This is a genomic window from Paenibacillus sp. SZ31, assembly GCF_012912005.1.
Taxonomy (GTDB): Bacteria; Bacillota; Bacilli; order Paenibacillales; family Paenibacillaceae; genus Paenibacillus.
In genome coordinates, this window is record NZ_JABBEA010000004.1 from 288,357 (window position 1) to 346,027 (window position 57,671).

Here is a 57,671-nt window from a genome sequence, read left to right on the forward strand (position 1 = left end):
TCATGTTGTATGGTTTCCTTGTACTGATGCAGGGCAAAGATACACGGTTTCAGCGCCTGTTATCCTGGATTGGCCGCTATTCATTTGGCGGATATCTGGTTCATGCACTGGTGATCTACGCGATCGCTTACGTTACGAGACCGCTTCAACTCGGTGGATGGCATCTGCCTGTAACGTTACTCTCATTCCTTGTAACGGTTGGTATAGCCCTTGCGATCAGTTACACACTATCCAAACTTCCTGGCTCCCGCTTCACGGTAGGGTTGATGCGTAAACCACGTTTAAGCCCAAATTCATCTGCTGCTGCGGACAAAAGAAATTCAACTGAGCGAACTCCATCACCCGGCCACACTCGTAGTCCGGGAACGAGTGAGACATTATAAACCAAGAAGAGCGTCCCCGTTGTGGAGACGCTCTTCTTTATTTTACTTCGGTCGAAGTTGATCTTCCGGGAACAGGCTCTTGGTGACCTGGGGCTGGATGCGCATTGCCCTTCTGATTCACAAACCTCTTCAGATCACCCGTCAATTGTTCCTTCAGCTTGTCCACCAGCTGTGTTTCGCTAATGCCTTTTGCCTGAGCAATCTCAGCCAGGGACTTCCCTTCCTGAAGCTGCTCGTGCAGTTGAGCGGGTGTGACTCCAATAAAACGGGCGATTTCACCCTTATCTACCATGGAACGTTTGCCATGGTGGGCAAACTCACGCCGCAAATCACGAAGCGGGGTATTGATGACCTTTTTCAATTTGGTATCCATGTCTGCCTTGGTAGCTGCTGCTTGTTCCTTGGTGAGACAACCTTCTTCTACGGCTTGATCCAGACGCTGCGCCAATGTAGGCTTCAACTTCTGCAGTAACTGCTCCTCACTAAGTCCTTTACGCTCTTTGGCAATCTGGGACAACGTCTTGCCCAGCTCCATCTGTGCTTTCAGATCCCGAAGACCAATCCCCAGCAGGTCTGCCGTTTCACCGATCATAAACAAACCATGTCCTGCCTGCATGCATGGTTTTGCTTGTTTAGCGGACGAAGAAGCTTTAGATGCATCGTTATGTTCCTCAATCCGAAGTGCTGGATCAGCGAATGCCACATGCCCAGTTCCTGCTGTTATGACTATAGCTGCCAATCCGGCTGCTATCCATGTTTTACATTTCATGTTCATTTTTCTGCCGCCTTTCCGATGTCGAAATCCTATGCCTCCCTAGTTTGAGCCTAAAATCCACTTTTTTATGCCATAAAATACAAAAAGTCATCATTTTTCTCACAATTGATCACAAAAAATCCTATTTTTTTCAGTTTATTTCCGCTATACTGAGTGTAACTTCATGATCTATATCAGTTGAACTACATATTATTTACACTGATATAGTTGAACAGTCCTGGATTACCTTATCGCAGGAAGGACGATATGTAACGATGCGAAGAGAATGGTTAGATCCGTTTAGATCCGATCTGGAGGTCGTGTTTGCTTCAGCGGAACAACTCGTACGGAAATATCCCGAACCCTTGTCAGGATATGCATTGGAACAACTGTATTCGGTTAATCCGCTGTTACGAGATTCAGGACACAGTTACATCGGGTACATCATTCCACTCTGGATGCAACACTCAGACAAACTACCCCAAGAAAAAGCACACCAATTAAGTACAGCCTGCCTCATTCACATGTTATATTTTCTGAATCAGGATGACGTGATGGATGAACAACCTGAGGATGCCACATGGAAATTATCCGTGGGTAATTTATATTACATGGATGCACTTCAATCTTACTCGGAATTATTCGATCCTTCCTCCACATTCTGGATCTATTTCAGACAATATGTAGTGGATTGGGCCGTAAGTGTTACAGGTGAACATTCCATTGATTACTTTCAAAATAATCCCTTGTTGATTGCGCAAAAGGCTGCTCCTCTGCTCATTGGAGCTACGGGTGCACTGCTTCTGCAAAAACAGTCCGACCGGATAATCCCGGTGTGTTCTGGCATCAATATCACACTCATGACACTCCAGATGACCGATGACTTCACAGACACGCAACAAGATGCTGTGCATGGAAACTACAACAGCTACCTCTCCCACATATCCGAAGCACTGAATCACAACTATCCCGCTCATCCTCTTAGCGAACGTATACATGACAATGTATACAATACACAACTCATGAACTCTTACGTAGACATTGCTTATCAATATAATCGTATATTAACATCATCTAACTCAGGTATATCGCATCTTGAGACGTTTAATTCCTATCTATGCAGTACTTTAGTACAAGCTGTTCAGGACATTACACAACGGAAGAAACGGCTCCTCCAAGGCGGGTTTCATCACTGGATCAGCGAGCAACAGTTGGAATCCTGAGCACAAGGATGAAGCTGATTCAGTTTAATTTTAAATATGAAGGGAATGTTGACGATGATGGTATCAGAGAAAACGTTGCATGAGGATATTATTGAAAAGGCTTGGAGTGACGAGCACTTCAGACAACAATTGCACTCCAATCCGAAGCAGGCGCTTCGTGAAGCGTTCGGCATCGTAATTCCGGAGCACATTCAGGTACGTACCGTTGAGGAGCAGCAGAATGACTATGTTCTTGTCATACCTCCCAACCCTTCCAAAGTAAATTATGATGTGAATTGTGGACCTTGGAGAAGTTAAATCGGGTGAGCTAGTCTTGTAATGTAAGAAATCAGGGGTCGGAACAAAAAAAGCGGTTGTATCCTTCTGTGAGTCCGTCATTCGACGAACTCGGTGAAAGATACAACCGCTTCTGTTCCTACCCCTTTGGTGCTTGTAAAGCTAATCTGTCCTTGCATCGCTTCAACAATGCGAAAAGTCACCATCATGCCGAGGCCTGTGCCTTTAATTTTGTTGGAGAAATAAGGCTCGCCCAACCGGGAGAGTGCTTCCTCGTCCATTCCTTCTCCGTTATCCCTGACATGCACCTTAATCATTCCATCCTGCTTATACGCCCAGATATCAATCTGGCCTTGTCCCTGCAGAGCTTCAATACTGTTCTTGATGATATTGATAAAAGCTTGCTTGAACTTCGAGGAATTGCCCCGAATATATAGATCTGGCGGAATGTCGGTGGTGATTTTGCCACCTTCGAGATTAGCCATCGGTACAAGAATACCTTCGATATGATTGAATTCATCCGAGATATTGAGCGAGATAATGTGGTCAAACTCAGGTTTGGCAAAGGTAAGAAAGTCCGTGATGATGCCGGAAGCCCGATCAAGTTCTTCCAGCGCAATTCGAACATACCCCTTATTTTTGTTGTCTTCCTGTTCTGTCATGAGCTGCAGGAACCCTCTTGTCACCTGAAGCGGATTACGTACTTCATGGGCAACGGAAGCAGCCAGTTCGCTAATAATCTCCATTTTTTCAGATCGCTGCAACTCATTGTTGAACAACTCCAGTTCTTTGGAGTACTCTAGCACTTTGGTATGTTTTTCAGCAAAACGACTTCCGAGAATGGCAATCAACGAGATCACAAATGCAACCATCGACCATTTCCACCATAACAGATGATATGAACCACTCCGCTGATAGTACCACAACAATTCAGCCACACTGATCAAGGCAAATGTACCGAATCCTGTCGCAAGCAGCATCGCTTCCCGGTTTCGTTGTAGCGCTTTGGCGATGGTACCAACCAACAGAATTGTCAGCAGGATGACAAGCACCATGCCCACCACACGCTGTACGAGCAGATTGTAGAGGAACTCCCATTGTCCGCCTGAAGTAACATAGATAAATAGAGAGAACACAGCAACAACTGAATATATGAATTGTATTTTTCGTAGTTTGGTGAAGATTCCATGCAGACCTGGCCCGATAATCTGTTCAAAGAAATAACAGAGCGCTGGCATACCCAATAGCATCGCCAGATCAAAGACTACGGAATACAGGTCACCATATACCTGGTAGAACGTATATAAAAATTGCGAGTACGTGATGATCATCGTGCCGATGGAGCCCATCACGATGCATAGCGAGATCCACAATCCCTTGTGGAATTTGCCCAGAAAGAACGTACAACTCAGCATCGTAATCGCTGTGAAGACAAAAGTCGCGCCCAAGATGACATCAATAAGCCCGTTATGGATATATTTCTCCTGTAAAGCGGCATACGGTCCAACTTGAACGGTACCTTGTATGCCCAAACGGCCTTTCTCATTTTGCGACCATACATAGAGCGTGTCACCTGAATTCTCATTGGATAAGGGCAGCAACACAGCATTATTATCATAATTGTAATGGTAGTTCTCGTAGACCTTGCGGTCCTCCAGATAGATCACAATATGATTGCCTTTAATGTTCTCGAATCGAATGGCTGAACTTTCCTCAGTCAATTCAGGGATGGTCAGGCGAGTCCATAAGGAGCTCGATCGATCTGTACTGCTATACTCTAACTTATCGACACCCTGCTTTTCCCATATCTCGTCTGCTCCCTTAACTTCACTGATGAACCCCTGATCGTCAACGTTCCCCCATTTTACTTCCCATCCTGCAATGGATACAGGCTGTTGAACCTCTCCTGTAGTTGCAAAGACTATCCCATGCGGCATACCTAGAATAATCAATACACTCATCCATAAGATGACGATAGCTTTGGGCACATTTTTCATTCACAGCACCTCAAAGTTCTAATTTTCCCTATCTTAGATTCTCTCATCTATCATTCGCCACCGTTTGTCACGTCACCTTCTTGAGATAAAATGAAATTCACATTTAAGTCGATTTATAGTTTTATTTCCATTTTATTGTTAAAATCATTCAATCAATCACGCAGATCTTCGAACTGATTCTCTATCATTTCACGTTCCTTCTGTTCAACTTGACTGCGGAATTCAAGCCACTGCTCTGTTTCTTCATCATCATAGATGGTCCATATATCAGAAAAAAGGAAATCCCGCAGCTGGACAACTTGCCCGGACCATATACCGCCTACCCAAAACAACCCATCCGGACGACGGATGACGGTACGGGAGAACCCGGGTGTGGACGCCTTTTGCCCGATACGGATGCGTGTGATCATATTGCCCAGTGTGAACCAGTCCACTTGAAATCCCTCCCTTACATATTCATACTTCATCATAACATAGGCAAAAGAGGAAAAGCTGTAAAAACGGTAGCTGCGATTCAATCCGTTGCTTCGGGTGTAATGGTTTCTCAAAGCAAACACACACCCTAAGGAGATGATTCCAATGAATGAGCCACATCGTACGGTTGAGGTGGAACATAAGGATGTTCAGCATAAATCAGATTCAAGTATGGTCGCTTCCACATTTATTAAATATGCCGCGTACATCATTATCTTTTTTGGATTCTTATACTTCTTGGTCAAGTATGTATTCCCCAAATTCTAAGGCATTCATATCGTAGCAAACACCCGGGGATAATAACCTGTGCAAGATTACAACGTTAGCGCTTTGGGTAACTACGGGGTAAGAAGCTTTTGAGAAACCGAGATGAAAGGAAGTGCTACTCATGTCTGACAAACCGATCAGTAACGAAGAGAGCGACCGCTATTATGACCGTTATCAGAGGTCCCGCGATATTCCACCAGAGACGGAAGTTCCAGAAGGCGATATGGATACCTTTGATGAAGTTTCGGGTAGACGAATTGTAACGGAAGATTCGGATCTGGCACCCGTAGCCGCAACCGCTGTGGACGAGCCGGAATTGGATTCACGTTTGGCTGAGACACCGCTGGAATCTGTACCGGATGCAGATCTTCTGCAACCCAACAGTCCGGTTGATCCTGCTGCACCCGATCCGGATGCATTGCATGGTACCGATCTGCTCAATGGCGCTGGTGCGGATGCCAAGCCGGAGAACGACATTCCACCGCGACGCTAACGGCTGTGATGACATCCTGAACGAGGAGGTGCATACACGATGAAGGAAGATCATCAAAAGCATGTACATGAACCGGATAATCTCGTGACCGAACGGGATATTGATCCAGACTTTGGACTCTTCACTGAGGACTCCTTCCCCGAAGCACTTGAGGATGAGGATCAACGCGATGCGGTTGAGCATGCCATTCCTAAAGAGAAGGCTTCCCGTAAGCCCTCTTCGGACAACCAATCAATATAGATCCGTATAGACCTAAAAAAGATGACGTCTGTAACAACAGCGTCATCTTTTTCGTTATCTTTAGTTCACTTTCTATTCCCAATTCAGCTTCACCGCTTAGCGGAAACCTTGCCTGCTCCAGGCAGTTTATGATCCAACCCCGACCACTTCGCTACAATCGCAGTGATTAACAGCGCAATTCCATTAATGATAAAAATCCAGCGAATCGGCAGCCAGCCACCGAGAACACCACCAATGATTGGCCCCGCCATCGTGCCGATCTGGGCAGCGGACTGATTCAAACTAAAGGCTCTACCTCTAAAACTAGATGCAGTAGCCTGCACAATCATGGCGTTAATTGCCGGAAATACAGCCGCGAAGAATAAACCATATACAAATCGCAAAATACCAAATCCGATATAACCTGTTGTAAAGAACTGCAGAAGATTCCCTACTGCCCCACCAACCAGTCCAATGATCAGAACTTTACCGTATCCAATCCTTGAACCAATCTTGCCCCAACGCGGTGCCATAATAACTGTTGCTACACCTACCGCCGAGAAAATGATACCCGAGCTGAGTGAGGCGCGATCAGGCTGAACGCCCATTTCCATCACGTAGACCGTCAATAGTGGCTCCAGAATCATGACGGAGAACGTACATATGCCCATCATGCCCAGCACTGTCATAAACAAACGATTCGCTCTCGCTTCACGAATGTCATCCATGACATGGGAACGCGCTTTGTTCCGGTTGAAGTTCTCTTCTTTTACCCAAAAGGTTGCGATGATCGCGGAGACTAACACTACAATAGCCGAAAACAAAAATGCATTCCGGTTCCCATAATAGTGACTCACCACACCACCGATTAACGGTCCAATAATACCACCTGTGGCTCCCGCAGTAGACATGATGCCCAGTGCATACCCTGTCTTCTCTTCAGGTGTATTCGTGCCTACAAGAGCAATCGCTGCTGGAACAAATCCTGCAAGCAGGCCCTGGAACAATCGAACAACAATCAGCGAATACGGGTCCTGCACGAAATAATTAATTAAATATAAGACGGCAAGGCTGTATCCTGACCGGATGAGCATGGGCTTACGCCCGTATTTGTCAGCCAGTGATCCCCAGAACGGCGACACGAGCGCACTCGCAAGAAACGTAATGCCGAAGGCCAGTCCCGCCCATAACTCCAGATGATCACGAACCCCCAGATCGGAACTTAGAAACAGGGGTAGAAATGGAATAGAGATCGAATACGCGGTGCTGCAAAAAAATACACCAATCCATAAAATCACCAGATTGCGCTTCCACGAGAAGTTCATATACCCGCACGCCCTTTCCGTTACTGACGTCGGGACTGCCGTGTATTGGAGCGGACGGAACAGACCCGTCGTCCCCGATGCGGAAGCATTTTCCTTATTTTACACCCATGATTCCACGAAGACCATCCCTTGTTCACCACAACCACACGTATTGCATTGCCATCCTGTCCATAAAAACGGTATGATAGTTGGGTAAATATCCAAATATGATTTGGAGAAAATATATAATGCAGAGATGCAAGGAGGAACGTTTTCATGTCTTTACGGTGGAGAAAAAACACTGTGGTTTCGCTGGTTCTCGCGATGCTGCTTATCGTCATTAGTGGTTGTGGACGCCCTTCCAGTGGCGCTACGGAAACACCGGCTCCTGTTGAACCAACGGGCCCTAATCCGGTAGCTACCATTGAAATGGCGGATGGACAGAAAATCGTCATCGAGCTATATCCGGAAATTGCCCCCAATACGGTGAACAATTTTATTTCACTAGCGAACCAGGGCTTTTATGACGGCCTGATCTTTCACCGGGTCATTCCCGGCTTTATGATTCAGGGTGGTGATCCAGATGGCAACGGTTCAGGAGGCCCTGGATACACGATTAAGGGTGAATTTACATCTAATGGTCACAAAAACCACCTGAATCATACGCGTGGGGTTATCTCCATGGCGCGTACAAATGATTTGGATTCTGCTGGCTCCCAATTCTTCATTATGCTAGCTGACGCGGATTACCTGGATAACGCATATGCCACCTTTGGCAAGGTAACAGAAGGTATGGAAGTCGTTGATGGTATAGCAGCTCAAGAAATAGGTGGAGCTGACAAACCGGTTGCCGATCAAGTCATGAAAAAAGTTACGGTAGATACCCATGGTCTGGAGTATCCAGAGCCGGTAAAAGTGCCTTAATCAGCTGCTTAGCCAAACAGATGAAACCTCATTTTTATATCTCATTAATGAGTTAATGAACTGCTAAACAAATAAAAGCTCTGACCTATGCGAATGTCGCAAGGCAGAGCTTTATTTATTGAATTTAATGATAGCGGTTACATAACTGACTTTATAAAAAAGGACCTCTTCCGGCATCATCCTCAATACATCCATCCCATCAAACGTAACCAGCCGATAATCGCAATCCATAACGGGAAGCTAAAGGCAACGCCCCATGCAAGCCCTTTCAGTAAACTACGGTTTACTTCCACGAACAACGACTCCTTTCTTCAGGGAATAGTCGCAGTATCGGTATTATTATATGATTTTATACCCGTTTTCATTCGTCACGCATACCCCGTTTTCCTGCTTTTGTTCCGCAGATTCATGGAATGAATTCCGGGAACCTGATATACTATGACTACTGTATGATAAATGGAACCTGATTCATGTTTGGAAAGGAGATTTTCCTATGGCAAAATCCAAAAAACGCACTCCTGCACCCAAAGCAGCAGTAGCACAGGATAAACCCACAACACTGAAAGATCTACTTAGCAGTGATGTGTTAGAAAAGCTGAAAGCTCAGGCAGATGAGGCAAAAGCTGCCGAAGCAGCAGTTAAAGAGCAGGAACGTCAGCAAGCAGAAGAAGCTCGCCAAGCGGAGCAAAAGCGCCGGGATAACGACTTCGAATATTTGCTCAATAACAGCACAATAGACTGGAAGAAACATAAGTAAACCAGGGCATGACCTAGGGGTGTCTCCTATCACACATGCCAAAATAATATTACACCAGACAGATCATGAAGATGATCTGCTCCCAGAACAGGGCCGCATTGCGGGCCTGTTCTTTTTGATATAGACACATATTGATTCACCAGTCTTGAGCCGGGTATGTAGAAGTAGAAGGTACAACGATAATCTATACGATGGAGGGATCAGAGATGACAGAACAACGTTTGGAAGGCAAAGTAGCGATTGTAACCGGAGGTGGATCGGGTATTGGTCAGGCTACCGCTATTCGTTTCGCCGAGCACGGAGCCAAAGTGTACATGCTGGATCGTACACCCGAAAATGCAGAGGAAACGAAGCAGACCATTGAAAAGGCTGGCGGAGAAGCGTATGTGATCGAATGTGATATCTCCAAACCGGATAACGTGCAGAAGGCGATCAATCAGGCTGCGGCTGAAGCAGGTAAACTGGATATCATATTTGCGAATGCTGGCATTAACGGAACGATGGCCCCGATTGAAACGATGGAAATCGAGGACTGGGACCAGACGATGGAGATCAATATGCGCGGAACCTTCGCAACCGTCAAATATGCCATCCCCCATCTGAAAGAACATGGCGGCAGTATCATTATTACCAGTTCCATCAATGGTAACCGGGTCTTCTCAGGTATCGGGTTCTCTGCATACGCTTCCAGCAAAGCGGGACAAACTGCGTTTACCAAGATGGCTGCACTGGAGCTGGCTCGTTATAAGATCCGTGTAAACGCCGTCTGCCCAGGTGCCATCGATACCAACATTGATGATAATACCTATCCGTCAGATGATCTGAAAGAAGTACAGATTCCCGTTGAATTCCCTGAAGGTCATGAACATCCGCTTAAGGGCGAACCCGGAACGTCGAAGCAAGTGGCGAACCTCGTTCTGTTCCTCGCTTCCGATGAAGCCTCTCATGTTACAGGTACACGAATCTACGTGGATGGTGCGGAATCTCTGCTCCGTGGATAAAAATATAAATAAGCGTTGGCCCAATTCAGGGACAACGCCCAAACATCCCGCAAGCGATCTGAGTTGGTCAGATTACTGCGAGATGTTTTATTTCTAAAGGATCATGATACGAAGCAGGCGCAAGTACAAGGATCACCACTATACCGAGGAGCTTTTACCTTTTTTCACACGATGATTCAAACGGTCTGGGATGGCGAAAAGCACAATGTACATCAGCGAGAACAAGACCAGCGCCAGTATCTCTTCCCCAAGGATATACACGGGATAAGGACCTAGCATATCCAGCACCGAGGGTGTACTCGGCTTGTATCTCAAGAACATGTAATTCGCATCAAGCAAGACATCCACAACGTATACAATGAGTGCCGCTACATTAACAAAGATCATCGAACCCGCCACAGATCTCCAGCTAGGTCGCAGTTGTTCCACCCACGTCATGTAGAGTAAAGCCAAAATGATACAGGCATGAGCGACGAAAAATTGAATTAATCGAAAGTGCGCGTAACCATAACCCAGATTAGGCGTCAGAATCGCCATAAGGGCTCCTGCGATGCCTGCAAATAACAGTGCAGAATGTAACCAACGACTGCGTGTGAGTAATAATACCCCCGATAATAACAAAGACAAACTGCATAGTTCGAGTGGCAGAGACGTCTGCAGGCTCCATATCCCTCCATACACATACCAGAGTTGCAGCACGATTTCACAGGCAAACATGATACAGGCTAGAACAATCCGCAGTGTGCGGCGTGCCCTCTCTGACCATGACCGAAGATGGTGTCGAAGCAAAAACATCAGGAGAATCAATACTGTAATTAAGCTAATGGAAACGATATGTGAAGTGGAGAACAGAATAAACGGCTCTGCATCATAAGGGTCCAGCCATGGTGGATACGCCATACATCTCTTCTCTCCTTTGCGATCATCTCACCAACATTATCTCTCTTTAATGTTAACTTTTTCATTTTGCCACTGAATGAAAGAGCTGTCCAGTTGGAATTCTAAATAAGGATTGTTATTTAAATATCTTTATGTTAAGATAATTTCAGAACCAAAACAAACGAAAAGTTAGTAACTTTCTTAACCGAAATAAAATATATCGTACTCAAAACCTAACTAGGAGGAATTATTATGCAAATCAAAGGACTTCACCACGTATCTGCCCTAACAGCACACGCCGATCAGAACTATCGTTTCTATACCAATATCATGGGTCTGCGCTTGATCAAGAAAACAGTCAACCAGGACGATGTGTCCGTCTACCATCTCTTCTATGGCGATGAGAAAGGTAATCCGGGTACCGAGCTTACCTTCTTCGAAATTCCGATGGCAGGACAGACTCGTGAAGGCGTGAACAGCATTTCAGCAACGTCACTGCGTGTGCCAAGTGATGCGGCACTTACGTACTGGCAGCAGCGTTTTGACGAATTCGAAGTTGATCATGGAGAGATTGTTGAACGCGGTGGTCGTGCCACGCTCTCATTCACGGACTTTGAAGGACAACGTTTGATTCTGGTTTCGGATGAAAAAAATACAGGTGTCGCTGGTGGTAAACCATGGGATCAGAGCCCTGTGCCTGCCGAGTATGGCATTGTAGGTCTTGGCCCCATCCATCTCACGGTACAAGACGCCTCCCTCACTGCACCGGTTCTCACCGAACTGCTTGGTTTCAGAGCAAAAGGAAGTTACCCTGCCTTTACTCCAGGTCAACCTGATGTACTCGTTTTTGAATCCGGTGAAGGTGGCAGTGGCTCCGAGGTGCATGTTGAAGAACGTAACGATCTTGCACAAGAACGCCCTGGACGTGGCAGCGTGCACCATGTTGCGTTCCGTGTGGACAATGAGGAAGAACTGAGACAATGGGTGGAACGTGTTCATAACTTCCAATTCCCAAGCTCCGGTTTTGTAGACCGCTTCTACTTCCGCTCCCTGTATTTCCGTGAAGCGAACGGTATTCTGTTCGAGCTGGCAACCGATGGTCCGGGATTTGATACAGACGAAGAATTGGCACATCTGGGAGAATCACTTGCCTTGCCGCCATTCCTCGAAGGTCGCCGTGCCGAGATTGAAGCTAATCTTAAACCGCTAGACACCGTCATCCGTTAATTTCACATGACCAACGTGGTTTAAACTGAATAAACATAAAAACGATTATCACAATGTGTGTGATGGACTTGATCCAGCAACATCATCGTTGATAATCGTTTTTTTACGTCTATTTTATTTAACCAAATACGATGTTGTAAGCGGCACAAACAGCGATGAACCTGGATCTTCTGAAACAATCTCAACAAAAACAGCTTCAGTGCCTGATACATCCACGTCCAGGCTTACCAAGCCGCTTCCCGGCGCTAAACTTAGCTTTTTGAGAACCGTATTGTCCTGGTTAATTACCTGTATCTCCTGATTACCTTGAAGAGCGGCCAGTTCCAGATGCAGGGAAGAATACGTTTTGCCCGTCATGATCTGGAAGTCGTTCCCTTGCTTCACGGAATCCGTATGCAGATATACATCTTTATAATCCTTGCCTTTGTAAGTGGTCTCCGCAGGATCTTTAGTATGCCATGCGGATGTCCCAAGTACAGATGTTCCGAGTGAACTGAGCGTAAGTTTATCGGTTTCAGATGGCGAGGAACCATTATTCCCACCAATCAACACCGAAGAGGTTGCACTGTCATAAGTGATCTCTGTCCCAAGTAATGAACCCACCGCACGCACAGGTAAATAAGTCGTCCCATTGTACGTGATGGGCAACACTGTTTTACCATTTGCATCTTTGGCTGTCACCTTAGCACCATTCATTTTCAGCGTAATCTTGCTGTTCAAATAAGCTTTAATTGGTTCCAGCCCTGTTGCTGCGAGTGCACCTGTCCCGATTCCAAGCGCTAATGTGCCTACCATTAAACCCAGTACAACCTTCTTCTTCATCAAAATCCCTCCTGAACGTTAAATGAGTTGTCCTTTATACATTTAAACGACTAAAGTGATCATGTCAATTATTCCCTGCATTTTTAGTACACATTTCCTATGTCTGGGCAGCACAAAACGAGGCTGTATGTCACGATTTTTTTCAGCCTCGTCCTTTTCCCCATTGTCCGCAAAGGCAGAAAGGAGATATTCTGTTCAACTGTTCACTAAATCTCAATCAAAGGATTCATAATATTCTTCTTCATATATTTCCATGCTGTACTTCAGATCTGCGGCCTTCCATTCGCCATCTTGATACGCATAAGCAAATGTCAGATCACCAGCGTATAGACCCAAACCATAAGATCCTGCTGCTGATACGACAAGCTTACCATCCTCCACACTGTAATACGTCACTCCACCGAATCCCAACTCTTCGTTATATTCGCCACCACTTGTGTCTTCCTCGATCCGTGAAGGCTCTGCTTGAACGCCATCAACGGTGACATCAACATCCACACGGTCTGATCTAACCGTAACTTTCGACTGCACATGCTGCTTCACGATCTCATCGAGAGATTGCATCTTCATCTCTTCCAGCGTCACCGGATTAATAATACGTGCTTGTCCCAAATAAATACCTGTTCCATGACCTTCCGTGTACAGAACAACAATCTCTTTCTGTCCGTCTCCGTTCAGATCCAGCTCGTGTACTTCGGGCTTGTAAGACCCGCCTTCTCCTTGCCAATCACTAAATTCTCGTGTCTTGCCGTCCACTTCCAAAATCATTCCGTTATATATATATCCTGAACCCTCAACTTTCATAGGGTATAATCTAATATTCTCATTTTCCGAAGCAACTGAAACGTACTGCTCTTTAACGGAAATAGACTCTTTAATTGTATTCGCTGCGTCATGCATTTTATCTATATTGGAAGCCTCGACCACTTCGGTCTGGCTGGATTGATCATCTATGTTAAGCTGTTTTTGCGATTCATTCATGGTTCTGGCAGCTGAAGTTGTACTAATCGTAGCTACCGCCAAAATAATCATCAGCAGGATACCTGTCCAAGTTTTCAATATACTGGGCTCCTTCTTCTGTTGTGATAATCCTATTATATCTTCATTTATCGCCTGCAAGTTGCGAATTTGTTAATCTTTCAAAAAAAATCTTTACATATTTCTCTTTTCACGAAAGAACGTTCGGCTTTAACCAGAATAAGCAAATTCTCAAGGCAACATTATTTTTAAAAAGCAAAAAAAATTCCGAACACAGCTTAAGGCTGCATCCGGAATGCTTTGGTTTTGTCCATTAATCGATCTGTTAACTGTCTGAGTTCTTCAGCCGAAGAGGAAATCTCCTCCATGATGGCTGTCTCTTCGTGTGCGGCATCCATGATTCGCCTTGCCTCATCCGAGAACGATCCGGCTTTCCCCTGGATCTTCTTCACATGACCATGCGTTTGCTCCACGCGGCCTGTCTGTTCTGCAATCTTGGAACCGATATCATGTGCACCCTTCATAAATACTTCCACCGTACCTGTCAGTTCATGCAGCGTCTGATCCACAGAGATCGTCCGTTCGGATTCATTAACCACCAGTCCATGCTGCTCATGAGACAGTTGGGCTGTCTCCCTGATCCGTTGCTGCACACGACTAATCAACTCATTAATACGGTGTACCGATTCCTTACTTTCGTCTGCCAGCTTGCGGATCTGCTGCGCCACGACTGCAAAACCAGAACCTTCTTCGCCAGCTCGTGCAGCCTCAATGGAAGCATTCAGGGCAAGCAGCCCTGTTTCCTCAGCAATATTTTTGACAGACTGGGTAATTACCTCGATATCGGAGGCTTCCTTCTCCAGCAACAGCATAATGTCACGAGAACGATTGTGAGACTCGGCCAGCTCGTCCATTCCTTTCATCAGGGATGAGAAGGTCTGTTTCGTATGATCCACCGATCGTTCCATCTGACCAGACATCTCTGTCATGCCCATCGACTGGCTATGCATACGCTGGAAGTCGTTCAACATCTCATCCGCAGTAATCAGAGACTGATGAGAAGTAACTTTCTGTTCTTCTACTCCCACCGCAATATGATCCACCGCTTCCGACATCATCTCGATCTGCTCAGCAGCTTGCGTAATCGCTTCACTAAGCGACTGGGCGTTCTGTGATGTTGTACGTGTACTGTCTGCGATATCGTTTACAATACTTCTGAGATTAGAAACCATTACGCGAAAAGCATCATATAATACAGTAAGTTCATCCTGCGCACGTCGCTGTGGAATCTCGGTTGTCAAATCCCCGGATGAAACTTGTTGTGCCGCACGAGAAAGCTGAACAATTGGACGAGTTAGCCAGCGAGAGGCGAACCATCCGAGAATCCCGTTCCAACACACCCCCATAACAAGGATGATGGAGATATACAACCAGCTTGGCATGTTAAATGAGAGCCAGTCCTGGAGGAAAAATATAAAAAAGCCGCTAGTTCCGTACGTAATAATTGAGATCAGTACCAAACCCGCGACTGTCTTTGCGCCTAAAGTCCATTTCATGTTTACACCCCGTAGTCCTTTTTTCCTATTTTACCAATCATGTACTAAATATCATGTGACATACATCACTGAAACCGTTCTATCCACTCCCTGCTTATGGTTCATGCATGACTTCTCTACCATATAGTGCATAATGAATAAGACAAGCTTTTCAGCCCCCTTTAATGATGAACTACGTGTAAAATAAATCCTTAATTTAAATTATTATCGGCAAATTAGGCGAAATGATTTAGCTTGGCATCCATTTTGCTTAAATGATATACTGAGTGCGCTTCGGCAATGCCGGAGCTGACCTATTTATTGGATGCCACTGGAGGCGAACGAAATGTCTACTATGTCCACAAGGACGGAGAAAGATTTTATCGGTGAAAAAGAAATACCTGCTTATGCCTATTACGGCATTCAGACGGTGCGGGCCGTGGAGAACTTCCCGATTACCGGCGTTCCGGTACACCGGGAGTTGATCACAGCTCTGGCCGCGGTGAAAAAGGCTGCGGCAGTTACAAATATGGAGCTGAAAATGCTACCAAGCAAAATTGGCGATGTCATCGTCATGGCGGCTGAAGAAATGATGAAAGGCCATCATCTGGATCATTTTATTGTGGACTCCATTCAGGGCGGTGCAGGCACCTCCATGAATATGAATATGAACGAAATTCTCGCCAATCGCGGACTCGAACTGTTATTGCAAAGCAAGGGAGATTACTTCCACTGCAATCCTAATAATCATGTGAACATGTCTCAATCCACCAATGACGTGGTGCCTACAGCACTGCGTATTGCGGCGTATCGACTATCCGAAACGTTACTGGCTACCATGAAAAGACTACAGGATGCGTTCCGTAAAAAAGAAGAGGAATTCAACGATGTGGTTAAAGTAGGCCGTACCCATCTTCAGGATGCTGTGCCTATTCGCCTTGGACAAGAATTCGGAGCTTATGCCCGCGTAATCGGACGGGATATCGAGCGTCTTGAATTCGCCAATCGCCGCCTGCTTACTATTAATATGGGTGCAACTGCGGTAGGTACAGGCCTCAATGCGAAACCCGAATATATCGTCAAGGTTACGGAGCACCTGTCTGATGTTACCGGACTACCACTACAGACAGCAGAAGATCTCGTGGATGCGACGCAGAACACGGATGCCTATCTGGAACTTTCAGCAGCACTCAAGGTATGTGCAGTCAGCCTGTCCAAAATCTGTAATGATATTCGCATGATGGCTTCAGGTCCGCGTGCAGGATTCAATGAATTACGTCTGCCACCTCGTCAGCCAGGTTCCTCCATTATGCCAGGCAAAGTGAACCCGGTTATGGCGGAAGTTATCAACCAGGTATCCTTCCAGGTGATGGGGAACGACCATACAATCTGTATGGCATGTGAAGCCGGTCAATTCGAGCTGAATGTCATGGGCCCAGTTATTGCATTTAACTTGCTGCAATCGCTGAAAATTATGAATAACGGCATTGATGTTTTCACGCGTTATGCGGTAGAAGAGATGGAAGCCAACCGTGAGCGCTGCGAATTAATCATGAAGCAGAGCTTCAGTGTCATTACCGCGCTGAATCCGCATCTGGGTTACGATGTGGCAGCTTCCATCGTGAAGGAAGCACTCAAGACTGGACTTACTTTGCAGGAGATCATATTGGAACGCGGACTGCTGACACCGGAAGAACTGGAAGAAATTCTTCATCCGGAGCAGATGACGACGCCAGGTATTGCCGGAGAACACTTCCTGCGTAATATGGAACGCATGTAGGGAATCAGGAAATCTAATGCAGGAATGCAGAAGATCAAACATGAATAACATCACAAAGAGCCCCCACAAACCATTGATCCGGTTTGCAGGGGTTCTTTTGTATTCAGCGATCAAACTACGTCTGCTACTGCGTTAAGCCCACCGTTTGCGCTCAAGGGAAGGCAGAATATGAAGCTCCTCCCGGTACTTGGTGACCGTTCTGCGAGAGATGATAATCCCGTCCTCAGCGAGCAGTGTCGCCAATTGACTGTCCGAGTGCGGCCGATGGGTCTGTTCCATGCGAATGATTTCTTTTAATCTCCGTTTTACTGCTGACGCTGATGTTCTATCCCCTGACGTTGTACCGATTCCTGAGGCAAAAAAAGCTCTGAGTTCATATACACCATGCGGGGTGTCTATATATTTTCCGTTCACGGCACGACTTATCGTTGATTCATGCATGCCAATCTTCTCTGCAATTACAGCCAGTTTAAGCGGTTTTAGCGCCGATGGTCCTTCGACCAAAAAGTGCTTCTGCTCTTCCATCACGGCCGCCAGCACACGCATTAACGTCCTGCGCCGCTGGTGTACACTACGAATGATAGCCCTCGCTTCTGCCGCGCGAGTAGACCAAATTTCGTCTGGCGCCTCATCCCTGATCCAACGGAAACATGCTTCATTCATGGATACACGAGGGTTACCAGCTGCATGCAAACTGAAATGAGCCTCCCCATTATGCAATCCAACAATAGCATCCGGAATAATGTAATGTGGCCGTTCCGTACATCCGATGGATCGACAGGGCTTGGGATCCAGACGTGTAATATAGTCATAGGCAGTCTGAGCTTCTCGTGAAGTCATACCTAATCGGCTCCCTGTTCGACCTGGGTGAAAAGGAACCAGTGCTTCCAATCCCGCTTCCACCATTCGCTCCGCATGCAGCGCAGCCGATGGATCACGCCTGATCTGCAGCAACAGACATTCCTGCAGACTCCGCGCCCCTACACCTGAGGGGTCCAGCGACTGGAGAAGCTCCAGTCCTGCTGCAACCTCGCTCATCGGTAGCCCAACTGCTGCTTGCACCTCTGCCAGTTCAACCGTCAGATATCCATCATCATTAACGCATCCTGCCAAATATACTGCTATATTTTCCAATTCATTTGGAAGTGTCATCACTCGAATTTGTGCAATCAGCAATTGTTCCAATGTAGGTTCAGCACCTTTGGCCTGAAGCAGTGGATCATAGGAAGCATATCTGCGCTGATCCATTCGGCGCGGAATCCGGGCGAGAGGCGCAGCTTGTTCTTCCAGTTCAAGCACCGGATTTTCCTCCGCCGCATCCTGCAAATAACGGGTCAGATCCTGGCCCGACATGGTTAGCAAATGAAAGGATTGTTTCATCTCCGGCGTGATGGACAGCCGAATACGTTGTTCCTGTACCAACTGAACACCTAACATCCGTATCCCTCCTTATGCGTTGCTGGGTAATAAGCATATCCGAACAAATGCATTTGCAGGGATAATAGCATACTATTCAAGCGATTGTAAGCACTCTTTTAGTCGGATCATGGATAATTAGTTTAGTATTTCTCCGATACGAGCTTCGCCTGTGTAAACAGCAGCAGATAATCTCTTCCACCTGCCTTGGAATCCGTGCCCGACATGTTGAATCCACCAAATGGATGCGTGCCCACCAGTGCTCCGGTACATTTCCGGTTGAAGTACAGATTACCCGCGAAATACTCCCGTCTTGCCTGTTCCAGATGTTCACGATTACGTGAGATCACCGCGCCAGTCAGGCCATAGTCCGTATTATTGGCGATATCCAGTGCGTCCTGGAAGGACTCTGCTTTGATAAATGCAAGCACAGGTCCAAAAATCTCGTCTTGCGCAATCCGGGCTTTCGGGTCCACATCCGCAATAATGGTTGGTTCAATGAAATACCCTTCAACGTTCCCGGTACCGCCACCATGCACAAGACGCCCCTCACTCTTACCAATTTCAATATATTCCGTAATCTTCGCATAGGCCTTATCATCGATAACTGGCCCGACCTGACTGCCCACTTCAAGTGGACTGCCCATCGTTAGTTTCTGTGTCCGTTCAATCACTTTTTGCAATACTTCATCATATACATCCTTATGAATAATGGCACGGGAACACGCCGAACATTTCTGTCCTGAGAAACCAAATGCCGAAGCGGTAATGGACTCTGCCGCCAGTTCCAGATCACTGTCACTGTCTACAACGATAGAATCCTTGCCACCCATCTCTGCAATGACCCGCTTGATCCACTTCTGACCTGGAGCGGTACGGGCTGCACGTTCATTAATTCGCAGTCCTACATCTCTGGAACCGGTGAAGCTAATAAAACGGGTAAGCGCATGATCCACGAGATAATCGCCAACTTCACTGCCTGGTCCTGGTAAAAAGTTCACGACGCCATCCGGCACGCCAACTTCTGCGAGCAGTTCCATGAATTTTGCCGCAATTACCGGAGTTGTGCTGGCAGGCTTCAAGACTACTGTGTTGCCAGATACCAATGCAGCCGAAGTCATGCCTGCCATAATCGCCAGCGGGAAGTTCCAAGGTGGAATGACCACACCAACGCCCAGCGGAATATAACTCAGCTCATTATCTTCCCCTGCAATCCGCACGAGAGGCTGCGGTTCACTCAGTCGCTGCATATCCCGTGCATAGAATTCCATAAAATCAATGGCTTCCGCTGTATCCGCATCGGCTTCAGGCCAAGTCTTGCCAGCTTCATAGACCATCCATGCGGAGAACTCATGCTTGCGACGGCGCATAATGGCCGCTGCTTTGTACAGGTAACGGGCCCGTTCATTCGGGTCGGTATGTTTCCAGGTGTGGAATGTCTCCGCTGCTGTCTGAATGGCCTTTTCGGCCAATTCCTGATCAGCCTGATGGATCGTTCCGACAACTTGATTCTTGGCTGCGGGGTTCACCGAAGTTAACGTGCGGCTACTTGTTATTTTTTGACCCCCAATAATAATCGGGTATTCCCGCCCAAGTTCAGCTTCTACCTGACGAAGTGCGTCTTCGAATGCTTCCTGGTTCGCCGGGACCGCAAAGGGTGTGAATGGTTCGTTAACAAAAGGGATATTCATGAATGATTCCTCCTTCAGGATGTGGGTTCGCTGGCTGCTCGCCTGAATTAATTTGTATGGTACTCTTCACCAAATATATGTAGCAAAATCCGTGCCAACTCCGGTTGAGATTGAAATATTTTTCTCGTTACATTCAACTACAGAAAATTCACACGGGCCACTCCGATGACAGAATAACCTTCCGATGCAGCTTTCTTTCAAATAAAAATGGTAAACCATCGCCACATCTGGCACATATCTTGCTTGAATTAAGGATACAGAAGGAATAAGGAGGAAACGAAGATGAGCGTGGGAACGGAAATATATCGTAAAACGTTGTTGACCGTGGCAGGCAACAAAGCTGTGGAGAACCTGTCCATCAAATACGGCAAAAAGCTGGCAGGCAAGTTCATCGCAGGCAATACCTTGGAGGAAGCTCTCGAAGAGATCCGCATACTCAACAACAAGGGCATCATGGCTACGCTCGATCATCTGGGCGAGGGCATCACCCGCCTCAGCGAAGCGGCATTATACAGGGATGAATACGTACGACTGGTAGAAGGCATTGCACGTGAGAAGGCAGACTCCAACGTATCGCTGAAGCCAACCCAGATGGGCCTCGCACTCGACCCAGACGAGGGCTATCGAAATATCCGTACCGTTGCCGCACAAGCCAAGCTGCATGATTTGTTCGTCCGAATAGACATGGAGGATAGCCCATTTACTCAAGCGACGCTGGACATTGTGCGTAGACTGCACTCGGAAGGACTGCATAATACAGGCACAGTATTGCAGGCTTATCTGCATCGCACCGAGGAAGATACGCGGGATATGATTCGGGAAGGCATCCGGCTTCGTCTGGTCAAAGGAGCTTACAAAGAGCCAGGATCTGTGGCCTATCAGAATGCTTCTGAAGTCATTCATCAATTCAAAACGATGATTCGCAATCATCTCGATCAGGGGGTATACACAGCGGTTGCCTCGCATGACGATCACATCATCAGCTGGACCAAACAATACGCCAAAGACCGCGGAATATCACCGGATGCCTTTGAATTTCAGATGTTATATGGTCTGCGCATGAGCGAACAGGAACGTCTCGCCAAAGAAGGTTATCGGATTCGCTGTTACGTGCCTTATGGCACCATGTGGTATCCGTACTACACCCGCCGTTTGGCCGAAAAACCGGCTAATCTCTGGATGGTTGTTAAGAATATGTTCCGATAATTATCTCAGCTAAATCAATATATAAATGAACAAAGACAAAGAAAAACCATGTTGCCTCTATCTTTCAAGGCACATGGTTTTTCTGGACGAACACCATACCAGAGCATCCAATTTTTCTTTGCTCCGGTTCATCTCATAATGTCTAAAAAATTAGCAACCCCAATTTTAAATGTCTATTTTTCTAGACACATCCATTTATTAATCAAAAATACAAGCTCGAAAAGTTTAACTGCTTAGTTGTTGAATTAGAATAGAGGCATTGGCATTGATCTGTGTTCCACCTGCCAGGGTCTGCAGATCAACTGCTGATGCACTGGAATGATTCCGTAATGTCAGCACATCATTTGATGCAGCAGTAATAATAACCATTCCTGGATTGGGTTGGGTACCCGCACCAGTACCATAGACACTACCACCCACAGGAGCTCCGTTTTGATAAAGGGTGAATTGGTTTGCCTGTACACCTGCAACGATGAAAAATACCGCGTAGTCCCCAGCATTACCAATGTTAATCTCAGCGGTATTAGGTGTATGAGTAATATTCGTAAGATTTTGGTTACTGTCAAAGGTTATGTCCGCTTCGGTAGCAACAGTCTGAGCTGAAGTATTAAAAATATAAGCATATGAGGATAAACCTTTTCCCGTTGTACTCTGAGTCTCTCCCAACAACTCCTCGGATACCAATCGGTGAGCCGTGACTAACTCGCCTTCAGCACCTTTGCCCCATACGGATATTTGCGCTTCCTCAGCAGCCGTGTCCGAGGTTGAAAATACAAACTCAAAAGCATCAAAATTGCCATCATAATCTTTGGTTATGACCTGATTAGGTGATACATTGAGCAGTTCTTCTACATATAATGTTCTGACTCCATTAAGGTAATAGCCCCGAAGAAGCACCGTGAACATTTCTGTCTCATTCCGGTTATCGATTTTGACCGTAACGGATTGAGTCGGCCGGATACCGGTTATACCTGAAATACTATTCTCAATGGGCCCAGTTGATAGAATAGCCATTTCATCACCCTCCTTTGATTGAATTCGTTCAGTCCTTCTTATAGTATTATTCAGAAGATTCTTAATGGTGTGGACAAACTGGGTGGGCAGTACATAGAATCACTTAACCTTTAAAAATAACCTTTCATTCCGAATCAAATGTTATGTTTAATAACTCATACCTCACTCATATTCCCACTTGATTAGTATTTTCCAATCACAAAACCCAAATATTAAAAATGAAAGCGCATTATAATTACATACCACAAACTCAACTACTATTTTCGAATGCATTATGTATGCTTCATGTCAAAAAATCTATACACACTTCATTTTGGAAGCTATAATATGGATAACTATCTTCACTCAAATATTTCCATTTACTCAAATCACAAGAATTCCTTGTAACAGGTATAGTTCTGAACGTTATACCCCAACTGAGGTGATACCAATGAAACATCTACTTCCAGATTTAATGTCTTTATTGCGTACGGATATGGCCACTCTGGATACAGGTCTCTCCACGCCTACCATACCGTCTTCAACATCACTGGCAGATACTATCTCCTTATTCGACACATCTTCTTATCTGTTCATTCAGGATGATGGACCCATATTGGGATATATCGCCGTATCCGATGTTTTGCATGCCATGATGCATGCGCATCGGCTAATAGAGGCCTATTTTGAGACCACATTGGAAACAGCAGGTTCAGCACTGACCTTAATCAATGAAGAAGCCAAGGTGGCCTACTGGACATCTGGTGCGGAGCATGTATTTTCAATTAGCAAAAATGACATCATCGGACAGCCTGCCGCAGACTTTTTTCCGCCTGATCGCCTCCAGTCCCTCAAGACGTTATATACCGGCGAAACAGTCTATCGCAAACAACATCAGCCGAGACCAGATCTGTTCGCTCTGATTAACGCCCGCCCGGTTCAGCTAGATGGACGCATTGTGGGCGCAGTAGCTGCGGAAGTAGATATCACAACCGAAATCCGATTGCATCAGGAACTATTACATATGACATCCAAAGTTCAACATCTGGAGAAAGCCGTTGCCAGACTGCGTCCTGACACTGATCCATTTGCTCGTATCAAAGGTAGCAGCCCGGTCATTCGCCAGTGTCTGGATACCATCCGCAAGATCAGCACCACCTCAGCAACCGTACTCATCCTCGGAGAGAGTGGCACAGGCAAGGAGTTATTCGCCAAAGCCATTCATGATCTTCGTGAATTGCAGACTGCACCATTTATCGCCATCAACTGCGGGGCAATCCCCGCTTCCTTGTTCGAGAGTGAGTTATTCGGCTATGAGAAGGGCGCCTTCTCCGGAGCTGATCCCAAAGGCAAAAAGGGCAAGATCGAGCTTGCCGAAGGGGGTACTCTTTTTCTGGATGAGATCGGTGAGATGCCATTGGAATTGCAAGTGAAGCTGCTTCGGGTATTGCAGGAGAAGAGTTATTTTCCTGTGGGGGGAACGCGTATGAAACAGGCCGACTGCCGAATTATCGCCGCAACCAACCAGAACCTGCTCAGCATGATTACCCGCAATCAATTCCGGGAAGATCTGTATTATCGACTTAACGTCATTAACCTTGTTATCCCTCCCCTGCGTATGCGCAAGGAAGATATATATGAATTAACCCAGACGTTCCTGCAAGAGTTCTCATTGCTCTACAACCGTCATATTGAGTTGGTTCCACCTGAGGTGTTCAAGTTGCTGTTCCAGTATGATTGGCCAGGCAACGTTCGTGAATTAAGAAATGTAATAGAACGTCTGACCATTCTGACGACAGATGGTGAGGTCAAGGCGGATTACCTGCCCGATACGCTTCTCTCCCTGATTGTGCAAGAGCAGTCCGAAGTGCAGCTGACATCGGGAATTCACCCACATACCAACAGTGAACATGAGCAACGTCAGCATATGACGGGAACGGAACAAAAACCTCGAACCGCTGCGAATGTGGTAAATTCTGATGATTCCATTCTTGTCTCCAATGATACCTATCAGCAAAAATTGGACACCTATGAGGCGCAACTTTTACTTCAATATCTGGAGGCCGCAGGTGGCAACAAACGAACACTCGCGAAGCAACTCGGCATCTCCAGGGCAACGCTCTATAATCGCATGAAGAGGCTTGGTCTATGACCAGCCTCTTCTTGTCTTTATTATCGGTATATGAATGAATGAATGGATAGAACCCTACAAGATCCGTGCCAAGCGAGTCAGCGCTATTCTGAGATGGCGATAGAATGTGGCCCGACTCATGGAACATGTCTGGGCTGCGGCAGTTGGATTGCCAGCATGCGTCCAGTAGGCTGCGTATAATAACATCTGATCCTGTGGAGATAGACCCTGCACCCTGCCTTCCAACAGATCCATGACGTACAGCTGTAAGTGAATTCCATCCTTTATCCCTGTAACCCTGCCGGCGTATTCATGTAATTCTCCCGGGGAACGAAGGTGTCCCAGCATCTTGCGAACGTCCTGTTCAGTCCAGCCTACGTGATCCGATTCCGATTTTGTTCCCGGCTGTATCCGTTTCTCTTGCGGTTCTGGATCAAGCAGGGACATGACCCACGCTCCGAATTGCCCGCTACGCAAATCCAAATCGAGCACATCCGCCTGGTCCTCATATCTGTCACAGGCACGGGTCCGGGTTCCTCGCATCTGGAATCCAATGCTCTGTAAGAATAATTTCAGATGAGGATTCGTTGCAACCAGCATCACTCTCGCACCATCGCCCAGTAGAGACAGGCGGTCCAGTACCATGTACCCTACCAGTTCTTCTCGTGTGTAACCAGGCATGTCATCTCTCGCCGCAGCCAACCAAGCAAAATGCGTATCACTCTGATCGGGATCATTCCCAAGCTCCTGTGGCGTAAAGCATTCATGCATCTCATTCGGAAAATATTTCAGGAGCAACTCACTACTATCCTTATGTACAAGTACGGTAACGAACATGGCGATTGGCTCTCCAAGCTTGTCATGCATCAATACGATCCCTTCGGGATGACGGTGCGCCAGTTCATCCAGGAAGGGGCCGTAGGACACAGCCTGCCATGGTTCCACGCTATACTCGCACCATTGATGTAACAATCTGTGCAAAGCAGGCAGCTCCTCTTTTCTCATCGTTTCAAGAGGCGAAAACAAGGAATCACGGGACACATCCGCGTACTTGCGATATTGCAGCATCGATTCCTGACAGAGCAGTAGCATCTTCCGAGCGATCTGGCGACGCTCATGGAGCCCGGCCTGTTCATGCAGTGGTTTCAGCAACTTGGCGATTTTGATACGCATCGTCTGCAACCGATGTGGCTCACGTTGGCGAAAATCCCGTAGCAGATGCACCCTGGCCATATCATGCATAGCAAGACCATCCGGGTCGGAACGAATAAAAGACATCTGTCTCAGCATGTGAAACTCTTCTTGCGTCACAGTCATATCCAATACAGCGGATAACAATTCCTGATTCGCTGTCTCAACCAGTGTTAATACCTCCACCATAGGATGCAGACGGGGAATCGTAAGTTCCAATAGTAATCGGGCACTGATCATATGCGACAGCTCTGCCCATTCGGCATGAGGAAGATTGCGTCTCTGATCCGCCGCTTCCACAGCAAGGGCCAGACCCAGCGGATGCCCATCAGTCATTCTCGTAATGGTGCCTGCCACGCCCTGATTCAGAGAGCCTGCCACCGTGATATACTCCGTAATCTCATCGACGGTAAAATGTTGAAGCCGCATCGGTACAAACCGCCGATGCAATCGGGGATGTGTCCGCCAGGTGGATGCCATTTCCGGACGTGATGCAAGAACAACAAGTATGCCTCTTAACGGAAGTTTGGATATGAAGACTTCCATGAACCAACTTTCCAGCAGTGCGAGTTCTTCATAATTATCTACTGCCAGGACCAATCGTTTATCGACCGAAGTATCTTTCAGCAAGCTTAGCGGTCGCGGGTAATCTTCACGATCCATTGTTTCCAAACCCAAAGTCGAGGACAAATAATCCATAAAAACGGAAGGGGTCGCACCGCATGATCGGCCGTCCATCCATATTGCCGTTGCACCTTGATCCCGAGATATGGATAACATTTCTGAAAGCAAGGAAGATTTACCGATGCCTCCCATACCCGTAATTGAAAATATGGTTAATGGGGCTTCCGGATGATCGAACCACTGCTCCAGTGTCGTCAGTTCCTTGGCTCGACCAACGAAACGTTTCCCATCCTTAGCATATTTGTCGTATTGTGCCTCACTACTGTTTCCCATATATGTCCTCCGTACTAGATACTGGTACTTTTAATATATTTTTTGAATCAACTTCATAACTCAGTAAACTATCCATTTAGTAGCTAGATATAGACAAATTGAATCGTTTTGATCTTATCTACCTTTGATTGAAGCAGCTGAAGGTATTATGAAATTGATTCTATTTTCTCACAAAATTGAGACTATATTGAGACGCGCAGATGCATGTGAAGTGATAGAATCTTGTTAAAAGCCAATTTATTGGAAATATTCAATACAGCGGACTTGAAAACGTATAACAAGGTATACATAAGTGTTTCCGCGCTACTTCTTATCATAATGGATCATTCCGCCGATCAAGCTACACTCAACATGTACATGAGCATTTACTGATCTCGAATTCATGCTTCCCTTTCAAACCCTACTACCAGCCCGATATTCCAGGAAAGGCGGATTTGTGTGAGAATAAACCTCGATATCTGTAATCTGAGCGGACAACTCGGAATCAATCCCAAACGACTTAATGAATGGCTGCTCCAAAGCGGTATTTCAATGACAGCCCATGAGGCAGAACCGGAAGGACGCTCCGACCGGTCAACACCCCCATATCGGCTGGCTGCTCCTTCTTCTTTATCACTGGCACCATCCTCCGGTCAAACGAAACTATATCGGGGACGCCGCTCCACTCCTATCCTGCAACACCTTCCCGCCTCGTTACAACATACTCGGCGGATCAACAAAAACTGCTAGACTGTGCACGAGGTAGTACAAGCTTAATGCACAGTCTTTCTTACATCTTATATCACCCCATCAAGAGGATTGCCATTGTCCATTCTCAATCATCGCATGCGCGAGTAGCGCCATCTCCAGACAGATTCTTCTCTCCTGACTCATGTAATCAGGTCCCATCAGCTCTTCCAGTTTCTCCAGTCTGTTATACAGCGTTTGCCGATGAACAAACAACTGGGCAGCAGCATCCCGTTTGGAACCAAAATTCTGCAGATAGGCATCCAGCGTCTCTACCAATCGCAGGTGATTCGTCTGGTCATGTTCAATCAGTACACCCAGATGATCTTGGACAAAGGGCTGCAGGAAGGCTTGGGGCAAGGCTTTTAACATTTGATATATACCCATACGTTCGTAAAAGTGGACATGTTCCATCTGATCTACCGATCTCGAAACTTCGATTACCTGATAGGCCTCCTGAAGGCTCTCAGGCAAGCTGGTCAAACGGCTGCGTAACTTGCCAAATCCCGCATGGATGGTGACTTGTTTCAAGTTACGGCTGGCAAACCGGTTTACATCCAGCGTGATTCCTTCCAGCAAGCGCAGCAGTTGATGACGCGTATTAGCAGTCACTGCTTCCTTCGCACAACATAGATACACCTGATTATTCTTCAGCATAATCAGGCTGGGCAGATTGTTCTTCTTGAGCAGGGAACGAAGTAGGACAAGAATATCCTGATGATTGGCTTCCATTCGCTCCCGGCCTGTACCCTTCAACCGATGCTCAATCTCGATAACCCCTCCCGCAAACCAGTACTGTCCCTTCACCAGCAAACGAAGTCCCATTCGGGTCTGGGCTTGTTCCTCCTGATGGATGTTGCCATTCATCAGATCCTGGATCAGCTCGTTCTGATTGCGGACCATTTTCTCTTCAAGGAACTGGGAACGAAGCGTGAGCGCTGCCGCCGCTTTTGCCGTATAGTCGAGTAACAACTTGAGATACTCTACTGGAGCGGACGGATGCACGATCATGCCCACAGCAGAGAATACCTGTCCGAAACAGACGACCGGTTGGCACAGTAGAACCTTCTCTTCGTCCATGTGAAACCATAATTCGGTATCCGAATCATTCAGATCCAGGTGCTCTACCTCCTGTTCATACCAGGTATAAATGGCCTGTTCCATCTCTGGAGCCAGTTCGGGCACATAACTGCCCGGCTCCATGGACGAGATGTACACCACTGGTTTTGCAGCGTACTCATGCAGCAGGTTCAGCACAGCAGACATATCCGTACTCTGCAATGTTCGCTGCTGAAGCTGACGGGAGTAAGCCTCCAGACTTTTCAGCAGCTGGTGCTGATGATTAATGAGCAGAGAGTGAATATCCTGTGTGATCTCCACAAAACGAACCGGTTGTTCAAATACGATCAGCGGGAACTGGTGTCTGTCCGCCAGTTCAATCAGTTCTTCCGGGATTCCATATATGCTAGTGCCAAACTCCACACACAGCCCTGCTGCCTCACTGCCAATCAGCTGAAGCAGGTACTCTTCGCGCCCTTCTTCCGATTGAAGCCACAGTCCGGTGGATAAAATAAGATCATGGGGGCTTACGAATGGAGATACATTCGTAATCTCCAATACATGAACCCAGCCAACCTGACGGTTCACTCCATCCTTCCCTGCCGTTAGTCTTGCTCGGCCAAATACCGGACGTGCAAGGATATCTTTGATCGTAAACACGCGGTCATTTTGCAATGGCGATCCCTCTTTGTGTTATTTTTTCTTACATTATAATCCATGGACAAATGTCCTGAACAGTCTTTTTCGACAATATGTTGAGTTGGTTCCCTAAAAATTAGACATCGGGTAAGGTGCAAAACGATTATGCAAGTCATAAACTTGTAGTATAAGCTAACAACCAATAAATGGACGAGGTGCATGGTGATGAGAATCGGAATTCCCAAAGAAATCAAAAACAATGAGAATCGTATAGCAATGACTCCGGCCGGGGCTGCTGATTTCATCAGAGCCGGTCACCAGGTGATGATTGAACAAGGCGCGGGGATCGGTAGCGGGTTCACCGATCATGAATACCAAGTTGCGGGCGCTGACATTCGGAATGATGCCAAGTCCGTGTGGGCAGAGGCTGATATGATCATCAAGGTGAAAGAACCGCTTGCCAGTGAATACGGATATTTTCGTCCGGGGCTGATTCTGTTCACCTACCTGCACCTCGCAGCGGAACCGGAGCTTGCAAAAGCCCTTATTGAAAGTCGGGTAACGGCCATCGCGTATGAGACGCTGGAGGTCAATAATACCCTGCCACTGCTCACACCTATGAGTGAAGTCGCAGGACGCATGGCATCTCAGATCGGAGCACAGCTACTGGAGAAGACCGAAGGTGGCAAGGGTATTCTGTTGTCCGGTGTACCGGGTGTCAGTCGAGGGAAAGTGGTCATAATTGGTGGCGGAACGGTGGGAACAAATGCAGCCAAAATTGCCATTGGTCTTGGAGCAGATGTGACCATCCTTGATCTGAATCTGAATCGTCTGCGCCAGTTAGATGATATCTTTGGCAATCAAATCCACACGTTGGTATCCAGCCCGTCCAACATTGCCTCAGCTGTTGCGGCGGCAGATCTGTTGATCTGTGCGGTGCTGATTCCAGGCGCCAAAGCGCCAACCCTTGTCAGCGAGCAGGTGGTGAAGGCCATGGCACAGGGCTCGGTCATTGTGGATGTGGCGATTGATCAAGGTGGGATCGTTGAGACCATTGATCATATCACGACCCACGATGAACCGACCTATGTGAAACATGGTGTCGTGCATTACGCGGTGGCGAACATGCCAGGCGCCGTGCCGCGTACGTCCACGGTGGCGCTGACTAACGCCACCATGCCTTATGCGTTGCAGCTGGCGAACCACGGTGCAGCCGCCGCGATTCGTGGCAGTTCGTCCATTCGCAGCGCAGTTAACGCACTGAATGGACACATCACGTATGAGGCGGTTGCCCGGGATCTCGGGCACGCCTATGTTCCTGCAGGACAGGCGCTGGAGAATACCGCCGCTGTCCAGTGATCTTGATAGGATCGTTCCACCTCGGCGCCTTGTCGCCAGGCCTGTGGAACGCAATAGAAGCGCGAGTCGGGCAGATGATGTCCCCGGCTTGCGCTTCTTGATTTTTTTCACATATGAAATAGCTCGTTGGTATAAGGCCTTACGTATGTTCTTCTGGTTTTGGCGCTCTAGACCGTCCGTTCGCTACATACTTCGCGGAAGTTGCAATCCCGACAGGACCGGTGCGATGGCATCGCCGTGAAATAGTTGACGTCCTTGGGACGGTTGTAATACTCATCCTCCACGCAGGATCGCATCTCCTCGATGTAACGACCCACGTTCTCCTCCACCTTCCGGATATCCTCTTCCGTGGCCGTGAACTCTCGATGCTTCCCGGTTAACAGGTACTCCACTCGCAGCTCAATCTGCTCCAAGGGAACCCGGTAGTGCTCTCTCACATAGGATGCGTACAGCATTAGCTGATCCGAGAAGTCATCTTCCTTGCCCGTCTTCCAGTCCACAATGACAATATTGCCGTTACTGCGTCGATACAATAAATCCATCTTCACATACACGCGCGTATCATGCAGCATCATGGTATCCCATTTCTCAATCTCCAGAATGTCCGTACTTGCCCGGGACAAGTCCTCCCACGTAAGCGTCTGGTACAGGTTACTAACACAGGCCGAAGCCCGCTCCTTAATCGTGGCGATCCGGTCATTCAACGTATCATCCCCGTAATAGATCTCGGACAACATCGTGCGGTTCTTGGGGTTCAGCCGCCATTGATCCGCGTCCATCGATTCCATATACGCCTGATTCAGCAGCTTGCGTATCGTCTGTTCCAAAAAGTGTTCACGCGGTTTATCTTTGCCCTCTTCCCTGCTGCGTACCGCCGACTCACACATCCGATGCGCAAGGTCCCCGAAGACAAGGTACAGATTGCTAAGCTGTTTCAGACGGTACAGACGAACCTGCATCTCATCAGCAGAGTCTGTCTTCCAGCCGTTATGGGCACCGTAATAATGATAATAATATTTGCGCAGGCACTCATCGAACATACTCGCCCGCGACTGCGAATAAGACCACTGCGGGTATTGTGCCATAAGATATTCTGCCTTTCTGTATGCCGGATCTGCATGAGATCCCTTAATGCTCACAGTATAAAGCCCGGGCAACATTGCCGCAAGCGCGCTTCCGTTATTTTCTTCTGACGCAACCGTTTCCGATTCGATCCGTATCGTTTATATAGTAACATCACCAAAAGATGAAATTGCGGAGCAGAACGCATAATATACTTATGTAGAGGGCAGCGAATCCGGGATGCTAGTACGGGTCTTACGGGTCCAGCGCGAGCCCGGCGCTAACGAATCTCACACACAAACGTGAAATAAGACTTACTCGGTTCGTTAGACAAAATTTCATGTAAAAAAATCGTACAGGCATATCCTAAAAGGAGGCACCACCCATGAATCGACCGGATTGGTTCCAGGCGGAAGAAGCATTACAACAGATCCAAGTCATCGGAAGCGACCGGAATGAGCTCGTGAACATCATCGGCGATGTAGAAGGATTGAATTGCATTGGCACAGGTACGGATGCGGCTGTATTTACGTATGACGGCTTGCCGCAGTATGCCTTCAAGATGTACTCGGATCATGCCTTGGACAAACTCGAAAATGAAAAACAGGTATACGAGCAGCTCAAAGGCCTGCCATACTTCCCTACCTATTACGGCAGCGGCCGGAACGTTCTCGTGATCAGTTTTGAACCCGGAGATACCCTGCTGGAATGTTTGGAAAAAGGAATCCCCGTCCCCGAGCAGGTGATGCTCGATGTGGACGCAGCACGAGAAGCCGTTCGCAGCCGTGGGCTGAACCCCCGCGACATCCATCTAAAAAATGTAATTCTTCAGAACGGACGCGGCAAAGTGATCGACGTATCCGAGTACATTCAGGACGGCAATGACAATCGCTGGGAGCATCTTGTCTGGGCTTATCACAACATCTATCCACGGATCAAAGGTACGCCCATATCTCCACGCATGCTGCAAACGATCAAATGGGGATACAATCAGCTCGATCATGCCAATGTCAAAATGGACGACCTCGCCAAGAAAGCCAATCGTCTGTTCTCCAGATTTATGAAATGAGTACGTTGTACACATAGATGATTATCTTGTTTTATTGAATCCAAACCACCCGGATGAACGCCTTGAGTTGGCCTTATCCGGGTTATTCTTCATAGATGTGAGTATGAGTATGGGTATGGTGATTAGTACGGCAATCACTGCCGTGTGCTCTGCTTCTGTTTCTGCTCACAGTTGTGATTGCGAGTTGCATATAGTTACAACCATCGTTATGGACATTTTATTCGAGACCACTGCACTGCTAAGCTAGCTGTGCTCAACCTTCTTTTCTCCCTCGCCCCTGGGAAGGAGTCATGCCCTTGTATTGTTTGTATAGTTTCGTAAAATAGTTCGCGTTGTCGCACCCTACTCTGGCGGCGATCTCCGTAATGGTCAGACTACTGTTTTGTAATAGTTGTTCTGCCTCACCCATCCTGCACCCGTTTACGTATTCCACAAAGGTACGTCCGGTCAGCTTTTTGAACATTTTGCAGAAGTGATACGCATTCAGTCCCACATGGCTTGCCGCTTCCGTAACAGACATCTTACCTGTGGGGTCCGCTTCAATCTGTGCAATCAACTGTTTGAAGCGTTCGCGGTTGGGAAAATACGATCCGCCCGATGATTTATCCGGCAACTGCTGCGGCATAAATGTACGCGCAAGCAGGGTAAACAAAGCATGCAGTTTGGACTTCACCACGAGCTGATAAGCCGGGGGCTGTAACGCCATTTCCTCCACAGCCTCATTCAGCAAAGAATAATAGCCTGCGCAGGCTGCATTTTCCTCTGCCGGTTTGACCGGAAACCTCACCCTGCCTTCCAGATACGGCGCGACATATTGCTCATGTACGGGATCATGAGTGAAATCATGGAACAATGCACGGTTAACCACAACGGAATCATAATCCACATCCCCATCATCCAGAGCATACCCGACATGCAACGTTCCTCCCGGAATGATGATGACCTCACCCGCTTGCACCACATAAGGTTTGCTATCAATATGAAACAACGCACTGCCCCTTCGCATGACAATCAGTTCAAAATGCTCATGCCAATGCAAATACAGAATACATTCTTCCTTTTTCATATCCGAACACCGATTTCGGAACAGCTGAAATGGGTGTGATTTATGATCAATTCGGGTATTTTCGTGAAGCGCTTTCAGATCTAGCACGACTTCTCCCCCCTCTGAACAAGATCCGACTAATATTACACAAGATTGTGTAGAGCCATCCCGCTAATGCACGGCTATAATGAGTGTGTCACGAAGTACTATAAGCCAATATTGGAGTGAAATACAACCATGAATAAATCATTACGCATCGGTACCCTTGTAGGCGGGCAGGACGCCGTCCGCGTTATCCCGCAGATCATGCAATACGGCTTCGAATCATTTAACCTCACCTTCTGGCAAACAACTGGTGATCTGGACCTAGCAGAGACAGCCAAACGTGTCCGTGAAATCGTGGACGAACAAGGTATTGTCATTTCCGCGGTGAGTGTATTTGGTAATCCGCTCACAGGAGCCGGAGACAACGCCGATACACTGGCAAGCTGGGAGCGGGTTATCGATAATGCACAGCTCTTCGGTGCAGATATCGTCTCTGGATTCACCGGACGTCTGACCGATCAACCCATTAACGAGTCTATCCCCCGGTTCAAGGAAGTATTTGGTGAATTGGCACGCCGGGCAGCAGACCGGGGTGTACGCATTGCTTTTGAAAACTGTGATATGGGTGGAACCTGGCAGACGGGCGACTGGAATATTGCCCATAACCCGACGGCCTGGGAGATGATGTTCGACGCTGTTCCAGATGACAATGTCGGACTGGAATGGGAGCCTTGCCATCAAATGTCCAGCCTGATCGATCCTATTCCACAACTGCGCAAATGGGCTCACAAAGTATTCCACGTACATGGCAAAGATGCCACGATTGCCTGGGATATTGTCAAGGAATACGGCGTGCATGGCCCACGTGAATTTGTCTGGCACCGTACCCCAGGCTTCGGAGATAGCAACTGGGCAGACATCATCACCATTCTGCGTCAGAACGGTTATCAAGGCACAATTGATATCGAAGGCTGGCATGATCCAGTGTACAAAGATGAACTCGAAATGACCGGACAGGTGCATGCATTACGATATTTGAAACAGTGCCGCGGCGGCGATTTTGTACCCAATCCAGTATAGAAAACCATGCGAGCTGTATAACAGAATCCATGCGAAGGAGATGAGAACATGACTCATCCTTATCGGGTAATTATTGCTGGCTGCGGTGCCATGGCAAACACGTGGGCGGACTATGCCTTGCAAAGGCCAGATACAGAAATCGTGGGACTGGTCGATCTGTATGAACAGACAGCCCTTGCTTTTGCTACAAGACACGGCCTCACCTGCCCTACGTTCACCGATATCCGTGAGGCCATCCAAGCTACCAGCGCAAATATCGTATTTGATGTCACGATTCCGGCGAGTCATTACGGCATTGCCATGACAGCGCTGAAGGAAGGATGTCATGTATTTGGTGAAAAACCACTGGCAGAGTCCTTCTCCGATTGCACAGATATTGTGCAAACCTCTCGCAGTACAGGACACATTCAAGCCGTCATGCAGAATCGCCGTTTCGATCCGCGTATCCGCGCCTACCAGCACCTCATTTCCGGCGGAGCTATAGGGCAGGTAGGTTACGCAGGGGCCGACTTTTTCCTCGGGCCACACTTCGGCGGATTCCGAGACCTGATGGATAGTCCACTGCTGCTCGATATGGCGATACATACGTTTGATCAGGCACGATATATTCTTGGAGCCAACCCGATCTCAGTATATTGCCATGATTTCAATCCTCCAGGTTCCTGGTATCAGGGCAATGCGATGGCTTTATGTATATTTGAGATGTCTGACGGGTCTGTGTTCAACTATCGGGGGTCCTGGTGTGCAGAGGGTGTACCCACATCATGGGAAGCAAACTGGCGCGTAATCGGTGAAAAAGGAACCGCCATCTGGGATGGTCATGACGATATCTACGCTGAGGTGGTTGCTGCGCAAAGCCTGGATGCTGACGGCAAACCATCCTTTTTCCAGCCAAGTAAGCGGATTGAAGCGGAACTGCCGATCATGGAGAAAACAGGACACCACGGCTGCCTCGAAGACATGTTCGCTGCACTGGAATCCGGACGATTACCTGAGACCGATTGCAGTGATAACCAGTTCAGCATGGCTATGGTCCTCGCATCCCTAGAAAGCGCACGCACAGGGCAGAAAGTGTTCATCGCCGATCTGCTAAAAAACACATAGCAAAGCGCCTGTGTTTTTCATATTAAACAAAGCCCAAACTGCAAAGTTCAGCAGTTTGGGCTTTCTTGTTTTTTTACCTACTCCCCTAATTCTAAAAAAAGATGTCGTTCAAAAAACAGTCGCGCTCGATAGTAAACGTAGTGCAGGGAACGAAATCGATTCTGAAGAAGTAACGCGGTCGCCTTTATCCCCGGATTTCGACTTTACAAAAGTCGATCAAGAAATCCGGGGATAACAGCGATCAAAAGAACGATTCGTAACCGAAACTGCCGCTTTACGAGCAGTAAGAACACTTTTTTAAAAAATGTATCTTTTATAGAATTCCTTTCTTCATTGCCTTATACACCAGTTGCGAGAACAGACTGTTGGACCAAGCAAACCATGGTCTGGTGAACGTGTTTGGATCATCGGCGTGGAAGCCCTCATGCATATATCCAGTACCTGCATCCGTGTTTTCCAGCAATTCAATCATCGCCAGCATCTCCTCGTCATTGTCTGCGGTCAGGCCCTGCATGGATAGCGCCATGTGCCAAATGTATCCCGGAGGGGTATGAGGGCTACCAATGCCTTTCGCTACCTGCCCTTCATAGTAAAACGGATTTTCCTTACTCAAAATGAATCGACGAGTGTTCTGATACACCATGTCTTCAATCGAAGCATACTCCATATACGGAATGGACATTAGGCCAGGTGTACCCGCATCATCCATCAGACAAAAGTTGCCGTAACCGTCCGTCTCATAGGCATAGATCTGTCCATACTCTGGATGACGGTAAGTACCGTACAGAGAAATGCCATGTCGTATGTCTTCTTCCAAACGAGCCATTCGACTCACCAGCTGTTCATCCCGGAACACCCACTTCGCGATCTCCCCCATCTGCCGCAAGGTTACCGCAGCGAACATATTCGCCGGAATATTATAATGAAAATCACAGGCATCATCGCTCGGACGGAATCCAGACCAGATCATGCCCGTATAATTCACTGGCATACCCAATCCTTCATTACGCAGGGTATCATGAGCTGGACAATTACGCCGCATGAACCGGTAAGGTGATTGCTCTGCGTGATGCTGTTCTGTCTCCCATAGTTGTACGATACTCTCCATCACTTTCTTGAAGCGCTCATCGAATATATCCGCGAGTTCCGTTTCCCGCCAATATGTATAAGCCAACTTCATGGAGAAACAGAGGGAATCCAGTTCAAATTTCCGTTCCCACACCCAAGGTGACATCTCCGTCTCATCATTGGCATCCCAATGCCATCCATTCGCCGTTTCATTGAACGCATTGGCATAGATATCCTTATCAGCATAGAATGTATGTCTTTTGATCAGCCCTCCGATGATACGTTGTAAATTCTCGTCATCCTTCGCAAGCGGAACATAATGCATGACCTGCTCTACAGAATCCCTTAACCACATCGCGGGAATATCCCCTGTAATTACAAAGGTTGTTCCATCCTCTAATAGCTTCGTGGTCGTTTCCAGTGTATTCGGAAAACAATTTCGAAACTGCGCCAGTAATCTCGGTCGATGTTGCAAACGCTCGTCCGCCTCAGTCAGAATATCCTGCACAGCTTGTGGCAATTCCAAATGTGGCATAGGGATTTTCGGTAATCTGAACTGTTCCATGGATGTCGTCTCCTTATAACTCTATTGTTATTTTTGTTATGATAAATTATAATAACATTATTATTTGTAAGTGTACTGTGTCAGAAGATGATCGTCAAATGAAGGAGTAATGATATGTCACGCAAAGTATCCATTCAGACGCTGGCTGACCAGCTCGGATTATCCAAATATGCCGTCTCCCGTGCACTCAGTGGCAAGACGGGTGTCAGTGAAGCGACACGCGCACGGGTACTCGAACTCGCTCGGGCTTTAGGATATCGCCAAAGTACTCCGGGGGCTAACAATAGTCCTGCTGCTGCAAACCATGCAGATCCGTCCGATCCACCGTTTGCTCTCATATGCATGAATCAACTTAACCGTGGTGAACCCCACTACTGGCAGCGTGTTCTGTCAGGTATGATCTCAGCATGTAATGAGCGTGGCTGGCATCATGCCATTGTATCTCCCTCACTGGGAGTGACGGACGAGAACATCTCTCCCGAAAAAGCTATTGCTCCTCATTTGGACTGGGAACGTTGTGCCGGGATTATTGTCATGGGGGCTTTCCCTCATACGGTTCTGCAACGACTCTCTCAGACGGGTCGACCTATTATTTTGGTAGATCATCAGGAACCCCTGCTTAATTGTGATACGATCAGCCATGATAATCTGGAAGCTGGCATCACCGTGGCTAGATATCTAATGTCTATGAATTGCCGAAGGATCGGCCTCATCACAGATGATGGTCGTGCTGCGAGCTTCGCCCAGCGGAAAATCGGGATTGAGTTGGCTTTGAATCATTTCCATGTGGACACCAGTCATACGACCAGCTTCAGAGAATGGAACATTCCGTATGAAAATGGGGAATGGGTTAACCAGCTGGCTACCACAATTCAAAATATGCCAGATGACAAACGTCCCGATGCCTGGATTGGTGTTAATGATGATATCGCCTTGCAGTGGATGCACAAATTACAGGAGATGGGTATCTCTACACCTAAAGATTGCCTTGTCATCGGTATTGACAATGTACACTCCGCAGTCACATCGTCTCCCCCTCTAACCACAGTTAATCTGTGCAAAGAGGAACTTGGACAGCGAGCCGTCGAGGCTTTGCAGCGCCGGATTGAACGCCCCGGAACGCCGAAAGAGACGGTTATGTTATCGACTACGTTAATTCCAAGGGAATCGGCATAATTCAGAAAGCATAACCCCTCTGCATAAGAAAGAGGCCCCGCATACCATTATGCAGGGCCTTTTCGTATACCTTATATGCCTATCTACACATCTAGAATCCAATCTATTGATCCATACTTATGCCATCCATTCAAAGCTTCATTTATTTCATGGCTGAGTATAAATTGATATTATTAGTTACTTCAGCCAAGGCAGACTACTGTACGATGGAAGGCCCACTTCCCAATTCACATCACGATACTCACGATGAACAACCGTTCGTTTCAAGGTGAACTTGGTAGCAGAATTCTGATAGAGTCCATGAACCATTAATTTGAGATCACTTGTAACATATTTTTCGTCATTATTTATCTCTTTAAATGAATTTAGAAATGAAACGGGATATTCAATCCCTTCACGATCAACCGCCACCCATTTGTCCCCGACAATTTCGTTGGAGAACTCCGCACTTCCTAACAATACAAGAGAATGCTGGTCATCGGTTCCACTACCCGATGGAATATAAACCCCTCTTTCTGCATCAAAGTTATACCCATTCAAAACGATGCTGTCACCTGATTGCTCAAATGTGGTGGTCGTGAGAGGGAGCTGTTCAAGATCAATTTCGATAGACTTCTCTTCCTTTACCGGTAAAGTGTAGCCATCTAATACAAAGCGAATATTCTTCGCGTCCACCGTCACAAATGCGGGGTCCCATGTCTCCGATAGTTTCAACCAACCGCCATTTCCGTTCGCTTCACTCAGATCACGAAGCCTGAACTTTGCCTGTCGAGTGTAAGGCCTGCTTCCGTTAAATATTCTATACTCGTTGGTTTCAGGAATTTCGATGTGATACAGGATATCCATCTGTTCCTTCCAATCCTCACTCACTTTTGCCTGCAGTTGATCATTTAAACTGACATTCACATCAAGGCGGGTCCCGTTTGGCGTTCTCACAAGTTGTGTCATGTCTAGCTTTAACCCCTCCGGCGTGGTATACGTGTTATTCATAGGAGTCATAGTAGCCATTTCTTTTGCTTTTGTCATGTCGATGTTGAATTGAAAACTCCAATCTACTGTTGTATTATTTTTCACTATTGTGTTAGTACCCGCGTCATAATAATCAGGTATTTTTAGAAAGTTTAATTCTCCGCGTACGACAATCTGATCTGGAATAACATCATTTAATTGAAATACGAATTTTCGATAATTTAAACCACTAGGCTGGGGATCCACTACAGGGACAGCAACTGAATTACCGTGTACATCTGTAATTTGAATCTTCCCTGCTTCTGGAGTAACAACTGGTATCCTGATGTCGTCCGGGCTAGTTTGCTCTGTTAAAAACACAATTTGTGAACGATCTACAAACACATCTTTGATCTCGAACGTGTATCCCTGATCTTCAATCTTAATGTTCGGATTAACCACAAGCTCTAATGGCTTCAATCGCTTATAATCTTCAGTGAGGAATGCTTCCCTTAATTCCGTAGGTACTGGTATATCGGGTAAACGAGGAATATTTACAGCGCTCACCACGGGCTCCTCTGGTGCACTTGTCCGATCCCAAGCAAGCCATGCACCTCCTCCAAACAGGAGCACAGCCGCAGCCACAATCCCCGTCCGGTATATCCATCTTGTTTTGGGCACCTTTCTCGACCATGGACTTTCAGCTTCGCCACTTTCCATGGACACGCCATCCAGCTTCTGCATAACCTTAAGCGTAAAATCTACATCCGGCTCCTCACGGAACAGGTGCTCCTCCCACATCCGATCTTCATCCTTTGAAATAGGCTTCATACGTAGCTAAACCTCCTTTGCGTTCCATTTGCTTCCTCAGCGTCTTTTTCCCGCGATAAAGGGCGTTTCGCACTTTGGTTGAACTCATGCCTGTAATGTCTGCAATCTCTTCATAGCTCAACTCGTTTGTGTACTTCAGTAATAACACCAACCGATACGATTCAGGTAATTGTTCGAGCTGGCGGTATATTTCACGCTGCATCTCCTTATGTAGCACACGTTTTTCCGGTGTTTCATTACTGACAGGTTCGATCCCTTGATCGACCGGAGACATGACGGGTTTCTTTTCCCGTATAAAATCCCGCATCCTATTCACCGCAATGGTATACACCCACGACGAGAAACTGCTTTCCTCCCGCCTCGACGGGAGATAACGATAGATGCGAATAAACGTATCCTGAGCGAGATCCTGTGCATCCGGATGACTCGCGCCCATTCCGCGCATAATGCCGTAGACTTTATTTTTATATCGATCCACAAGCACGGAGAACAACTGCTTATCCCCTGCAACAATGCGCTGAATAAGCTCCTCCTCCGGTATCTGTTGAGTCATGTAATCCCCCTTCTCTACAGCTTCCATGCATGGTTCTGTACTATATAGACGGAAGACGTTTCCGAAACCTCTCACTTTATCCAAAAAAAAGAATTCGCCCTTATCGACGAAGCCGACTGGGTGAACTCTGTATACACATATGTTATTGCCATAGCATATTCTCTAAAGGTTTCGTAGTAAATTTTATGGCAACCCGAATCACACATTCGGTGGTAGCCTTTTCCTTTTACCTCCTATCTCTCCTGTCTTTCTTACCTATTCATTCTCCCCGTTCTTCTCCGTAACAAAATCAGCAAGCTGGGAATAGATCGCCACAATCTCATCCATCGACATCCGCACGAGTCCACTGGACGAGGGAGCGACGAACTCCTGAATCTCCTTGACGACCGGGTCGTCCTGGAATCCCCATTGCACTTTGGCACGTTTGCTGTACTGGGTGTACACTCCTTTTCCGACAAAACAGGCGATGTCCGGTCGGTATTCCTCCAGCTTTTGCCGTAAAATCTGGCGTCCTTCTGCATACTCTTCCTTCGAAATATCTTCCACACCTTTAGTGGGCCGGGCCACGATATTTGTGAATCCGTACCCCAGCTTCAGCAACTCTCCATCCTCCTGTGCATCGTATAAACGCGGGGTTAATCCCGACCGTTCAAGAATGCGCCAGAACCGGTTTCCTTTGTAAGCATAATGATGACCTGTCTCTCCAGACGTAATGCTCGGATTGAAGCCAATAAACAGAATAGATAAACCAACATCCAGATGATCTGGAATCATAATGGGAATCCCCCTTATCTTTTTTAGCTAATTACATCTTTCGTGTGTGTATAAAATGTTATAATGAGCAAAGCATTTTCGAAATCGGATTGAAATTTTCATGAAAAAGGAAGCTGAAACTGATGATTGCAGACATCATGCTTGAAGTCGTCCTGCCCGTCTTTCTCCTGATCGCCGTCGGGTCCTGGATGCAAAAGGTGTTCAAGCTGGACTTGTACACGCTCGCCAAAATCAATTTCTATTGTATTACCCCCGCAGCCGTCTTTATGAGCATGTATCACTCAGATATGTCCGGCGAACTGCTCGGGACTGTGACACTCTTTTACGCAATATATGTATTGATTCTCTATATTGTAGGTTCTGTATTTGCGCGTTCACTTAAGATGAATAAAGGCATGAAGGCTGCCTTCAACAACAGCATTATGCTGGATAACGCAGGCAACTATGGACTGCCCATCAATGCCCTGGTATTCCGCGGCGATCCACTGGCCTCTTCCATTCAGGCGCTGGTCATGTCTTTGCAGGCATTGCTTACATTCACCTATGGCGTGTTGTCCATTCAGGGCGCGAAGCTCAAAGGTAATTACCGTGCGGTGATTATTGGATTTCTTAAAATGCCCGTTCCGTATGCGCTCTTGCTGGGGATTCTGTTTCACATGTGGAAGGTTCCCTTGCCTACGTTCCTGTCCATGCCGCTGACCTATGCGCAGCAAAGTATGGTTGCCGTGGCGCTGTTGACACTCGGGGCACAGATTGTAAAATATCCGATCCGGCTATACCGTCTTGATGTGTATATTAGCACATTTTTGCGTCTCCTGATTGGCCCCGCCATCGGGATTTCAATTGTGCTAATGCTTGGATTGGAAGGTATCGCTGCACAGGCACTCATTATCGCTTCGGGTATGCCGACTGGTGTTAATGCATCCATCCTGGCGGAAGAATACGATAACGAACCCGATTTTGCAGCCCAGACGGTACTAATCTCGACGCTACTTAACATCATTACGATAACAGCACTGATCTCTTATGCCAAAACGTTCTGAAATAAAAAAACAAGTCCATGACCCCTGAACAGGGTTGTGGACTTGTTTTTTTGAAGTGCTAAAACTATGATTCAAACGTCGTTCGTTCCGGGAACTTGCCGCCTTCCCTGAATAAACATCGTACCAGTCGCTGCGCGGCTCGGTTAAAGAAAAAACTCGGGCTTACCCCATCCACCTGAACAGGTTCCAGCTCCTTCACACTTTCCTTGATCTTATTCATCTCAATGAGCCCCATCTTTCGCTCATTCGGTCCGAATCGATAAATAACCTTCTCATCGTCCTCCGTCTGTTTCACCAGCAGAATCATGGATGCCATACAGGTTACCCCCTATCGTTACGTTATGAGATTCCATTTCACTTACCTACTATAATTATTACCCAGATTCTAGTGGAAGGATATAGGACTTAAGTTAGTTATACCTAACTTAAATATCCTGATATAAAGATTCTCTTCAATGAGTCGTAAGGCTTACAAACACCGTATTGACGCTATCCTTGTGGATAGTCACTGTCATGAAAGTGCGTACTGCCCAAGTCGTTTTTCTCCGTTTATACTAACCTTATCTTGAATTCCAAAGGAGAGAAACATATGACTACAGCTCAAATCTATAGCCACGGTGTACCGTGGGAAGAAGCATTTAGCGTTGCTCAGGGATACAGCGTTAACGGTACGATCTACATTGCAGGACAATTTTCGCATGATATGCAGGGGACGTTTATTGGTGTGGATGATATTGAAGCACAAGTTCGTCAGACACTGGATAACTTGGATCGTGTGCTCGCAGGATTCGATGTGACCAAGTCGAACATTGCTGAACTGGAGATTTTTCTGGTTCACCCGCAGGAGCATCTTGAGGCGTGTGTCGCCGTGTACAAAGAGTATATTGGTACTCATCGTCCGGCTGTCACGATGGTTGGGACATCGGGACTCGCCTTCCCACATCAACTGATTGAGATTCGTGCGGTTGCACATACGAACTGATCCACAATACCTCATACGTCCCAGCGCAAGATACGTTGTGCGATGAGGACTCCTCAAAATAAATACATCTGTGTATGCAATAGAAGCAGGTTAGGATTAGCTCCCAACCTGCTTCTATATGATTTCTTATTCTTTCACTTTCACCGTCAGCGTATTACCGGATGAAGTGAGGGATGCTCCAAGCCCTTCTACCAAAACTCTGAGCGGAATGTACGTCGTTCCCTTAATTTCTTTGGGTGCTGCCTGCAGGGTGACCTCTTTCCCGTTCACCTTCACCTTTTTACTACCCAAGGTAAAGATTAGCTTGTACTTATCTTTGGTAACCGTAATAGTTTGAGTCTTACTGTCCCAAGACGTTTTGGCTTTCATTGCTTTGGCCATCTCACGTAGTGGTACAAGATTCGTGTTATTCATTACAATAGGAGATTCAGTGAAAATAACTTTGGAACCATTCACCTTCACCTGAACAGAAGACTTGATATATTCTGGTTTAGGAGCAGCTTTCTTTTGGGTTGCCGTTGAAGATTTGTTACTTTTCTTGGTACTTCCCGAACTGGATGAGCTTGAAGAGGAAGATTTGGAACTCGAAGAGGAACCTCCGTTGTGATAATGATATTCCCCTTGTTTCAGACCCCATTTTGCACAGTTGGTGCGACAGGTGTGCCCTCCATTGGCATCTGTTCTTCCTGGGTGAGCAGACGCTACGGTAGCAAAAATCATGAACATGGCAAGCAAACTGCTTATTACTTTGATACGCATATGGATAACCTCCAGCAATTAGTTTGGCCAGAGTATCATACCATAATTACCCATACATTATAGGTGAATACATAAATTTATTTTCACATAACAGTTTACAAACGCGGGTCCACTCGCTCCGACTCCAGTGATAGCGTTGCCAGCACACATTCATGAATTCGTTCCACTGGCTCTCTACGTATAAAGCGCTCAATACCCTCCATCCCCAATGCACTCTCCATTAAGGCGTGGCGTTCTTTTTTGGATGTTTTGCGTTTACGAAGCCGGGACAGATTCTCGGGTGCCAGGTAATCCATACCATAGATGATGTGCAAATATGCACGTCCTCGTACTTTAATCGCAGGCTGAATCATTTTGTTGCTATTCCAGGCGCGGAATGTTTCGGGTTTGATCACAACTCCCTCATGGCCTTCCGCCGTAATCTCATCCCACCAACGAATGACATCCGCTTCATCTGCCTCACTTGTGATCACGCGATACTCCGTCTCCATCATCAGGGTCGACATGCGAGCGAACTCACGGTTCTGCTCCATATGCCATTCATGTGTTTGCTCCCAAGATGCTCCTGTGCTATGTGCCAGTGTGTGGAACGGTGCAATCCGAATGTCCCCGATATCATCCACATCCCAGCAGTATTTCTGGAATACATCGCGGAACGTCTCGGCATTAGCGAGTTTACCTGCTGTCTCCTGCAACCACTCATCTACTTTACGACCTGCCGCTTCAGCTTCTCGCAGTTTGTCCAGCACCGTAGAGCGATCCATGAGCGAGGCTTCGGCCACGTGTGCGTACTGTGAAGCAATCAGCTCACGCGCCTTCAGATTCCAAGGTACAATCTCCGCATCGAGCAGTACGAACTCTGTCTGATGACGATCAAAATAACCATCTGCGGTCAAGTCCGCATGTAATCTGGAAAGCACATCTTGCTCTGTCGAAGGGTCAAAAAAGGATCGGCCCGTCCGTGTCACAATGTTCCCCAGCATCGGTCGGCCCACTCGCTGCACTGCAGCTTGCTCATCGCGGAAGAGAAGCAAAATGGCCCGGCTGCCCATGTGTTTCTTCTCGGCAACCATACGGGTAACGCCCTGTGAGCGATAATATTGGAACGCATCCTGTGGATGCTCCAGGTATCCCTCTACAGAACACACACCCGGCGGTGGACTCATCGTAGGCGGGATGTAGATCAGTTCTTCCAGCGGTACAGTATAATGGGAAAATGTATCAATCGCTGTCTTCGCCACCTCACCGTGCACAGACACATCAAGTTTGGATGCTGTCTGAACCGTGAAACCCTCCTTGAACTTCCGTATGTTGGGTGGAGCAAAACGCCGCTGTTCCCAGCGCTTTAATGGACTATCCGGATCTCCCGCATAATCCTGCTTGGCCGGAACACTAACTGCCTCACGTTCTGGCATTCGCCACGCAGTGAGCATGCCACCAAAAACGACACCTTGATCGATGTTGACCGTATCATTCACAATCGTAGGATATGGACGAGGATCATGTCCCCAAACGATGCATTCACCTGAATTGTGATCCACGTACCAATCCTTGCGCACAGGCCGACCCTGCTCATCCGTACCCTCCACATCGCCATATCGGCAGTAATCCTGAATGCGTTTGGACTGTTTTCCGATAAAATGATCTCGAATCCCTGCGTGTGCAACAACCACCTGTCTTACCCCGTTACTGGAAAACACCAGATGAGATGGTGCATCAAGCAGAAATGCCTTAAGCTCTGCACGTACTCGCTTTGCTGTCTCCTGACCTTGCTCCTGCTCAAGCTGTAGCAGTTCCATCTCCACCCGTTCGTCACCATGACTCAACGTCACGTCACGACCATCCAGATAACGTGCGATCTTCCAGCCATGATTACTGTCAATCATGTAGGCAAGCTCAGCGGCACAATGCCGTTGCCAGAACAACAGACATTGTAACGATTCTGGCCCACGGCTCGTTACGTCACCAACGGAGACCAATTTCCGTCCTTCAGGGTGACGGTACAGGCCACTTCCATTCTCGTCCACATACCCGAGACGCACGATTAATTCCATCATTTCATCGTAACAGCCATGAATATCTCCGATGATATCAATACCTGTACCCATGTCGGTCACCAGCGGATTGGATGTGCGGACAAACGTAATCTCATCCGGCTGTTTCAGCACATAACTGGCATCGAAGCCATCCTCACGGATCGAGCGTAATGTACGCTTGAACTGCTGCACCTGCTGCTTCACCCGTTGACGTCCACGCGGATACTCCCGCTGGGCATCACGTTCCAGCAGTTCCTTTTCCGGAATATCCAGGACCACAGCAATTACAGGCACATGAGCTTTCCTTGCCACCTGAATCAGGCGCTCACGATCCTCGGGATACAGATGTGTCGCATCGACCCAGGTCAGCTTGTTCAGACGGCAGCGGGTTGCGAGCATCGCCTCCATCGCTTCAAATGCTTTCGCCGATACTTGCTGATACTCCGCATAGATTACATCCGCTTCACTGCGGGGACGGTGTTTCCAATCCACATACTCATCATCTCCAACCAGCATGCGGAATTGATCGGATGAGACGGCTTCCGTGCGGCGAATGACGTTTTCTGCGACGAGACGATCCAGCAACGTACTTTTGCCACTGTTGGACGGGCCGACAAGAACGACGATACCTGCATGGGGCAGACGAATCTCCCGCTGTCTTCCCTCCGAACCACTTTCCCGATTCTGCCGGCCTCTACCTGCACCCGCTACTTCGTTAGATTCCGTTTCTTTCCTCATGAATGGCTCTCCTTTCTCCGCTCAAAAATGACCAGTTGGGTAGGCTGTCCATAGCCCTCTACATGCTTACCGATACCCTTAATTTCATAGCCATAGTTTCCGTGCTGCGTCCATTCTTCACACCGGGAAGCCAGCTCCGCACGAGTCCACTCAAAGCGATGATCATGGTGACGGAAACTTTCCTGCTCCATTGCGTACACATCGTTATATTCCTTGTTCGGTGTAGTGACCAACAACACTTCTGGCTGATAATCGTTCATGATTGTATCCATAATTCCGTTCAGACGATATTCCTCGATATGCTCAATGACTTCGCACAGGATCATGACGTCCTGGTTTTGCATCTGCTCGTCAAAATAAAACAATGAACCGATGATCGGCTCCGGCATAGCCGCCACTCCAGAACGACCCTCCAGCTTCGCAAAACGCTCCATGGCTCGAAGTCGTGACTGGCCTGAAGGTTCGACTGCCAGAATTGATTCCACTCCGGGAATGTAGGATAAGCGGGCAGACAGCTTGCCCTCACCGGCCCCCATATCAACAATGCTCCGTTTGATTGGCAACGCTGCAACCACATCTGTAATCGCACGATAACGCAACTCGTTTAACCGCACTGGAGGTTCAGATTGTCCGCTATCTGACTCGGACCCCGAATGCCCTTGTTCTCCTTCTTCCCGATGTCCCACGTTATTCTCCTGAATGACCGTATCGGTGACTTGACCTATTCCGCTCTCCTGTCCAAAAGACACAGACAAAGCACCCTCTTGACGCTCATACTGACGGATCAGTTCGGCAAAACGTAGCGTACGCTTCACAATGAGTTCTTTCAGTGGGTGAGCGTCCAGCCACCCTTCACCATATCGTTTGATTTTATCGATCTCATCTTCACTGATGAAATAATGTTTGTAATTATCCAGCACTGGAATCAGTAGAAAAAGCTGACGCAGTGCTTGTTGTATCGTGTTACGACCACGCAGAATGATATGGCGAACCGTACTTCTATTTTTCAGATCAAATGAATACGAAAGTTCTCCACGTTCCACCGAAACGGCGTAACCTAATGGAGAGAATAATTCCTCTACAACCCGATCCGGGAGATCGGAGGCCACCGGGCCAAAGGTCAATTCCAACTCGAAAGCATGACCTACCCATTGCACATAATCTTCCTTGGGCTTACCATTCAGGGCCGTCCCGAGCGCCCCACGTATGTAGGAGCAGAACAGGCTGCTGGTCACGAACTCACGATCATTGATATATTGCGTAATGTCATACCCATCAGGTGTACCTCTGACCAGATCCACAGGATCAGGCTCGGCATGAATTAGTACTTCTGTTTCGTTCTCTGTAGCCGTAGTGTACACCATTCTTACACGTACACCTTTGTCTACGCGGTCATATATATTCAGCGGATTTTTAGCTAACAAGTGGGATACAACCCCCGCGTCAGCGCCGCTTGCTTTCAAGATCAGATGCATCGATTCTCCTCCTTTGATTCAATTCCATACCTCTTGCAATGCAAATCGGAAAATCTGGTCCAATTCTTCAAATTCAATTATTTGCTCATTCTCCATCTGTCCGGCAAGTCTGTCAAAATGTTCGATTCTCTCCGCCAAAAAAGCCTGTATTGCCGGCAACTGCGGCTCCAGATCCAGTTCCTCGCCCGCCTTTTTCCGGCGCAGCAACTCATGAATCTCCGAATATAGCGGTGTCGTCGCAGGTACAAGTTCTTGCACCAGCTCTTCGAATGCCATAGGTGGCATCGCATCATAACGTTCGATCCAGCCACAAGCCAGTAAGGGGCGCAGCACGTAAAAATACTTTTTGATCTTCACCTGCTCACCTTGTAAATAATCCCGAAAATTGCCCTTTGCCATATTCAGATAATGATACATGCAGGACTTGGGCGAGAAGGTCAAAGGCGACAATGCCCGGATATGCTGTGCCACGCTATACTGTTCATCATACTGAATGGGTGATTGCAGCCACTCCAACAGTGGGGGATTGGATTTGCGGAACAGCTTCAACGCCTTGCGCAGATCCCAACCATTGATGTCGAGCTGATCACTGATCGGGCGTTCGATAACATCCCTTTTATCCTCAATCGACAAGTACCATTCCAGCGGTCTTACATATAAGAAACGCACATCATAGTCACTATCCTGTGAAGGAAACCCCCACGCCCGACTGCCTGATTCACAGGCATAGATGATCCGTACCTGCTCCTCCTGTTCAATCTGCTTCAATTGTTGTCTGATCATATCTTTCATTTCTTCATGAACATAGGTCATCGTCAGTTGCCTCCTTTAAACACAATTTCGTTATATATCACGGATTACCATTCCCGTTACAGATCGTTTCCCGGATGAATTCAAGTCTGCTACTCTGCTCTATGCCCTCATTATGCCTCACACATCTGCACACGAACATGGCAAAAGTATGACGACCTTCATAAGTTTAAAATGAAACCTGCCACTCATCCTGCTACAATGAAGGGATAAACAAGGAGTGAATGTTCATGGCAAGAGAGAGTTTTGACAAAGAAATTCAGTTCTTACGCATGTTATCCCTAACAAGTGGTGCATATAACCGTAAACAGTATGCCGAGCGGCTTGGCATATCCGTACATACCTTTGATAAAACCAATCGCAGATTAAAAGAAATCATGCAAACTGTCGCTGATCAACGCTCAGGTGCCGAAGCAAGCCGGGAAATGGCTGATCTCGTCCGCTTCCAGTACGGAGAATCGGCAGAGCCCATGCTGCTCTTCCTCTTCCGCGCCAAGTCGATGAAAGAGACTGAGGTTCAGCGACTTTCTGTGCTTTTGCATACCTTACAAGATAAAGCCTTAACGGCGATGGAACTGCTGGACGCCTGCTGCGCTGATCTGCCGGAAGATCTGGCATTACCTGACGAGAAAACCATTCGCTCCGATCTGAAGTATCTGGAAGAGGTTGGGGTCATTCGAAAAGAGCCCGGTGGCAGACCGTATCGATATGCCTTGCAACAGGATGTCCTTACCGAATTAACAGTGGAGGAACAGCTGGAGTTGTATGATTTTGTGGATATTATGGCGAACACCCAGGTGCCTTCCGTACAAGGGTACTTATTACGGGATAGTCTGAAGAAAGCCATTACGGCAAGTTATCCGCAGGAAGAAGCTACCGAACCCTATATCTATAAGTATCACTATTATTCTCGTATCCTGGATGAAGCGCATCTCTACACACTGCTTGGTGCGATTCGCCAGCGCAAACGTGTGCAGTTCCTGTACTTTTCACCAAAAAAACCATCCAGTTACAGTTCACAGAATACGAATCCACGCTTCGAACGGGAAGCAGGTGGTCGATCCAACCGGATCGTGCCCCTTGAAGTGGTCTATGACCATCAGTATGGTCGTTGGTATGTAATTGGATATCAGGGCCGCCGCGGCTTTGTGAAATTCCGGATGGAAGGCATAACTCAGCTGGAGGAACAAGATTCAGTAGAAGAGCAATACATGCTCGAACTGAAGCAGCAGTGGACCGACATTAGTCGCTACAGTTGGCTCGTGGATACGGGAAATACCGTGACGGTTCAAGCTCGTTTTTTCCACCCGGAGCGTGGTCAGCGTAACTTCATTCTGGATCGGGTTCGTCTGCAAGGTCAATGGGGCAAGATCACACCCGAAACGGATCACACTTTTCTCTATGAAATCCAGGTCAACGGTACCACTGAGATCAAACCGTGGTTACGGAGTTTTGGCTCAAGCTGCGAAGTAATCGCACCTCAGAGATTACGCCAGGAGATGATCAAGGAATGGAAGGAGATTGCGGAATACTATGAACCTGTTCGAGAAGATGTTCAATTACCAGATGATGACACGACTGAATGAAACCGGACTGTTCACCTGGACCTCACAGGAACGGGCCTGGCTTCGCATGATGCTGAATCACCCTGCTGCGAGAGAAGCGCTGAGCTCTGTAACGTTGGATAAAATGCACAACATGCTGAATGGAGAGCAAGACCTGAACCTTCAGGATTATCTAACCGAAAAAGCTAAAAGCGAAGAAAACAGTGTCTCTCACCCACTTCTTCGACAATTACGGCTAATCATTCTGCATCATCAGGGATTTCGAATGACGGGTCGCGTCCGCAATGGACGCACAAGCCATGATGAATTTGGCTTCCCGTACAAACTGGAATATTCCATGGTTAAAAAAGAATGGTACGTGCTCTGGTATGCTCCTCGCTTCGACAAGCTCATGTCCACCAAGCTGCACAGCATCGTTACCGTGGAAGCCCAACAGGTTGAGCCGGATACCCGTTCTGGCTACACTGCCCGAATCGCTGCGATAACGGAGAAGCGTAAGACGACCATCACTATCGAAGTCCTGCCTGAGTTCAATCAGGAATTGTCCCGAATCCTCTATGCCTTCTCCTGCTTTGAGAAACAGGTTGAGTACATGGAAGCCCAGCAGACATATCGGATCGAACTTACTATCCCTCGCAACGAGATGGATTATGTCTTATCCAAAATGCGTTTTCTGGGTAAACGGGTTCGAATCGCAGACCACACGGTGCTGCGGGAACGCATGTCCGAGACAGCTGCAAAGGCATTAGCCCGTTATGCGAAATCTGAACCTGATCAACATTCTGAACGCACGCGAAGCGTCTTACAGCACCAGCATGATGAAGCTCTCGCGAATGCCGATAGTCATTGATTATGTAAGACTGTATTAACCATAAACCATTGTTCAAAAAGCAAACCCATACACAAAAAGGTCTGGATAATCTAATCCAAACCTTTTTTTCGTGTACCTACTTGCTCGTAAAAATGTCGTAAACTTATCAGCGGCAACCAGCTTTACCTCATTCCACTAAGCTCGTATCCTGGATTCAACACTATGCTATAAACAAGATTCAGCGAACCCTGAAGAGACTACTTTTGCTAATACGACGGTTACTGCGCTTCAATACTATGTTCCACCGCTGCCGGCAGCCGAGTTCCGTCTTTTATTAATCGCGTGCACACCCATAACCACCGCAATTAATTCATACGTGTCCAGTTGTTCCGACTGGTTGTCTAATACAAATGCGCCTGAACTAAACCAGCCGCTGGTACGACGGAAACTGGCTACGATGCGTCCACCACTGCCACTTATATCATATTCCTGCGAAAATGCTGGAGCAGACACATCATACGTTCCTCGTGATCCTGCGTCATATTCATACTTTTTGCTAAAGAAACTGAACCTCGCCCGTAATACACCCAGGTGTCTCCCATCTGCTGCCGTGATATCCCAACGATTCGTTAACATGCGAAATTTGCCGCTGCAGACCAATCCTGAGTTATCCGATACATCGAGCGAAGAGCCAAAGATACTTTTCAGATCCAGATGCCCGGCCTGTTCCTGGTTCGGATTCATAATCTCGGTGTAACCTGCGTTAAAAAAGTTATCCCTGAAATATAATTCCATAACGATTTCCCCTTTCCCTCAAGTGCCCTTTCGTTCTCTTAACCTCATCTCACACCCAGTGCACACTATATCTTTATTTACGTATAATTAATGGAATTGGATTCAAAAAGTGGAACATTTCCGGATATAAAAAACGAGCAACCCTGGTTGCTCGCGTTATTGTTCAAGTTATCCTGTCATCAGACTTCAACTTTTTTGTTGTTCAGATAAATGGTAGCCCACACCAAGATGACCGCCACAATGACTTCAAATACAATGCTTCCCCACATGCCGTCCGACCATAATACACCATTGGCTGTGATTGCAATACCTGTACTTTCTTCCGTATACCGGAACATCTCATTTGGACTGAAGCGTCCAGTCGTAATAATATTCTCCAACCAGCCAATCAGATTAACGAGGACAAAGAATGCAACGATTCCGATCCATGGTCCAGTTCTCCAGCGGAAGCTGCCTGCAATCGAGATTGAAAGGAAGATAATGACGGTCATGAATACCATAACCCATGCTCCAAACAGCAACAAACTAATATAATCCGAAACATGCAGACCCGAAAGATCAATATTGCTAGCCATGTTCATTCTGAGCTTCATTGAAATATAGATGTAGGCATGAGTCGTAAAAATAATCACCAACCCCAACCCACAAAGTAGTCCAAAGATCAAAGGAGACAACACATGTGACAGGCCCGTTACGGGTAACAGACGGCGATTATAAGAGCGAATATTGGACGTGTATGTTTTGATCATTTTCACATAAATAGCCACGCCTACTCCAACATAACCCATAATGCCAAGCACAATCCCTGTGACCTCAGACATGAAAAGGGACAACCCCACTTGAGCGATAATCAAAATAACTAGCCCAGCCAGCAGTGTATTCCAGTTCCTTCTAAAGTCATACTTCAATAATGTCATCATTCCGCATAGACCTCCTTGAACATCTCATCCACACTTTTTCCAAACTTCAGACGGAGTGTTTCCACTTCTTCCCGCATCACCAGTTGACCTTCACGAATGAAGACCACTTCATCAAAAATCCGTTCGATATCATTCACAAGATGCGTGGAGATGATGAGACTGCTCTCTTCATCATAGAATTTGACGATCGCATCCAGAATCTTGCCACGCGCAACCGGGTCTACTCCGCCAATAGGCTCATCCAGCAAATACAGACGAGCCTTACGAGATAGCGCCAGTGTTAGTTGTAGTCTTTCATTCATACCTTTTGACAAATGCCGTACCCGGTCACTCTCGACAAGGTTCATGAATTCCAGCATCTCCCGTGCCTTCTCTTCATCAAAATCAGTATAGAAATCGCGATAGTACGCAATCGCATCCCGCACTCTCATCCACTTCTCGGTCAATGGGCGATCCGGCATAAATGAAACTAGCGACTTCGTCTCCAGACCAACTGGTTTACCAGTAACCTGAATCGTGCCACTGCTAGGATGCAACAAACCTGCAACCAGCTTCATGAGCGTACTCTTGCCACTGCCGTTGCTACCCAACAGACCTACAATTCGGCCTGGAGCAATATCCAATGTAATATTACTGAGCGCTTTCTTATTACCATACGTCTTGTTAATCTGGTTCAGTTCAAGGATGTTACTCATGCGTTGTTCCTCCCTTTCCTTCCGCAACGGCATCGGCTACGATGGATAAGATATCCTGCTCTTCGATCCCCAGTTCCTGCATTCCGGTCAGAAAGCGTTCCAGCAATTCACCGGCCATCTCTTTTTTGATCGTCATAATCTTCCGCTCCTCACTTGTCACGTATCTGCCCAAGCCCCGTTTGGTTTCGACCACTTCTTCCCGCTCAAGCTCCTGAAATGTCCGTTGTACTGTATTTGGATTGATCTGTAATTCAGCCGCGAGTTCACGAACCGAAGGAATTTTGTCACCTGCCTGAAGTGTTCCGGTCACAATCTGTCTCTTGATGTACTGCATGATCTGCAGATAGATCGGTAAGTTGTTATCAAATTCCATAGTCACAAAGCTCTCGCTCCTCTCTGTACTGTTGTGTTAGTTAAATAGTACACTAGTAAGATAACATTGTAAAGCCCATTTGTTAAAATTTAGATTTACACAATGGACGGACAAGCTTCCGCCTATCGATATACATACAAAAAAAGAGCAGATCGTGAAGATCTGCTCTGCGTAACTTATTAGTCGTATTTCACACGATATCTAAAGGTACCTTGCCTTTAGGCGCAGGGAATGCCTCATTCAACCGTGTCAGTTCCTCTGGTGTCAAAACAATGTTCACTGCTGCCGCATTGTCTGCCACATGATTCAGCTGTACTGCCTTGGGAATCGCCAGCACATCTCCGTCCCTGATCACCCAGGCTAATGCGATCTGCGAAGTCGTAGCTCCTCGATCCTGTGCAATCTCCTGAATGACCGGATGCTCCAACAATTCACTTCGAAGTCTGCCACCCTGAGCCAGTGGACAATACGCCATCACTGGAACATGCCGTTCCCGCATCCAGGGGAGCAGATCATGTTCAATACCACGCGAAGCTGCATGGTACAGCACCTGATTCACCATGCACTGAGCACCCTCCGGCAGGTTCCATAACTCCTGCATATCCCTTGTATCCAGATTCGATACACCCCAACGCAGGATCTTACCGGATTGCTTCAATTGTTCCAAAGCCTGAACTGTCTCTTCAAGCGGTACTCCTCCGCGCCAGTGGAGCAGATACAGATCCAGGCGATCTGTTCCTAAGCGCTTGAGACTGCGTTCACAGGCCGTAATCATCTGCTTGCGATCCGCGTGATGGGGATACACTTTGGATACGAGAAAGACTTCGTCACGATAGCCCGAGATAGCCTTTCCCGTAACAACTTCAGCCCCACCTTCTGCATACATCTCGGCTGTATCAATCACGCTCATTCCCTGTTCAATACCGGAACGCAGTGCCCGTACTTCTTCTTCCCGGCTGGATTGCTTCTCTCCCATATTCCAAGTGCCTTGTCCTATCGCAGGCAGGGCAGTTCCATCTGGAAGCAGAATCGTGCGTGTTGCATTACTATGCATCATCTATATTCCTCCATTCTGAATCTCTATGGACCTTGTGACCCTCTAACGACGACTATACGAATCATGAATCATGCTATCACTCACATGTCTCCAGTGGCTCATCATCATGATATACAATTGATCTAGTGGCAATGTGAGGCTACTTTGGGCAACACTGATGGTCGCATCGACCATATTGCTGTTGACCGTCATTAACTTGCGTTTCATCCCATTCTGGCGATCCAAAAAGGCTTTCTCATCCCGCAGTTTAACCCCGATCATTTTCTGACCCATTAATTCATACATAAAAATATTCTCAACGTCTCTCCAGGCCACTGCCCCTCCTGCGGTATAAGAAGATGAATCCACAAACCCATCCTCATCGATGACAAAAGAAGGTTCCTTCTTAATCATCTTTACCAGACTGTAGCAGAAACATAGCCCGAAAAACAAAACGGAAAGGAAACCTATCACACCCGAAAGGATGGAATCATTCGTAACTGAGGAACCATCAAAAATCAAAAAAAATCCGGCTGCCACAAAAAGTGCCGCCCCTGCTGTAAGCCACGCCATTCGTTTTCGGTTTGGATATTCCACATGCTGCTCATAGGATGTGCTCAACGTGACGTTCCTCCTCCATTGCGACTGAATCATAAGAGTTATATATAAACGAAGTGCTTTGAATCAAATACCTGAATATAGAACATGAATTGCATTGTCCATTAAACTAATTTCACCCATGTTAAACATTTGGATTAAGACAATTTTTCATCAATTCTGCGCTTATTCAACATTAGGATTCGTCATCCTTCGAGCAAATCCTTTTAACACACCTATATGAATTGAACAAAGAATATTTACACTTGCCACTCCGATGACAGAACAACCTTATTGTCGTGTCACTAGCTTTCCGTTAATATAAATGGAAAGGTTAGGAAATCAACCAATTCTAATTCATGGTGGGAGGACAAACAATGATGAGTCAGCGCGGCATCACATCGGAAGATCTTTATCAGATTACATGGGTTAACGATCCGACTCCGTCCCCTCAAGGTGGACAACTGGTATATGTAAGCCGGAAAACGAATGAAGCACGTGACGGTTATTGTTCTCACCTAAGACTGCTGCATCTGGGGAGTCAAAAGGACAGGCCCTTTACCTCTGGAGAGAAGGATCATTCCCCCGCCTGGTCGCCAGATGGGTCTCAGCTTGCTTTTATACGAGAGAATGATGGTAAATCCCAAGTGTGGATCATCGCAACAGATGGCGGAGAGGCACGGCAAATCAGTCACCTGAAACATGGCGTCAGTTCCTTGCTCTGGTCACCAGATGGCCATACTTTACTTGTGAAATCATCCGTGGATATAAGCGGACAAGAAGACTTAGAACTTACAGACCCTAAAGACAATGAACATAAACTACCGCAAGAACATGTTGTAGACCGGATTCGCATGAAGTCAGATGCCGGAGGATTATGGAACGGAAGACGTTCCCACCTCTTCACCATCACGCCGAACGACGCGGAAGCAACGCCTGTAACTACAGGTCATTATGACGTTGGAGACTATGCCTGGTCACCGGACGGAACATCCATCGTATGGATCGCGCAGCTGCCCGAAGAAGGCGAGGATCATAACGATTACACCCTGACT

53 protein-coding genes (2 of these 53 cut by a window edge) are annotated in these 57,671 nt (G+C 47.2%); 23 read left to right on the forward strand and 30 right to left on the reverse strand.

The genetic code is table 11. From position 1 onward, the window contains the following. On the forward strand, positions 1 to 383 hold the end of the coding sequence (locus HF638_RS11205) for an acyltransferase family protein (protein ID WP_169480266.1). Its footprint begins 871 nt before the window's first position; 383 of the gene's 1,254 nt are visible here — the last part of the coding sequence; the start codon falls outside the window, past its left edge; its stop codon occupies positions 381 to 383. A gap of 37 nt (positions 384 to 420) precedes the next feature. Here the strand turns inward: HF638_RS11205 and HF638_RS11210 are convergent, their stop codons facing one another. After that, positions 421 to 1,158, reverse strand: a complete 738-nt coding sequence (locus HF638_RS11210; RefSeq protein ID WP_169480267.1) for a hypothetical protein — start codon at positions 1,156 to 1,158, stop codon at positions 421 to 423. Between the two features lie 254 nt (positions 1,159 to 1,412). On the opposite strand from HF638_RS11210, the gene HF638_RS11215 reads away from it, so the two are divergent. Together HF638_RS11215 and HF638_RS11220 are read left to right on the forward strand one after the other, a co-directional pair. Continuing rightward, positions 1,413 to 2,360, forward strand: coding sequence for a hypothetical protein (locus HF638_RS11215; RefSeq protein WP_169480268.1), 948 nt, complete (start codon positions 1,413 to 1,415; stop codon positions 2,358 to 2,360). A gap of 54 nt (positions 2,361 to 2,414) precedes the next feature. After that, positions 2,415 to 2,657, forward strand: coding sequence for an NHLP leader peptide family RiPP precursor (locus HF638_RS11220; RefSeq protein ID WP_211175595.1), 243 nt, complete (start codon positions 2,415 to 2,417; stop codon positions 2,655 to 2,657). A gap of 77 nt (positions 2,658 to 2,734) precedes the next feature. On the opposite strand, the gene HF638_RS11225 is transcribed toward HF638_RS11220, so the two are convergent. Both HF638_RS11225 and HF638_RS11230 read right to left on the reverse strand, forming a co-directional pair. Then, a complete protein-coding gene (locus HF638_RS11225; protein WP_169480269.1) occupies positions 2,735 to 4,633 on the reverse strand; it encodes a sensor histidine kinase in 1,899 nt (632 codons plus the stop codon). 152 nt (positions 4,634 to 4,785) lie between these two features. Continuing rightward, on the reverse strand, positions 4,786 to 5,067 hold the full coding sequence (locus HF638_RS11230) for a hypothetical protein (protein ID WP_062832955.1): 282 nt from the start codon (positions 5,065 to 5,067) through the stop codon (positions 4,786 to 4,788). Positions 5,068 to 5,212: 145 nt separating this feature from the next. On the opposite strand from HF638_RS11230, the gene HF638_RS11235 reads away from it, so the two are divergent. The 3 genes from HF638_RS11235 (at position 5,213) to HF638_RS11245 (ending at position 6,107) form a co-directional block, all read left to right on the forward strand. After that, positions 5,213 to 5,374, forward strand: coding sequence for a hypothetical protein (locus tag HF638_RS11235; RefSeq protein WP_017690239.1), 162 nt, complete (start codon positions 5,213 to 5,215; stop codon positions 5,372 to 5,374). A gap of 121 nt (positions 5,375 to 5,495) precedes the next feature. Continuing rightward, a complete protein-coding gene (locus tag HF638_RS11240) occupies positions 5,496 to 5,867 on the forward strand; it encodes a hypothetical protein (RefSeq protein ID WP_145146336.1) in 372 nt (123 codons plus the stop codon). A 39-nt stretch (positions 5,868 to 5,906) separates the two neighbouring features. Next, the gene (locus tag HF638_RS11245; protein WP_169480081.1) at positions 5,907 to 6,107 is read left to right on the forward strand and encodes a hypothetical protein; all 201 of its coding nucleotides are present in this window, start codon (positions 5,907 to 5,909) and stop codon (positions 6,105 to 6,107) included. A gap of 89 nt (positions 6,108 to 6,196) precedes the next feature. Here the strand turns inward: HF638_RS11245 and HF638_RS11250 are convergent, their stop codons facing one another. Next, the gene (locus HF638_RS11250) at positions 6,197 to 7,474 is read right to left on the reverse strand and encodes an MFS transporter (RefSeq protein ID WP_481856154.1); all 1,278 of its coding nucleotides are present in this window, start codon (positions 7,472 to 7,474) and stop codon (positions 6,197 to 6,199) included. Between the two features lie 192 nt (positions 7,475 to 7,666). Between HF638_RS11250 and HF638_RS11255 the strand changes: the two genes are divergently transcribed. The 3 genes from HF638_RS11255 to HF638_RS11265 all read left to right on the forward strand — a co-directional run bounded on the left by HF638_RS11255 (position 7,667) and on the right by HF638_RS11265 (position 10,072). Next, a complete protein-coding gene (locus tag HF638_RS11255; RefSeq protein WP_211175596.1) occupies positions 7,667 to 8,314 on the forward strand; it encodes a peptidylprolyl isomerase in 648 nt (215 codons plus the stop codon). A 493-nt stretch (positions 8,315 to 8,807) separates the two neighbouring features. Beyond that, a complete protein-coding gene (locus HF638_RS11260) occupies positions 8,808 to 9,071 on the forward strand; it encodes a YqkE family protein (RefSeq protein ID WP_169480271.1) in 264 nt (87 codons plus the stop codon). Between the two features lie 206 nt (positions 9,072 to 9,277). Next, positions 9,278 to 10,072, forward strand: a complete 795-nt coding sequence (locus HF638_RS11265; RefSeq protein WP_036612094.1) for an SDR family oxidoreductase — start codon at positions 9,278 to 9,280, stop codon at positions 10,070 to 10,072. Between the two features lie 138 nt (positions 10,073 to 10,210). Here the strand turns inward: HF638_RS11265 and HF638_RS11270 are convergent, their stop codons facing one another. Beyond that, positions 10,211 to 10,972 (reverse strand): YwaF family protein, encoded by a 762-nt coding sequence (locus tag HF638_RS11270; RefSeq protein ID WP_169480272.1) that lies wholly within the window; start codon positions 10,970 to 10,972, stop codon positions 10,211 to 10,213. Between the two features lie 231 nt (positions 10,973 to 11,203). On the opposite strand from HF638_RS11270, the gene HF638_RS11275 reads away from it, so the two are divergent. Next, positions 11,204 to 12,178 (forward strand): ring-cleaving dioxygenase, encoded by a 975-nt coding sequence (locus HF638_RS11275; protein ID WP_169480273.1) that lies wholly within the window; start codon positions 11,204 to 11,206, stop codon positions 12,176 to 12,178. A gap of 114 nt (positions 12,179 to 12,292) precedes the next feature. Here HF638_RS11275 and HF638_RS11280 read toward each other — a convergent pair whose 3' ends face one another. The 3 genes from HF638_RS11280 to HF638_RS11290 all read right to left on the reverse strand — a co-directional run bounded on the left by HF638_RS11280 (position 12,293) and on the right by HF638_RS11290 (position 15,534). Continuing rightward, on the reverse strand, positions 12,293 to 13,000 hold the full coding sequence (locus HF638_RS11280) for a stalk domain-containing protein (RefSeq protein WP_169480274.1): 708 nt from the start codon (positions 12,998 to 13,000) through the stop codon (positions 12,293 to 12,295). A 213-nt stretch (positions 13,001 to 13,213) separates the two neighbouring features. Then, a complete protein-coding gene (locus HF638_RS11285; RefSeq protein ID WP_169480275.1) occupies positions 13,214 to 14,059 on the reverse strand; it encodes a hypothetical protein in 846 nt (281 codons plus the stop codon). 197 nt (positions 14,060 to 14,256) lie between these two features. Further along, positions 14,257 to 15,534, reverse strand: a complete 1,278-nt coding sequence (locus HF638_RS11290) for a methyl-accepting chemotaxis protein (protein WP_062832946.1) — start codon at positions 15,532 to 15,534, stop codon at positions 14,257 to 14,259. Positions 15,535 to 15,859: 325 nt separating this feature from the next. Between HF638_RS11290 and HF638_RS11295 the strand changes: the two genes are divergently transcribed. Next, on the forward strand, positions 15,860 to 17,293 hold the full coding sequence (locus tag HF638_RS11295; protein WP_169480276.1) for an aspartate ammonia-lyase: 1,434 nt from the start codon (positions 15,860 to 15,862) through the stop codon (positions 17,291 to 17,293). A 132-nt stretch (positions 17,294 to 17,425) separates the two neighbouring features. On the opposite strand, the gene rpoN is transcribed toward HF638_RS11295, so the two are convergent. Together rpoN and pruA are read right to left on the reverse strand one after the other, a co-directional pair. Next, a complete protein-coding gene (gene rpoN, locus HF638_RS11300; protein WP_169480277.1) occupies positions 17,426 to 18,730 on the reverse strand; it encodes an RNA polymerase factor sigma-54 in 1,305 nt (434 codons plus the stop codon). A gap of 122 nt (positions 18,731 to 18,852) precedes the next feature. Further along, positions 18,853 to 20,400, reverse strand: coding sequence for an L-glutamate gamma-semialdehyde dehydrogenase (gene pruA / locus HF638_RS11305; protein ID WP_169480278.1), 1,548 nt, complete (start codon positions 20,398 to 20,400; stop codon positions 18,853 to 18,855). 282 nt (positions 20,401 to 20,682) lie between these two features. Between pruA and HF638_RS11310 the strand changes: the two genes are divergently transcribed. Further along, entirely contained in the window at positions 20,683 to 21,606 is a 924-nt protein-coding gene (locus HF638_RS11310) for a proline dehydrogenase family protein (protein WP_169480279.1), read from the forward strand. 225 nt (positions 21,607 to 21,831) lie between these two features. Here HF638_RS11310 and HF638_RS28885 read toward each other — a convergent pair whose 3' ends face one another. Next, positions 21,832 to 22,620, reverse strand: coding sequence for a BclA C-terminal domain-containing protein (locus HF638_RS28885; RefSeq protein WP_348982097.1), 789 nt, complete (start codon positions 22,618 to 22,620; stop codon positions 21,832 to 21,834). Positions 22,621 to 23,050: 430 nt separating this feature from the next. Between HF638_RS28885 and HF638_RS11320 the strand changes: the two genes are divergently transcribed. Continuing rightward, positions 23,051 to 24,751, forward strand: coding sequence for a sigma-54 interaction domain-containing protein (locus tag HF638_RS11320; protein ID WP_169480280.1), 1,701 nt, complete (start codon positions 23,051 to 23,053; stop codon positions 24,749 to 24,751). Between the two features lie 54 nt (positions 24,752 to 24,805). Here HF638_RS11320 and HF638_RS11325 read toward each other — a convergent pair whose 3' ends face one another. Continuing rightward, the gene (locus tag HF638_RS11325) at positions 24,806 to 26,878 is read right to left on the reverse strand and encodes an nSTAND1 domain-containing NTPase (protein WP_169480281.1); all 2,073 of its coding nucleotides are present in this window, start codon (positions 26,876 to 26,878) and stop codon (positions 24,806 to 24,808) included. Between the two features lie 789 nt (positions 26,879 to 27,667). After that, complete coding sequence (locus tag HF638_RS11330) at positions 27,668 to 29,338, reverse strand: PucR family transcriptional regulator (RefSeq protein WP_169480282.1); 1,671 nt, start codon at positions 29,336 to 29,338, stop codon at positions 27,668 to 27,670. Between the two features lie 189 nt (positions 29,339 to 29,527). On the opposite strand from HF638_RS11330, the gene ald reads away from it, so the two are divergent. Further along, positions 29,528 to 30,661: an alanine dehydrogenase gene (ald, locus tag HF638_RS11335; RefSeq protein WP_169480283.1), complete on the forward strand. Its 1,134-nt coding sequence runs from the start codon at positions 29,528 to 29,530 to the stop codon at positions 30,659 to 30,661. Positions 30,662 to 30,828: 167 nt separating this feature from the next. Here ald and HF638_RS11340 read toward each other — a convergent pair whose 3' ends face one another. After that, positions 30,829 to 31,746, reverse strand: a complete 918-nt coding sequence (locus tag HF638_RS11340) for a PD-(D/E)XK nuclease family protein (RefSeq protein WP_169480284.1) — start codon at positions 31,744 to 31,746, stop codon at positions 30,829 to 30,831. Between the two features lie 362 nt (positions 31,747 to 32,108). Between HF638_RS11340 and HF638_RS11345 the strand changes: the two genes are divergently transcribed. Then, on the forward strand, positions 32,109 to 32,792 hold the full coding sequence (locus HF638_RS11345) for a serine/threonine protein kinase (RefSeq protein ID WP_105600832.1): 684 nt from the start codon (positions 32,109 to 32,111) through the stop codon (positions 32,790 to 32,792). 253 nt (positions 32,793 to 33,045) lie between these two features. On the opposite strand, the gene HF638_RS11350 is transcribed toward HF638_RS11345, so the two are convergent. Next, complete coding sequence (locus tag HF638_RS11350) at positions 33,046 to 33,945, reverse strand: AraC family transcriptional regulator (protein ID WP_169480285.1); 900 nt, start codon at positions 33,943 to 33,945, stop codon at positions 33,046 to 33,048. A gap of 129 nt (positions 33,946 to 34,074) precedes the next feature. On the opposite strand from HF638_RS11350, the gene HF638_RS11355 reads away from it, so the two are divergent. Both HF638_RS11355 and HF638_RS11360 read left to right on the forward strand, forming a co-directional pair. Then, positions 34,075 to 34,962, forward strand: a complete 888-nt coding sequence (locus HF638_RS11355; RefSeq protein WP_169480286.1) for a sugar phosphate isomerase/epimerase family protein — start codon at positions 34,075 to 34,077, stop codon at positions 34,960 to 34,962. A 48-nt stretch (positions 34,963 to 35,010) separates the two neighbouring features. Next, positions 35,011 to 36,066, forward strand: a complete 1,056-nt coding sequence (locus tag HF638_RS11360; protein WP_169480287.1) for a Gfo/Idh/MocA family protein — start codon at positions 35,011 to 35,013, stop codon at positions 36,064 to 36,066. 313 nt (positions 36,067 to 36,379) lie between these two features. On the opposite strand, the gene HF638_RS11365 is transcribed toward HF638_RS11360, so the two are convergent. Next, positions 36,380 to 37,699: a glycoside hydrolase family 125 protein gene (locus tag HF638_RS11365; protein ID WP_169480288.1), complete on the reverse strand. Its 1,320-nt coding sequence runs from the start codon at positions 37,697 to 37,699 to the stop codon at positions 36,380 to 36,382. Positions 37,700 to 37,813: 114 nt separating this feature from the next. Between HF638_RS11365 and HF638_RS11370 the strand changes: the two genes are divergently transcribed. Beyond that, the gene (locus tag HF638_RS11370; RefSeq protein ID WP_169480289.1) at positions 37,814 to 38,875 is read left to right on the forward strand and encodes a LacI family DNA-binding transcriptional regulator; all 1,062 of its coding nucleotides are present in this window, start codon (positions 37,814 to 37,816) and stop codon (positions 38,873 to 38,875) included. Positions 38,876 to 39,052: 177 nt separating this feature from the next. Here the strand turns inward: HF638_RS11370 and HF638_RS11375 are convergent, their stop codons facing one another. The 3 genes from HF638_RS11375 to HF638_RS11385 all read right to left on the reverse strand — a co-directional run bounded on the left by HF638_RS11375 (position 39,053) and on the right by HF638_RS11385 (position 41,981). Further along, complete coding sequence (locus HF638_RS11375; protein WP_169480290.1) at positions 39,053 to 40,654, reverse strand: DUF4179 domain-containing protein; 1,602 nt, start codon at positions 40,652 to 40,654, stop codon at positions 39,053 to 39,055. Next, positions 40,632 to 41,207 (reverse strand): RNA polymerase sigma factor, encoded by a 576-nt coding sequence (locus tag HF638_RS11380; RefSeq protein ID WP_169480291.1) that lies wholly within the window; start codon positions 41,205 to 41,207, stop codon positions 40,632 to 40,634. The genes HF638_RS11375 and HF638_RS11380 overlap by 23 nt, the downstream gene beginning before the upstream one ends. 255 nt (positions 41,208 to 41,462) lie before the next feature. Continuing rightward, entirely contained in the window at positions 41,463 to 41,981 is a 519-nt protein-coding gene (locus HF638_RS11385) for a mismatch-specific DNA-glycosylase (RefSeq protein WP_169480292.1), read from the reverse strand. A 122-nt stretch (positions 41,982 to 42,103) separates the two neighbouring features. Here HF638_RS11385 and HF638_RS11390 point away from each other — a divergent pair, with 122 nt between their 5' ends. Continuing rightward, positions 42,104 to 43,024, forward strand: a complete 921-nt coding sequence (locus HF638_RS11390) for an AEC family transporter (RefSeq protein WP_169480293.1) — start codon at positions 42,104 to 42,106, stop codon at positions 43,022 to 43,024. A 64-nt stretch (positions 43,025 to 43,088) separates the two neighbouring features. Here the strand turns inward: HF638_RS11390 and HF638_RS11395 are convergent, their stop codons facing one another. Next, on the reverse strand, positions 43,089 to 43,340 hold the full coding sequence (locus HF638_RS11395) for an RNA-binding protein (RefSeq protein ID WP_062832925.1): 252 nt from the start codon (positions 43,338 to 43,340) through the stop codon (positions 43,089 to 43,091). 273 nt (positions 43,341 to 43,613) lie between these two features. Here HF638_RS11395 and HF638_RS11400 point away from each other — a divergent pair, with 273 nt between their 5' ends. Then, entirely contained in the window at positions 43,614 to 44,006 is a 393-nt protein-coding gene (locus HF638_RS11400) for a RidA family protein (protein ID WP_169480294.1), read from the forward strand. Between the two features lie 126 nt (positions 44,007 to 44,132). Here the strand turns inward: HF638_RS11400 and HF638_RS11405 are convergent, their stop codons facing one another. From HF638_RS11405 to HF638_RS11420, 4 genes are all read right to left on the reverse strand, one after another. After that, entirely contained in the window at positions 44,133 to 44,765 is a 633-nt protein-coding gene (locus tag HF638_RS11405) for a copper amine oxidase N-terminal domain-containing protein (protein ID WP_169480295.1), read from the reverse strand. 95 nt (positions 44,766 to 44,860) lie between these two features. Then, a complete protein-coding gene (locus HF638_RS11410; protein WP_169480296.1) occupies positions 44,861 to 47,539 on the reverse strand; it encodes a polynucleotide kinase-phosphatase in 2,679 nt (892 codons plus the stop codon). Next, on the reverse strand, positions 47,536 to 49,014 hold the full coding sequence (locus HF638_RS11415; RefSeq protein ID WP_169480297.1) for a 3' terminal RNA ribose 2'-O-methyltransferase Hen1: 1,479 nt from the start codon (positions 49,012 to 49,014) through the stop codon (positions 47,536 to 47,538). Before HF638_RS11415 ends, HF638_RS11410 begins: the two co-directional genes overlap by 4 nt. Before the next feature lie 18 nt (positions 49,015 to 49,032). After that, complete coding sequence (locus HF638_RS11420; protein ID WP_169480298.1) at positions 49,033 to 49,827, reverse strand: nucleotidyltransferase domain-containing protein; 795 nt, start codon at positions 49,825 to 49,827, stop codon at positions 49,033 to 49,035. A gap of 227 nt (positions 49,828 to 50,054) precedes the next feature. Between HF638_RS11420 and HF638_RS11425 the strand changes: the two genes are divergently transcribed. Continuing rightward, a complete protein-coding gene (locus HF638_RS11425) occupies positions 50,055 to 51,410 on the forward strand; it encodes a helix-turn-helix transcriptional regulator (RefSeq protein ID WP_169480299.1) in 1,356 nt (451 codons plus the stop codon). Next, a complete protein-coding gene (locus HF638_RS11430; RefSeq protein WP_169480300.1) occupies positions 51,358 to 52,239 on the forward strand; it encodes a WYL domain-containing protein in 882 nt (293 codons plus the stop codon). Before HF638_RS11425 ends, HF638_RS11430 begins: the two co-directional genes overlap by 53 nt. Positions 52,240 to 52,494: 255 nt before the next feature. On the opposite strand, the gene HF638_RS11435 is transcribed toward HF638_RS11430, so the two are convergent. The 6 genes from HF638_RS11435 to HF638_RS11460 all read right to left on the reverse strand — a co-directional run bounded on the left by HF638_RS11435 (position 52,495) and on the right by HF638_RS11460 (position 56,640). Continuing rightward, positions 52,495 to 52,995: an LURP-one-related family protein gene (locus HF638_RS11435; protein WP_169480301.1), complete on the reverse strand. Its 501-nt coding sequence runs from the start codon at positions 52,993 to 52,995 to the stop codon at positions 52,495 to 52,497. 179 nt (positions 52,996 to 53,174) lie between these two features. Then, positions 53,175 to 53,915: a hypothetical protein gene (locus HF638_RS11440; protein ID WP_169480302.1), complete on the reverse strand. Its 741-nt coding sequence runs from the start codon at positions 53,913 to 53,915 to the stop codon at positions 53,175 to 53,177. Beyond that, positions 53,912 to 54,610 (reverse strand): ABC transporter ATP-binding protein, encoded by a 699-nt coding sequence (locus HF638_RS11445; protein WP_169480303.1) that lies wholly within the window; start codon positions 54,608 to 54,610, stop codon positions 53,912 to 53,914. Before HF638_RS11445 ends, HF638_RS11440 begins: the two co-directional genes overlap by 4 nt. Further along, positions 54,603 to 54,989, reverse strand: coding sequence for a GntR family transcriptional regulator (locus HF638_RS11450; RefSeq protein ID WP_026081254.1), 387 nt, complete (start codon positions 54,987 to 54,989; stop codon positions 54,603 to 54,605). Before HF638_RS11450 ends, HF638_RS11445 begins: the two co-directional genes overlap by 8 nt. 184 nt (positions 54,990 to 55,173) lie before the next feature. Next, complete coding sequence (locus HF638_RS11455; RefSeq protein ID WP_169480427.1) at positions 55,174 to 56,037, reverse strand: aldo/keto reductase; 864 nt, start codon at positions 56,035 to 56,037, stop codon at positions 55,174 to 55,176. Positions 56,038 to 56,082: 45 nt separating this feature from the next. Next, a complete protein-coding gene (locus tag HF638_RS11460; RefSeq protein WP_169480304.1) occupies positions 56,083 to 56,640 on the reverse strand; it encodes an STM3941 family protein in 558 nt (185 codons plus the stop codon). Positions 56,641 to 56,993: 353 nt separating this feature from the next. Here HF638_RS11460 and HF638_RS11465 point away from each other — a divergent pair, with 353 nt between their 5' ends. Further along, positions 56,994 to 57,671, forward strand: partial view of a S9 family peptidase gene (locus HF638_RS11465; RefSeq protein WP_169480305.1) — the 5' end (the start) only. 1,332 nt of this gene lie beyond the right edge of the window; only the first 678 of its 2,010 coding nucleotides appear in the window; it begins with the start codon at positions 56,994 to 56,996; its stop codon lies off the right edge, out of view.

What these genes read in the sequence shown, in the direction of transcription:
- HF638_RS11380 (WP_169480291.1), bottom strand. Translation starts at nt 41,207, where the DNA reads ATGACTCAACAGATACCGGAGGAGGAGCTTATTCAGCGCATTGTTGCA.
- HF638_RS11410 (WP_169480296.1), bottom strand. Translation starts at nt 47,539, where the DNA reads ATGAGGAAAGAAACGGAATCTAACGAAGTAGCGGGTGCAGGTAGAGGC.
- HF638_RS11415 (WP_169480297.1), bottom strand. Translation starts at nt 49,014, where the DNA reads ATGCATCTGATCTTGAAAGCAAGCGGCGCTGACGCGGGGGTTGTATCC.
- HF638_RS11225 (WP_169480269.1), bottom strand. Translation starts at nt 4,633, where the DNA reads ATGAAAAATGTGCCCAAAGCTATCGTCATCTTATGGATGAGTGTATTG.
- HF638_RS11320 (WP_169480280.1), top strand. Translation starts at nt 23,051, where the DNA reads ATGAAACATCTACTTCCAGATTTAATGTCTTTATTGCGTACGGATATG.
- HF638_RS11235 (WP_017690239.1), top strand. Translation starts at nt 5,213, where the DNA reads ATGAATGAGCCACATCGTACGGTTGAGGTGGAACATAAGGATGTTCAG.
- HF638_RS11400 (WP_169480294.1), top strand. Translation starts at nt 43,614, where the DNA reads ATGACTACAGCTCAAATCTATAGCCACGGTGTACCGTGGGAAGAAGCA.
- HF638_RS11340 (WP_169480284.1), bottom strand. Translation starts at nt 31,746, where the DNA reads ATGGCACAATACCCGCAGTGGTCTTATTCGCAGTCGCGGGCGAGTATG.
- HF638_RS11405 (WP_169480295.1), bottom strand. Translation starts at nt 44,765, where the DNA reads ATGCGTATCAAAGTAATAAGCAGTTTGCTTGCCATGTTCATGATTTTT.
- HF638_RS11370 (WP_169480289.1), top strand. Translation starts at nt 37,814, where the DNA reads ATGTCACGCAAAGTATCCATTCAGACGCTGGCTGACCAGCTCGGATTA.
- HF638_RS11385 (WP_169480292.1), bottom strand. Translation starts at nt 41,981, where the DNA reads ATGATTCCAGATCATCTGGATGTTGGTTTATCTATTCTGTTTATTGGC.
- HF638_RS11265 (WP_036612094.1), top strand. Translation starts at nt 9,278, where the DNA reads ATGACAGAACAACGTTTGGAAGGCAAAGTAGCGATTGTAACCGGAGGT.
- HF638_RS11325 (WP_169480281.1), bottom strand. Translation starts at nt 26,878, where the DNA reads ATGGGAAACAGTAGTGAGGCACAATACGACAAATATGCTAAGGATGGG.
- HF638_RS11295 (WP_169480276.1), top strand. Translation starts at nt 15,860, where the DNA reads ATGTCTACTATGTCCACAAGGACGGAGAAAGATTTTATCGGTGAAAAA.
- rpoN (WP_169480277.1), bottom strand. Translation starts at nt 18,730, where the DNA reads ATGTTAGGTGTTCAGTTGGTACAGGAACAACGTATTCGGCTGTCCATC.
- HF638_RS11290 (WP_062832946.1), bottom strand. Translation starts at nt 15,534, where the DNA reads ATGAAATGGACTTTAGGCGCAAAGACAGTCGCGGGTTTGGTACTGATC.
- HF638_RS11360 (WP_169480287.1), top strand. Translation starts at nt 35,011, where the DNA reads ATGACTCATCCTTATCGGGTAATTATTGCTGGCTGCGGTGCCATGGCA.
- HF638_RS11420 (WP_169480298.1), bottom strand. Translation starts at nt 49,827, where the DNA reads ATGACCTATGTTCATGAAGAAATGAAAGATATGATCAGACAACAATTG.
- HF638_RS11210 (WP_169480267.1), bottom strand. Translation starts at nt 1,158, where the DNA reads ATGAACATGAAATGTAAAACATGGATAGCAGCCGGATTGGCAGCTATA.
- HF638_RS11390 (WP_169480293.1), top strand. Translation starts at nt 42,104, where the DNA reads ATGATTGCAGACATCATGCTTGAAGTCGTCCTGCCCGTCTTTCTCCTG.
- pruA (WP_169480278.1), bottom strand. Translation starts at nt 20,400, where the DNA reads ATGAATATCCCTTTTGTTAACGAACCATTCACACCCTTTGCGGTCCCG.
- HF638_RS11245 (WP_169480081.1), top strand. Translation starts at nt 5,907, where the DNA reads ATGAAGGAAGATCATCAAAAGCATGTACATGAACCGGATAATCTCGTG.
- HF638_RS11440 (WP_169480302.1), bottom strand. Translation starts at nt 53,915, where the DNA reads ATGATGACATTATTGAAGTATGACTTTAGAAGGAACTGGAATACACTG.
- HF638_RS28885 (WP_348982097.1), bottom strand. Translation starts at nt 22,620, where the DNA reads ATGGCTATTCTATCAACTGGGCCCATTGAGAATAGTATTTCAGGTATA.
- ald (WP_169480283.1), top strand. Translation starts at nt 29,528, where the DNA reads ATGAGAATCGGAATTCCCAAAGAAATCAAAAACAATGAGAATCGTATA.
- HF638_RS11220 (WP_211175595.1), top strand. Translation starts at nt 2,415, where the DNA reads ATGATGGTATCAGAGAAAACGTTGCATGAGGATATTATTGAAAAGGCT.
- HF638_RS11425 (WP_169480299.1), top strand. Translation starts at nt 50,055, where the DNA reads ATGGCAAGAGAGAGTTTTGACAAAGAAATTCAGTTCTTACGCATGTTA.
- HF638_RS11275 (WP_169480273.1), top strand. Translation starts at nt 11,204, where the DNA reads ATGCAAATCAAAGGACTTCACCACGTATCTGCCCTAACAGCACACGCC.
- HF638_RS11310 (WP_169480279.1), top strand. Translation starts at nt 20,683, where the DNA reads ATGAGCGTGGGAACGGAAATATATCGTAAAACGTTGTTGACCGTGGCA.
- HF638_RS11395 (WP_062832925.1), bottom strand. Translation starts at nt 43,340, where the DNA reads ATGGCATCCATGATTCTGCTGGTGAAACAGACGGAGGACGATGAGAAG.
- HF638_RS11260 (WP_169480271.1), top strand. Translation starts at nt 8,808, where the DNA reads ATGGCAAAATCCAAAAAACGCACTCCTGCACCCAAAGCAGCAGTAGCA.
- HF638_RS11445 (WP_169480303.1), bottom strand. Translation starts at nt 54,610, where the DNA reads ATGAGTAACATCCTTGAACTGAACCAGATTAACAAGACGTATGGTAAT.
- HF638_RS11455 (WP_169480427.1), bottom strand. Translation starts at nt 56,037, where the DNA reads ATGCATAGTAATGCAACACGCACGATTCTGCTTCCAGATGGAACTGCC.
- HF638_RS11430 (WP_169480300.1), top strand. Translation starts at nt 51,358, where the DNA reads ATGAACCTGTTCGAGAAGATGTTCAATTACCAGATGATGACACGACTG.
- HF638_RS11345 (WP_105600832.1), top strand. Translation starts at nt 32,109, where the DNA reads ATGAATCGACCGGATTGGTTCCAGGCGGAAGAAGCATTACAACAGATC.
- HF638_RS11435 (WP_169480301.1), bottom strand. Translation starts at nt 52,995, where the DNA reads ATGGAATTATATTTCAGGGATAACTTTTTTAACGCAGGTTACACCGAG.
- HF638_RS11365 (WP_169480288.1), bottom strand. Translation starts at nt 37,699, where the DNA reads ATGGAACAGTTCAGATTACCGAAAATCCCTATGCCACATTTGGAATTG.
- HF638_RS11375 (WP_169480290.1), bottom strand. Translation starts at nt 40,654, where the DNA reads ATGAAGCCTATTTCAAAGGATGAAGATCGGATGTGGGAGGAGCACCTG.
- HF638_RS11215 (WP_169480268.1), top strand. Translation starts at nt 1,413, where the DNA reads ATGCGAAGAGAATGGTTAGATCCGTTTAGATCCGATCTGGAGGTCGTG.
- HF638_RS11255 (WP_211175596.1), top strand. Translation starts at nt 7,667, where the DNA reads ATGTCTTTACGGTGGAGAAAAAACACTGTGGTTTCGCTGGTTCTCGCG.
- HF638_RS11355 (WP_169480286.1), top strand. Translation starts at nt 34,075, where the DNA reads ATGAATAAATCATTACGCATCGGTACCCTTGTAGGCGGGCAGGACGCC.
- HF638_RS11270 (WP_169480272.1), bottom strand. Translation starts at nt 10,972, where the DNA reads ATGGCGTATCCACCATGGCTGGACCCTTATGATGCAGAGCCGTTTATT.
- HF638_RS11240 (WP_145146336.1), top strand. Translation starts at nt 5,496, where the DNA reads ATGTCTGACAAACCGATCAGTAACGAAGAGAGCGACCGCTATTATGAC.
- HF638_RS11280 (WP_169480274.1), bottom strand. Translation starts at nt 13,000, where the DNA reads ATGAAGAAGAAGGTTGTACTGGGTTTAATGGTAGGCACATTAGCGCTT.